Genomic DNA, 57,671 nt, shown 5'->3' with positions numbered 1-57,671 from the left:
ATGAAAATGATAAGAGGATTCATCATGCACCCCTCTCCCGATCGGCTTTTTTGCACCACTTTGGATATGGAAGTTCTCTATTTTCTTCCATTCTTTCATCCTCCTCTGCTTTTGATACTTTATGTTTTATTCAAAGGAAAGGATCGCGTGAGGATAAAAAGAATAATTCCACTTTTGCCTTTAGTCCGCTTGGATGTTGATGGTTTGCAAAATCTGTTTCACTCTGTTTTCAAACGTATCACGCAAAACTACTTTGGAATGTCCATTTTTAGAAATTCTTTCCCGATCCATTGCCAGCGGCATATAATGATCAATTTTTTCAACAGCTTCCTCAATGGAGGAAAAGGAAGCGATATCTTCATCTTCAGTAAAAAATTCATTCAAATCATCGCTTCGTTCAGCAAGCTGAAAGGAACTGCAAGCGGCTATGTCGAAAGTGCGGTTGTTAAGCGATCTTATTCCTATGTTTGCCACTGTTTCATTGTGGGGATCATCGATCGGCCTTAAAGTGTTGATGTTAATGAAAGCGCCATTATAATAACAGGAAACAGCAGATGGAGAAATCCAACCTTGATGGATGGAAACTCGATGCTTGCTTCGTTTCGGGACGTCCATTTTCCATAAACCCACTAATTGGATATAGTATGGGGTTTCTTTTATTAATAAATCAATCAGCTTTTTCCTGTTTTCATACGGATAGCCAATGAGGCAGAGGTCGCTTTTAAAGGAAGAATCGACAGGTTTCGGGCGAAAAACCGTTATATCTGTTCCTAATGGGAGATAATACACGTTTTTGATTCCTTGCTTTTGGTACCATTCGACGCTGAAGCGGTCAATCGTAAACAGGAAATCAAAAAAATGGGCATAACGGATCGTTTTCTTTAAATAATAAGGATCTTCCGTCAGCCAAAGAACGGACGGAAGATTGCTTTTTTTGATCCATTTCAATACATCGAAGGAAATTTTGTCGCCGAGCATCGCCAAGACAAAATCTGGATGAAACTGCCTTAGTGTATCCGCCAATGATGAAATTGGCGCAGCAGGATGATGGATGGCAAACTGAATGGAAAGCTTGCGAAAGGAACGGATAATGGAACGGTCAAAAAATTCGTAAATTCGTCTATGACCTGAAGAAATATAAAGAATTTTCATCATGCAAACGTCCTTCTAACTGATGATAATCTGGTTTTCAAAAGGAATGCCGTTTTTATGTTCTTCACAATAAAAAAACGCTTTAACAATGAGTGCTTCCTGCATATCGTTTTCAGGAAACGTTATTTGGAATTGATCAAACGATATTTTTCCATATGGGGCGATCATCTCGCGTTCAACAGGTTTCAGCCAATATTCTCCATTTTCTTTCATTTGCTTGCGAAAATTTGGATGCGCATATGTCCATACAAGGGAACGGCCATCTTGAAATGGAACATCTCCTCCATCCATTTTTGGCGGGGATACGATTTTGCCGGTTAATTGTGCCTGCTGATGCGGTTGGATTTTCAGACATAATACGGGATGGTGAAGCGGCTGATTCGTCATGTTTTCAACAGTGGCATGACCGAGAATCGCAACCGGTTCTTCAGCCGAATCAGGAAGAATGACAGAATGAATAAACATGGCACGAACAGGATTTCCAGCCGAATCTGGGGCATGATCGGTTTCCGCATTTTGTAGTTGATCCAACTCGTTTTTTAGATCTAGTTCTATTTTTACGAGATATTGGCAAACTTCCAACAATTCATCCCGCTCGGCAGTTAAAAGACGAAAACGGGTTTCCTCCCTTCCCAGTTTGTCCTTCAGCTGCGCCGAATCACGTTTTTGTTCTTCCAATGTCGAATAAAGCTTCTCAATCTTTTTTTCCATTAATTTCTTTTCTTTTAACAAGTTGGTGACGGCCGTTTGCATAAGCAGCAACAATTCGTCTCGTTCTCCTGCCAGAAGGGAAAATTGTCGGTTTGCTTCTATCCATTTCGTTTCTGCCTCTTTCCATCTTGCTTCATAATGAGCTGCATGGAGTTCTAAATGCAATCGTTCCTTTTCATATTCCTCTTTTGCTATTCGGTATTGTTCGCTTGCCCTTATGACGGCCTTATAATAATCGGTTTGTTCTTTTTGTAATTGGAGTTTACTGTTAAGTTTTTCTAATTGAGCCTTGTATTTGGCAATTTCGGATTTATAATGAATCAACTTCTGTTCTAACTGCAAGAAATTTTGCTGGCTGTTTTTTGTTCTATTCATTATATCGCCTCCCGGTTTCTTTTCGGAGAGTGTACTATATAAATATGTATGTTTCGTCAAATGAATCATTCAAAAAAATAAAAGGGGAAGATCCCCCTTTTACAAATACATTAATCATCGAAGTCATAGTCATAGTCATCGCTAGGAAAAAGTTCCGGACATTGTGGTGGAACTTGGACTGCGGAACAGGCAAAAGTAGAGGGCAATTCTCGGCGTGGTTTACAAAATCTTCCTTCTACTTCAAGCTTTACTTCCGCTTCCATTTGGATATCAAGGCACAACAAGATGGAAATATCCAATTGGCTGAACGTTGAGTTTTCACAAATCAAGTTGGCTTCACATTCAAAGAAGGAGACATGGCTCGCTAATGTAGTGCCTTCAGGTGCGCAGAGCAGGAAGGTTTGGACTGTAGCAAATGGGATGGCATCTGAAACGCAAGTGACATTCCCTTGCAAATCAGAAACTGTAACGACAATATAACCTCTGATCAGCACTTTTACTTTTTGAAGCGTTATTTTTCCATCTCTTGGAAGATGAACAACAACGGACTGGCGGCCTTGCGGTTGAATGATTTCTGTAACGGATACAGAATTTGGTGAATTTGGATCAACTGGATTCCCAAGGCTGTCAGCTAAATAACAACTGACATTTATTGGTCCCTCATCAAACAATCTGCACGGATCTTCAGCAGTGCCTGTAACTCCTTCGCAATCAAAACCAACGGAAGTTAAATCTCTGAAGCTTAAAAGCGGAAGATCGATTTGGCGGCTTACCCAGTCGTAAACTTTCGGAACGCGAATACATAATCTCTCTGTATCATGTCCCAAATGGTTCATGGTGTTACCTCCTAATAATTCTATATTTCCAAACCTTTCGTAGGTGTCGGACTACTGTATATTATGTGGAATATGGTTAAATGTGCAGTGACAAGAGCGGAATTTTTTTCAGGAATAAGAACTTTTGTGGGCATTCGTCACATTTTTATCGAAGAATACATACATATACAATAAGAGCAATTTTAAAGGGTGGTTATATTGGCGCAAATTAATAAAGAGTTTTTAGAACGTCTAAGAGCAGAATTGTCTTTTTATAAGGAAAAGGCAAAGCAATCGACGCAATTGGAAGTTTCATTGCAGGAAAAAGAACGGGAACTGGAAAAAGTGCTGAAAGAAAATCAGGCTTTGAAAGAAGAAACGAAAAAATATCATCAACAGTCCAAACCGGAAGAGGAAGAAGATCGAAAAAAACTTTTGAAAAAGATTCAAGCACTTGAAAAAAAGCTGGAAGAAATAAACAAAAAAAATAAAGGGAACAATGTTTCAGAAGAGAAAAGAGTTGAAAAGAGGAAGGAAGACTGGTTTTTCCGCAATTTGCAAGAAGCCAATGCCATTGATGGAAAAGTTGAACCTCAAGCATGGAAGGAGTACATTTTACCTGAAAGACGGAAAAAGCACCATAAAAATTATCATTTTTTAAAGATGGACGATTCAATGAAAAAAGAATAATGCCAACACCATAAAACCTTATTCTACATATAGATAGAATAAGGTTTTTATTTTTATGATAGAGAGGAGCGCATCTATTAATGAAAAAAGTGAAAGTGTATTCAGGATCTTTGCCAAAGAAAAAAACGGCAAAGCTAAAGAAGAGACAAAAGAATATTCATGGTGAGGCAAAAGTTTATAGTGCAGCCAGTTCCGGAGGGTGCGGCTGCGGAAAAAAACGGAGCAAATAGCGGTGAAAATGAACCGGTTTGAAAATGAAATAACAAAATGGGTTGAACAATTGTACCGAGAGCGTACCGAAACACATGCAGGTTGGATGATAAAGAAGGAAAAGGAGCTTGAACATCTCGACCAGTCCACAGAAAAATTTGAACTTGAAATGGAAAACAGCGCAAAACAAATGGAAAAGTGGCTGGAAAAAAGGGATACAATCATCACAAGAATTTTCTTGAAACATTTTTTTGAATGAGATCCGTTTTGCGTTGTTGAGAAAGTCCTCACTGGCGTAGAATGTATTTGTTATTATACTGCAAAAATTCCGCATTCGCCCACTGTGTACGTCCACTCCAAGTTACTGATTCATTCATACAGTATAGTAATGTTGGAAAGAGGAGGTGCATAGATATGGGCTTCGGATATTACGGATACGGCTATCCTTATGGCGGCGGATATCACAGAAGCAACTTTGTGCTCATTGTCGTGTTGTTCATCTTGTTAATCATTGTTGGTTGTTCTTTTATTAGATACTAAACCAACAGACAAGTTTTAAACTAAGGTGAGGGCTAGCTTTGGATGGAAAAAGTCCGCCTTTTTTGGCAAGGCGGACTCTTGTTTTCTTATCATCACGGAAGCCGAATTGGTTTCATATAAATATGGAGTAAAGTTTGATTTGCAGCAGGAAATATTCACTTTTAAGGAGGTTTTTTGAAATAGGATGGATAATCATCTCTTCAAAAGCATTGAGAAAAAAACAGGTGTCAATATGAAAGACGTTTTTGAATTAGCCAACTCTTTGCAACATGCCAATTTTCAAGATGAAGTGACAGTTCGAAATGTAATCAAGCGTGTGGCACAGCTTGCCAACCGTTCTGTGCCAAAAGAGCTGGAAAATAAAATAGTGCACGCAATTGTGAACGGAAAGGAACGAATGGACTTTAACACGATCGCCAATATGCTTGACAACAAAAAAAAGTAAAGCTACTATCAGCGGGTCTTCCTTTCCCGCTGTACTTTTATCCTGTAAAGGTCCATGTTAGAAAACGGCCATATTCTTTTTTCCTGTCCTCAAGCAACATTTGATGAACATCCAACCATTGAACAAGAATTTCAACGAACATTTAGGAAAAATGGAATAAAAATGTTCCAGCTATCATTTCTAAAATGGTTTTTATGGTATTTCCAAGTTATAAGAGGAGAACTAATATTTCTGAACATGCAGCCCCTCATGCTGATGCCATTCAGCGTAAAAAATCTCTTCAAATGTTTCCGCACTATGTGCAAGCAGTTGTTCCTTAAGCCATTTTTCATCAAACCCGGCTTCTTTGACATTTTCCCATACAACTTCGCCGTCAATGATAAATGTATATGGCAAAGTGGATGGCTGCGATATGACATTTAAATCTTGCCTCGTCGGCAAGACATATGGCGATTTTTTTAAGATGCTGATCGTTCCATCAGTTTCAAGAATGGCGTATTCTACTTCTCTAATGGAGAAGGCGCCTTTTGATCTTAACAAATGTTGAAGCTGATTCATATCGAGCTTATTTTTTTTCATCTCCTCCCGCAATATTTCCCCTTTATAGATGATCATTGTCGGCGCTCCCTCCAACGCTGCCCGGGATCTTCTCCATTTTTGGGTGGTTATTTCAAATGCATAAATCATGATTCCCCAAAGAACAACAGAAAAAATAATTTTTTCAATCCCCATATGCTCATCATAAACGGCATTGCCCACTAATTCTCCCAAGACAAGAGCAGAGATAAAATCGAACGTCGTGATTTGGGTGATTTGTGTTTTGCCGAGGATTTTCGTTAAAAGAAAGAGGGCAAAAAATCCGAAAATCAGTTCAATGGCAATTGTTAAAAAATCCATTTCCATCACCTATCTAATGATCGGTAAGTTTAGGTTGCCCAAATCGGATCAAAACATGTAAAAAAGAGTTCGATCCCGAGCGAACCCTTTTTCATGGAAATGGATTTAAAAAGAAACCGCTAATCAATTGTTTTAACCATGCTGACGTGCGGAATTCCCGCATCCATAAAAATGTCAGAAACAGTTTTATATCCAGCTTTTTTATAAAAATTTTCCGCATGAGTCTGCGCGTTTAGTTTCACTTTTTTTACATTTTTCGTGCGAGCAAGATTTTCCAAAGCGTCTAAAATGATTTTACCCGCCCCTCTTCCGCGGTATTCAGGAAGGATGCAAATTCTTTCTAATTTTCCGGCATTATCGACAATACGGAGGCGACCCGTTCCAATTGGTTTTGTTTCATCATATAGGACGATATGATCGGCCTTATCGTCGTGCTCATCCATTTCTAGTTCTTCCGGAACCTTTTGCTCTTCGACAAACACTTTTTTCCGCACATAGAATGCGTCATTTAATTGTTTCTCATTTGCTGCTTTTACCGCTTTCATCAAATGGTCTCCGCCCCCAGCCGGAATGTTTCGTAAACTGTCCATGATCCGTTATCCAATTGATATAAAAGATGAAATCTGTCAATGGTTTCTTCATGTTGAATATTAAGCATTCTTAATCTTCCGAATACATCAGAATGCTCAATATCAGACAATTTTTGGCCGATCGTAATATGCGGAACAAAAGGATATTCCGGATTCTCCTGCAAAGCGCCTTGATGAAGAAGTTCATAAAGCTTCTTTAATTCAGGTGTAGGTTCCACTTTTAAATAAATGACATTATTGGCAGGGGCAAAAGAACTAAATTTATAAACGGAAAGCTTAAAAGGTTCTACTTGCTGGGCGATTTTTCTAAGTTCTAGCGCTATAACTTGAATTCGCTTTTCATCCGCTTCAAAAGGCGCTTTTAGTGTCAGATGGGGCGGGACTAAAGCATAATGCGGATCGTACCGCTTCCTATAGGAATTGGCGATATCTTGCAGTTTCTTTGAAGGAAATAACACAATTCCGTACTTCATTTTTCATTACCTCCCTAGCTCTGTATAGGTATTCTTATTATAACAAGTCGAAGAATGATTTTTCATGATGAAGAAAACATTTTTTTTAATATTTTTTTTAGAAGAGGCTGCCAGTATGTCCATCGGTGATCGCCGTTAAATTCTTCATAGATGCATTCAAAGCCTTTATGAACCATTTGTTCGTGGAGTTGTCGATTGGGAGCCAAAAAATCTTTTATCTTTCCATCCGTTGTTTTGACGGCGGTCTCGTTTTTTCCAATTTGATGATAAATTGAAAGTAAAGACGGATCTTGAAAAGATGAGACGGCTTCTATTATTTTGTCATCGACATATGGCGATTGCATAATGACTTTTCCGAAAGTATGCGGGTATTGAAGCGCTGTCATGAGTGAAACGGCAGCGCCTAAAGAATCGCCGATTAAAGCCCGCGATCTTCCGACAGACAATACGGGATAGCGTTCCTCAATAAACGGAACCAACTCATGTGCCAAAAATCGGATGTAGGATAAAAACTGTTTTCCGTCCGGATGGTATTTTTGTCTGCGGTCATTCACATCCTTATATGGGATTCCCACAACGATCAAGTTTTCAATCGCCTGCTCTGCAGCCAGCTCTTCTATAAATCGCGCGATTCTGCCAAACTTGAAATAGTCATTTCCGTCTTGAGCAATCAATAGTTGATGATGATGGAACGGAGAAAAAGCAGTCGGCAGATAAATGAGAACCGTCATTTCCTCGCCGAGTTCCCGGCTAAAGAAAATTTTTTCTTGAATGGGAGCAACTTTTAATGTCATGAAAAATCCTCCACTTACTATCTTGTGTCAATTTCCAATTATTTTATCACTTTTTAAAAAAAGACGCCAATAAGGCAAAATGGTTTCGTTTCTGTCAAGATCTTGGCAGATATTTTTTATTTGAAAACATGTAAATAAATGTAACATAATCCGACTATTACTTAATTTAAGTTATATAATATAACAAAAAAGGGGAGGAAAAGTGATGGGAAAAGTTTATATTGTAGGAGCTGGTCCGGGGGATCCGGAGCTGCTGACAGTGAAAGGGCTAAAGTGTATCCAACTGGCGGATGTTATCTTGTACGACCGTTTAGTCAATCCTGTGCTATTGAGTGAAGCAAAAACAGGAGCTGAGCTTGTTTTTTGTGGGAAAAATCCAGGCTGCCACTCCATCCATCAAAGGGAAATTAATCAATTGCTTGTCCAATATGCGGGGAAAGGAAAAGTGGTAACCCGTTTGAAAGGCGGCGATCCGTTTATATTTGGCAGAGGCGCGGAAGAAGCCGAATTTTTAAAAAAACATCAAATAGAATTTGAAATCGTCCCTGGGATCACCTCTGGAATTGCAGCGCCGGCTTATGCAGGCATTCCATTAACACATCGCGAGTATGGTTCAACCGTAGCATTTGTTCCTGGCCATTTAAGCAAGGAAAGAGAGTTAAACTGGGTACATATAAGCCAGATGGATACGATAGTCGTTTATATGGGAATTTCCCGCACTCAAGCCATTCAAAATCAACTTCTAAAAAATGGACGGCTGCCGCAGACCCCTGTCGCAGTTATTCATAATGGAACTACAAGTGGACAAAAGACAACAATATGTGAATTAGAAAATATAACAGCTGTGGTTGAAAGAGAAAAAATTAAAAATCCAAGCATTATTGTTATTGGCAATGTTGTTCATATGCACTCTTCTATTTCATGGTTCGGAAAATTAAATGGTTCTCCTTTTGTTCTTAATTAAAAATTATGTTAATTTTTGTTACATAAAAAATGTATAAAAAATACATCTTTATATAATTAGTACTATAAACCAAAAATTAAGTGTTTCATCCATAACGTTGGATATCTGATGGGAGGATTTTTTACATGAAAAAAAAGAGACTCGTTTTAATCGGAAACGGGATGGCAGGCGTTCGAACAATGGAAGAAATTTTAAAAATTGATCGTGATTTATTCGATATTACCATTTTCGGCAGTGAACCGCATCCAAATTATAATCGCATTGCTTTATCGACTGTATTGCAAGGGAATACATCAATTAACGATATTATATTGAATGATTGGGAATGGTACAAAAACAATGGTATTCATCTTTTTGTAGGAGAAACCGTCATCAAGATAGATAAAAATCAAAAAGTTGTCCAAACGGATAAGGGGCGGACTGTTCAATACGATAAATTAATCATTGCCACAGGTTCAAAACCTTTTATTCTCCAAATACCTGGGGCGGATAAGAAGGGAGTTACCGCATTTCGCGATATTCAAGATTGTGAACGGATGATAGAGTATGCCAAAAAATATAAAAAGGCTGCAGTCATTGGCGGGGGCTTGCTCGGTTTAGAGGCTGCAAGAGGTCTGTTAAATTTAGGGATGGAAGTCAATGTCATTCACATTTATAAATATTTAATGGAACGTCAGCTCGATTCAACAGCTTCAAGCATGCTTCAAAGTGAATTGGAAAAACAAGGGATGAATTTTCTGCTTGAGAAAGAAACAGCTGAAATAATCGGTGATGATCATGTGAAGGGAATTCGTTTTAAAGATGGAACGGAAATCGAAGCAGATTTAGTTGTCATGGCGGTAGGAATTCGACCGAACGTTCAACTGGCGAAGGAAAGCGGCATCAATGTGAATCGGGGCATTGTCGTGAACGATTACTTGGAGACGAATGTTCCCAACATTTATGCTGTAGGAGAGTGTGCAGAACATCGAGGCATTGTTTACGGACTTGTGGCGCCGCTTTATGAGCAGGGGAAAGTGTTGGCAGAAACGGTTTGCGGCATAAAAGGAAGCCCTTATAAAGGATCGGTTGTTTCCACCCAATTAAAAGTTTCTGGAGTGGATGTATTTTCTGCAGGAGAATTTATGGAACAAAAAGGTGCGAACTCCATAAAAATCTATGATGAGTTTCGAGGCATCTATAAAAAAGTGGTATTGCGCAATGAAAGAATTGTCGGTGCAGTACTGTTCGGCGAAACGAGCGAAGGCAGGAAACTATTAAATAAAATTAACCAAAAAGAGAAAATATCTGAAACATTTCAAGTATCCCTGTTTCAAACAAACACAGCCAACACCGGTGGTATGATTGCTGCTGAAATGGCTGACAACGAAATTGTTTGCGGCTGCAATGGAGTTACAAAAGGGGCGATTTGCAAGGCAATTGTAGAAGGAGGTTTAAAATCGGTAGAAGAAGTGCGGAACAGTACAAATGCATCCCGTTCATGCGGCGGCTGCAAAAGTCTTGTTACAGAGCTGTTAGAATATACGCTTGGCGAAGAATTTGATCTATATACGATGAAAGAAACGATCTGCAGCTGCACGACATTAAGCCGAGATGAAGTGATTGCTGAAATTAAAGAGAAAAAATTAAAAAATATCAAAGAAGTGATGAATGTTCTCGGATGGAAAAATCCTGAAGGATGTTCGAAATGCCGACCGGCTTTGAACTATTATTTAGGCATGCTGTACCCATCTGAATACGAAGACGAAGCCGAATCACGCTTTGTGAATGAGCGTTTGCACGCCAACATCCAAAATAATGGAACATATTCGGTCGTTCCAAGAATGTATGGCGGTGTTACGACGGCAGAACAATTAAGGAAAATTGCCGATGTGGCTGAAAAATTTCACGTTCCAATGATCAAATTAACAGGTGGGCAAAGAATTGACTTATTAGGAGTGAAAAAAGACGACTTGCCGAAAGTTTGGGCTGAATTGGGCATGCCATCCGGATATGCATACGGCAAGGCGCTGCGAACTGTTAAAACGTGTGTAGGTAAACAATTTTGCCGTTTTGGGACACAAGATTCTACAAAGCTGGGCATTGAATTAGAAAAGAAATTCGAGCGGCTGAATACACCTCATAAAGTAAAAATGGCCGTCTCTGCATGTCCGCGAAATTGTGCTGAATCTGGAATTAAAGATATCGGAATTGTTGGTGTTGATGGCGGATGGGAAATGTATGTCGGCGGAAATGGAGGAACCCATTTACGGGCTGGAGATTTGCTGTGCAAAGTAAAAAGCGATGAAGAAGTAATAGAAATGGCAGCTGCTTTTTTGCAATATTATCGGGAAACGGCCCAATATTTAGAAAGAACATCTAAGTGGGTGGAAAGAATGGGTCTTGAGCATATTCGCGAAGTCATATTTGATCCGGATAACCGCAAACAATTGATAGATCGTATTGAAGAAACATTAGCTGTAACGAAAGATCCTTGGGAAGAAATTGTAAAAGACGAAGAAAAACAACAAAAATTGTTTGGGGATTTGCTAGCAAAAGTTCCGGTAAATGGATAGGAGGAATGAAGATGTCAAAAATTGAGATCAGCTCAGTTGAACAGCTCCCTGAAAAATTAGGGAAATGCGTGAAAGTCAGGGACATGGAATTAGCTCTTTTTCGGTCATCAAGCGGCCAAATATATGCATTGGAAAATCGCTGTCCGCATAAAGGAGGGGATCTTTCGCAAGGGATCGTGAGTGGAGAGTTTGTCTTTTGTCCGCTCCATGATTGGAAAATATGTATGAAAGATGGAAAAGTTCAAGAACCTGACCACGGATGTGTAAAGACATACAAAGTGGAAATGAATGATGATAAGCTATTTATCCTATTATAGATTAAGGTGAAAGCTGATGGCGAAAAATCTTTTAAACTATTTTCGAATGAAAGAGCAGGAATGTTCTTCAGAAAAACTGTTTGATGCCCAATGCCCCTTTTGCAGTGTTCAATGCACGATGAAGCTGAGTGAACAAAGAATCGTGGAACGGAGCATCTACAAAGTCATTTCGAAAGACAATCCAACTTCGAACGGCGGTCTTTGCATTAAAGGACTGAATGCCCATCAACACGCCATCCATCCTGATCGGCTAAAGTTTCCGCTTCGCAAAGTAAACGGCAAATTTGAACCGATTAGATGGGAAGAGGCCATTGAGTTTATTAAAGAAAATTTTAAGAATATTCAAAAAGAAAGTGGCTATCACTCAGTGGGTGTATATGGCGGCGGGTCATTGACAAATGAGGAAGCGTATTTGCTTGGGAAATTTGCGCGTGTTGCCTTAAAGACGAGATACATTGACTATAATGGAAGATATTGTATGTCATCTGCTGCTAGCGCCATGAATGACGCTTTCGGGCTTGACCGCGGATTGACAAATAAATTGTCAGAAATTCCTTTTGCCCGCTGCATTATATTGGCAGGTGCGAACGTGGCGGAGTGCCAGCCGACCATCATACCATATTTCCAGATGGCAAAGAATAATGGTTGTTATATTATCGTTATAGATCCTCGGGAAACAGGGACCTCCCGGTTGGCGGACTTGCATATCAAAATTAAACCGGGGACTGATGCTGTATTTGTTAATGGCTTGTTAAAGGTGATTTTTGATGAAGGATATATCGATGAAACGTTTGTCAAAGAGAGAACGAAAGGTTTTGAAGAACTAAAAAACCATATTGCGCAAATTGATTTGGAGGTTGTGGCAAACGTAACAGGAATTCCAGCCAATCTTATTCATTTAACTGCTATACAATTTGCCAGTTCCCCGACTGGCATGGTGTTTACGGCTAGAGGAGTAGAACAGCAGACAGACGGTTATTTGACTGTCCGCAATTGGATAAATGTTGTTTTAGTGACGGGGAAAATAGGCAAGATAGGCTCTGGCTACGGTGCGATCACCGGCCAGGGGAACGGACAAGGGGGACGCGAGCATGGTCAAAAAGCTGATCAGCTACCTGGATACAGGCAAATCGAAAATCCAGAGCATCGAAAATATATTGCGTCCGTTTGGGGGATCTCCGAATACGAACTCCCCCTCAAAGGAGTTTCCGCCTATGAAATGATGCAAAAAATTGATAAACAAGAGATAACAGGGCTGTTTGTAATGGGCTCAAATCCTGTTCTCTCTAGTCCGAATGCACAATTTGTTATTAAAGCTTTGCAAAAATTAAAATTTCTCGTTGTGGTGGATTTCTTTCTTTCAGAAACAGCTGAAATGGCCGATTTAGTCTTGCCGTCGACAACCTATCTGGAAGATGAAGGAACGATGACGAATCTGGAAGGGCGTGTCACATGGAGGCCGGGAACGAGAAAACCTCCCGGTGAAGCAAAACATGATTGGAAAATTTTATGTGACATTGCGGAGGCGCTTGGAAGAGGAGAATATTTCCGCTATTCTTCCGCAAAGGAAATTTTTGATGAACTGCGAATTGCCAGTAGCGGCGGAAAAGCAGATTACTATGGCATCACATATGAACGCCTAAAAAAAGAACGTGTATATTGGCCATGCCCATCCGAAGATCATCCGGGTACTGGCAGGTTATTTGAACAGTCGTTTGCCCATGAGGATGGGAAAGCTCGGCTTATGGTGGTTGAACGTCAAGGAGAAAAGGTTGAAACTTCAAAGAAATATCCCCTTTACGTCACAACGGGACGAGTGATGCCGCATTATCTGAGCGGAACCCAGACTAGAAGAAGTTCCGCACTCATCTCCCGACAGATTGAACCGTATGTGGAAATTCATCCGAAAACAGCAAAAAGATTGAAAATTGAAAACAACTCGTTAGTCCTATTGGAAACAGAGCGTGGAACAGCCATCGTCAGAAGTAAATATACCGATAAAATCCGTGAGGATACAATGTTTGTTCCTTTTCATTGGGGCGGTGAACAAAACATTAACCGGATAACAAATGATGAGTTAGACCCTTTTTGTAAAATGCCCGGATTTAAATTGTCTGTAGCAAACATTAAACCGCTGGTAAACTTGGATAAAAATTAACTAAAATGGCGGAAAGAGGGGAACAGGTAGATGAATAAAAGAGGATTTTTTCAAAGCGGCCATACTCCTACTCTGTTTAGCGCCTTTTTATATTTCGATATCAGTTTTATGGTATGGGTATTATTAGGGCCGCTGGCTGTCATTATTTCGGAGGATTTCCAATTGAATGCTGCGCAGGCAGCCAATCTTGTGGCGCTGCCGACTTTAGGAGGATCGATTTTAAGGCTTGTACTAGGTACATTGTCCGATATGATTGGGCCGAAAAAAACCGGACAAATAGGAATGATCGTTACATTTATTCCACTCCTTTATGGCTGGCTGTTTGTTAATAGTTTAACAGAATTATATATTATCGCTTTGCTGCTAGGCGTAGCTGGGGCAAGTTTTGCTGCAGCGCTTCCGCTGGCCAGCCAATGGTACCCTCCGCAATATCAAGGGTTGGCAATGGGGATTGCCGGAGCTGGAAATAGCGGTACTGTTTTCACTACTTTGTTTGCAAATCGGATTGCACAATATTTTGGCGATTGGAGCGTTGTCTTCGGGTTGGCCATGATACCGGTAATGCTTACGTTTATTGCGTACAGCCTATTGGCAAAAGACAAACCGAATCGGCCGACTCCAAAAAAACGTTCAGACTATAGAAACGTATTGAAAGAGCGGGATACGTGGATTTTTTGCTTCTTTTATAGTGTCACGTTTGGCGGTTTTGTTGGCTTATCCACCTATTTAACAATCTTTTTTAACAACCAGTATGGTCTTGATCCAGTGAAAGCAGGTGATTTTGCAGCTATATGTGTTGTTGCCGGAAGTTTTTTCCGGCCGGTAGGAGGCTGGTTGGCTGACAAATTAGGCGGCATTCGCATGCTTATATTTCTATTCAGTGTGGTTTGTGTCATGTTGACCTTTATGTCAACACTTCCAAGTTTAACACTCGCTACAGTATTGCTATTTTTAGTTATGATGTGTTTAGGGATGGGAAATGGTTCAGTCTTTCAGCTTGTTCCGCAAAGATTTTCAAAAGAAATCGGCATTGTCACAGGGATCGTTGGGGCGGCGGGGGGAATTGGCGGATTTATATTGCCAAAAATTTTAGGCAATTTAAAATTGCTTACTGGATCTTTTTCGGCCGGATTTTTCATTTTAAGCGGAATTGCTTTTTTGGCAGTGATGTTAATTTCGATTGTACAAGTTCAGTGGAAGAAAACATGGATTTCCGAAGGCGGCAAAGCAAAAGTGGAAAGTTAGAATCGGTTCGCTTTTAAAACTGATTGCTGTTGCATGTTTTTTTGAAAATGTTGAAAAGTATTTTTATTTTCCAATGATTCACTGGCGTTAAAATACTGGTTGAAGCAATAGAGCCAACATCATCCATTGTTTGGTTTAGGAAACCGAGACGTCAATTGATCTTCCAAAGTAAATTTCATCACCGATGAAAAGGTTTGCCGCTCTTTCAGCAAAAACAATTGTTCGATCCCTTTTAATGTGCGGCAGTTTTTTTCATGCAGGTTCTCCATTGAATTATGTTTTGCATGGCTGTGATGCTATAATGGAGAACTTTTTTCTTTCGTTTGCTTGACCTCTTGATCAAGAAAATGGCAATGCCATCATCTTGATCAAGAGGTTGTTTTTTTCTGCATCCCTGTTTCTCATCAAAATAGTTGACAAAAAGAAAAATGAATATATAATGAAATCTATTAAATCCGATAAGACATGTAAGAATGATAAAAGTGGAGTGAAATAGATTGTCCGTTCAAATCGTGCAAATCTCAAAAAAATTCCATCATCATGGTACAGACCAGACAGTGCTGGATCAAATCAACGTTACAGTGAATAAAGGAGAATTCATCTCGATTCTCGGGCCTTCTGGTTGTGGAAAATCAACCCTATTATCGATTGTGGCCGGTTTAACAAAACCATCATCAGGAAAAGTTTTGATGAATGGTGACGAAGTAAAAGGACCCGGGAGCGACAGGGGAGTTGTCTTCCAGCAAGCTGCACTTTTTCCGTGGTTATCTGTTGAGGAAAATGTCATGTTTCCATTAATAAAAAAAATGACAAAAGAAGAGGCGAGAAGACGGGCGCAGCAGTTTTTAACAATGGTGCAGCTCAGCCAATACGGAAAGCACTCGCCGCACGAGCTGTCTGGAGGGATGCAGCAGCGAGTGTCGATCGCAAGGGCGCTGGCGATGGATCCAGAAGTGCTGTTAATGGATGAGCCGTTTGGAGCGCTCGATGAGCAAACGAGATCAAGGCTTCACGAAATTCTTGAAAAAATATGGATGGAGACTAAAAAAACTATTTTGTTTGTGACCCACAGCATACAAGAGTCGCTGAAATTATCTGACCGGATTCTTGTCATGGGGACAAGGCCTGGCAGAATCATTGATGAAATCAAAGTAGATTTTCCAAGGCCGCGTGAACAATTTCGGAAAGAGCTGGCGGAATACGAAGAACGGATTCAAAAACTGCTCAAAACTGAAATAGATAAAGTCGTGAAAGAGGAAGAGAACTATGCAGCAAATCGTTAAACGAATCATCTTTTTTGCAGCGCTGCTTGGCGTATGGGAAGCGATCGTCAAATTATTAGGAATCAAGCCGGTTGTTTTTCCAGCTCCGAGCAATATTTTTCAAGCGCTTTGGAAAGGTTTTGCCGATTTGACGCTTGTTTATGATTTGCTTGCCAGCTTTGAACGGCTCATCATCGGTCTTGCCATCGCCCTTCTTCTGGGGACTTTGCTTGGGGTTATCTTGGCTGGATCAAAAACCATTGATGATACAGTCGGATCGCTTATTTTAGCATTGCAAAGCGTGCCGAGCATTGTCTGGCTTCCGCTTGCGATTATTTGGTTCGGCTTAAACGAGAAAGCCATCATTTTTATTGTTGTTCTCGGCGGAACATTGGTCATGACGTTAAACATGAGAACTGGGATTAAAAGCGTCCCGCCGATTTATATCAAAGCGGCGAGAACAATGGATTACAACGGGTTTTCATTATTTGCCAAAGTTATTTTCCCGGCAGCCATCCCCCACGCTGTAACAGGCGCCAGGCTGGCTTGGGCGTTTGCGTGGAGAGGACTGATGGGAAGCGAACTGCTGAGCACTGGACCTGGTTTGGGCTACACGCTAAAATTTGCTTCTGATTTTGGCGATATGGCTCTTGTTATCGGCATTATCTTTATCATTGCCTTAATTGGAATTTTTGTTGATTTAGTGTTTTTCAGTAGAATTGAAAAAAAGGTTTTGAAAAAATGGGGATTGCAAGAACAATAAGCAATTTTACGACAGAAGGAAAGGGGAAAAACATATGCACAGAAAAGGTTTGTTGCTAACATTGATCTCCATTATCATCATTGGCATTTTGTCTGCCTGCGGAGCAAATCAAGCAGGATCAGGGGAAAAAACGAAAGTCACAATCGGTTATTTTCCGAACATTGATCACGTTCCGGCGATGATAGCGAAAGAAAAAGGCTATTATCAAGAAGAACTTGGCGATCAAGTGAAAATCGAATATAAAACATTTCCGGACGGCGGTGCGTTTATGACAGCCCTTAAAACGGGCGAAATTGATGCCGGTCTCGTAGGACCAGGACCGGTTATGAATAACTTTTCGAACGGTGCGGATGTCAAAATCATTGCCGGTGCATCATCAGGAGGAACTGTTGTTGTCGCTAGCCCAAAAAGCGGTATTCAAACGCTAAAAGATATTGAAAACAAGACGTTTATCACTCCGGGAGTCGGATGCACACATGATGTTCAATTTGAAACTTATTTGCAAGATTATAATATTGCTTCTTCCAGAATTGGCGGAACATTGAAGCACACAACCGGCAACCCGGCCCAATACCAATCATTTTTTGAAGCGGGAAAAGTGGATTTAGCGGCAGTACCTGAACCTTGGGCTTCATTGTTAATCAAAAACGGCGCAAAAGTGATTGTCGATACGAAAGACATTGCCTTTGGAACAACGCTGCCAAATACCGTTTTAGTAACTTCCGACAAGTTCATTAAGGAACATAAAGAACTTGTACAAGATATTGTCAATGCACATAAAAAAGCCATCGACTTTATCAATCAGCATCCAAACGAAGCGCGCGATATCGCCATCAAGTCCATTAAAGAAACAACAAACCAGCAGCTTGATCCAAACATTATCGACAGCGCATGGAAACGCGTTCACTATACAACGGAAGTAGATGGAAAAGTTCTTCAAGAATTCGCCGACTCTTCTTATCAATTAAAATTTTTGAAAGAAAGACCTGACTTGACAGGTCTTGTCGATGATACTTTTTTGAATTGAAAATACTTGTGTTTTTATAAAATTTCATGTAAATTTAATTTATATGAAATATCCAAAAACTTCATAACGTCAATTCTTATCGAGAGAGGCGGAGGGAACTGGCCCTGGGAAGCCTCAGCAACCGGTGCAAGGTCTGACGGCATGGTTATTCTTGCACCAAGGTGCTACATCCAGCAAGCATATTGCCGTTTGTCATGCTTGGAAGATAAGAAGGAGCTAACAAATAAACGTCTTCTTCTTATGAGGAAGGCGTTTTATTTTTGCCGACTCCTGATAAAGACAAACGGGCGATTCTTTTAGGAAGAATAGGAGGAAAAAAGATGGCAAAGAATCGGATAGATACAATTTTAGCCCAATTGGGAAACCGGAGTGAAACCGCTACGGGAGCAGTTAGTGCGCCCATTTATTTATCGACGGCGTACCGCCATGCGGGGATTGGTGAATCCACTGGATACGACTACACAAGGACAAAAAATCCAACGCGGCTTGTTGTCGAGGAGGCGATCGCCGCATTGGAAGGAGCCGATCAAGGATTTGCTTTCTCTTCCGGGATGGCGGCGATTCAAACAATTATGGCCCTTTTTAAAAGCGGCGATGAACTTATAGTTTCAAAAGATTTATATGGAGGAACTTACCGATTGTTCGAGGAAGAGTGGCGCAAGTACGGCCTTGTTTTTCATTATGATGATTTTACATCTGAAGCAGAAACGGTATCTCTGATCAACGAAAATACGAAAGCGATCTTCTTGGAAACGCCGACGAACCCGCTCATGCAGGAAACATCTATTTCAGCTCTCAGCGAAATCGCGCGCAAGCACGATTTGCTGCTAATTGTGGATAATACGTTTTATACGCCTGTATTGCAGCGTCCTATCGAAGAGGGAGCTGATATTGTCATCCATAGTGCAACGAAATATTTAGGAGGCCACAACGATGTGTTGGCAGGCTTGGTGTGTGCGAAAGGGCAAGATCTTTGTGAAAAATTGGCCGCACATCAAAACGCCATTGGCGCTGTATTGTCTCCTTTTGACTCTTGGCTTCTATTAAGGGGAATGAAAACATTATCGCTCAGAATGGCCAAACATCAGGAAAATGCAAGGGAATTGGCTCGATTTTTGGCGGAGCTTCCAGAAGTGGCCGACGTTTTATATCCGGGTAGAGGCGGAATGCTTTCCTTCCGCATTCAAAAAGAAGAATGGGTAAACCCGTTTTTAAAAAATTTACAGTTGATTTGTTTTGCAGAAAGCTTAGGCGGTGTCGAAAGTTTTATTACGTATCCTGCGACCCAAACCCATGCGGATATCCCGGAGGAAGTGCGCGTTCAAAACGGCGTTTGCAACAGGCTTCTTCGCTTTTCGGTTGGGATTGAAGATGTCGAGGATTTAAAAGAAGATCTCAAACAAGCGTTAAAAGCGGCAGCGAAAGGGGATCGGTAAGATGAGCAATCAATGGAGTTTTCAAACAAAATTGCTGCACAATCACCATAAATACGATCCGGTTACAGGCGCTGTCAGTGTACCGATTCAGCATGCATCAACGTTTCATCAAAAAACTCTTGATCAATCACCTGAATTTGACTATAGCCGTTCCGGCAATCCGACAAGAAAAGCGTTAGAAGAAGCAATCGCCGAACTGGAGGGAGGCGCCAGAGGGTTTGCTTTTGCTTCAGGAATGGCCGCCATTTCAACAGCTTTTCTGCTACTGTCTTCGGGAGATCACGTTCTTGTCACTGAAGATGTGTACGGCGGAACATACCGGATTGTTGCCGATGTCCTATCCCGCTTCGGCATTGAATATACGTTTGTCGATATGACAGATCTTAATGAGGTGGAAGCCAATATTCGACCAAACACGAAAGTCATTTATATTGAAACGCCTTCCAATCCGTTATTGAAAATCACCGACATCCGTGCAGTTGTCAAACTTGCCAAAAAATACGGTTGTTTAACATTTGTCGACAACACGTTTATGACACCTGCTTTGCAGCGTCCATTGGATTTGGGGGCAGATGTCGTCTTGCACAGTGCAACAAAATTTCTTGCTGGACATAGCGACTGCTTAGCGGGATTGGCGGTTGTAAAGGATGAAAAGCTTGGTGAGGAGCTTTATAAGTTGCAAAACGCTTTTGGCGCTGTTTTAGGGCCTCATGACTGCTGGCTTGTGCTTAGAGGATTGAAAACACTCCAGGTTCGGCTTAATCAATCGGCAGAAACAGCACTCCAATTGGCAAAATTTTTGCAAAATCACCCTTCAGTGCGAAAAGTGTATTATCCCGGATTAGACGGCCATGCGGGGGCGGACATTCATCGGAAACAAAGCGGAGGTGCGGGTGCGGTTTTATCTTTTGAACTTAAAGACGAAAAAGCGGTGAAAACACTTGCATCCAACATTGAGCTCCCGGTGTTTGCCGTCAGCTTAGGGGCAGTAGAGTCCATCTTGTCCTATCCGGCGAAAATGTCCCACGCAGCAATGCCGAAAGAAGAAAGAGAAAAAAGAGGGATTACGGACGGATTGCTTCGCTTAAGCGTCGGTTTGGAAAGCTTTGAGGACTTGAGACGCGATTTGCAGCATGGACTAGACAAAATTCTTGCATAAGCAATGATTTTCATGAAAATCACTCATAAGAACAGGGGCATGTCCCCTGTTTCTTTTTTTTGTAAGGAAAATTGACAATTATTTGACATTATTTTATTTATTTGTGATATTATAGTTAATGTGTTATATAAAAAAGAATTTTTAAAGGGGGATGTTATGTATGAGCAAGAGGGGTGGCGGTTTGTTCTTTGCCATTCTCCTCGCTTTTGCGTTGATTCTATCCGCCTGCGGAAACAACAATGGCGGCGGAAATCAAGGCGGCGGGAGTGAAGGAGGAAAGAGCAGCGGAGGCGGAGACAATAAAACACTAAGCCTTTTGACTGGAGGAACGGGCGGTACATATTATCCGCTTGGCGGTTCGATGGCGCAAATTATTTCAGACGAGACAGATTATAATGCAAATGCCCAATCTTCTGGCGCTTCTGCTGAAAATATGCAAGCACTTAAAAACGGTGAAGCAGATATTGCCTTCTCGCAAACCGACATTGCGTCATATGCATTAAACGGGGAGTTAATGTTTAAAGACAACAAAGTGGAAAATGTGCAAGCAATTGGAACACTTTATCCAGAAACTATCCAAATCATTACGACGAAGGACAGCGGCATCAATTCCGTTGAAGACCTGAAAGGAAAAACCGTTTCTGTCGGTGCTCCTGGTTCAGGAGTGAATGCCAACGCCCAGCAAATTTTAGAAATACACGGCTTAAGCTTTAACGACATCAAAGCCCAAAATCTGTCTTTTGATGAATCAACAGACGGCATTCAATCCGGCAGTATTGATGCAGCGTTTATCACAGCGGGAACACCGACAGCAGCAGTTGAATCTCTATCCGCACAAAACGAAGTTAAAGTAATCCCGATTGCCGACGACAAGATTCAAGAATTAATGGAAAAATATCCTTACTATGCAGAGGATACAGTTCCAAAAGGGACTTATAAAATTCCTGAAGATGTGAAAACTGTTGCCGTAAAAGCGATGCTAGTTGTTCGTGATGACATGCCAGAAGATGATGTCTACGCCATCACAAAAGCGATTTTTGAGAATACGGATAAAATCACCCACGCAAAAGGCAAATTAATTAAGGCGGAGACGGCGCTTGACGGCATTGGCGATCTGCCGTTGCACCCCGGCGCTGAAAAATATTTTTCTGAAAAAGGAGTTCAAAAATAAAGTGCGACGATAGGCCGATTTGATCGGTCTATCCTTTTCATTTCTTTTTATTTGGTGGGGGTTTCATGAGGTCATGGCGGCAAGTGTTTATCATTGGTTTTCTCCTTCTCATCGCAACCATTGCCTTTTTGCTTTTCTTTCCTTTTACCGAAACCATCGCTTTTTATCAAGAAGATCGTGAAGAATTGTTGGCTTTTTTGCCTATCCAAGAAAACAACTCTTTTCAAATACAATACACCCATTCCATTCATCTGACCGATGTCGTGGAGACATATGAATTACGCAATAAGGAAATTGTGCAAACAGAGCTACAGTTTGAAAATTTTGCTATCGGCATGCCTTCCAATGTCGAAGGAAATGAAAAATTTGTAGAAAAAGATGGGAAATATTTGATTAAAAATATGAATCGGCGGTTTCCGTATATTGATTTGCGGGTTGGACTAGTTAGAGCAGATCACCGGGTCATTTATAAAGAAAACGTTTACAAGTTGTCGAATTATATTAGACCCGGTACATGGGTTAGAATAAAACCTGCTAAGCTGAGCTATTGGGAAAGGCTGAAAGGAGTTGAAATCAGTGAGCAAAGAAAAATTTGAAGTAATTTCGGAAGAAGAACAGCAAGCTTTAATTGAAAAATATGATCCTGAAGCAGGTACGAGAAAACTAAAAGGCGTTTTGGGAGGCATTGTTTTTGCCGGATTGTTGGCCTTCTCCCTGTTTCAGGTATATACAGCAATTTTCGGTGTTTTTACAGCACAAATCCAACGCTCCGTCCATCTTGGGTTTGCTTTAGCCTTAATCTTCCTGTTATTCCCAGCCAACCGCAAAAAGAAAAAGGAATATAAATTTCAAGTGGCGTGGTATGATATCGTTCTTGCGCTTTTGAGCGTTGTTGTGGGGGCGTATTGGCCGCTGTTTATTAACGATATTGTAATGAGAGTAGGGATGCTAACAGAAACGGATTTTTATATTGGCATCATCGCTATTTTGCTAGTTTTAGAGGCAACGCGCCGTGCAGTGGGTTTGCCGATCACCATCATCGCTCTTCTTTTTTTAGCGTACGCTTATTTCGGTCCTTATATGCCGGATTTCCTTCAACACAGCGGACTTAGTTTTGATCGGATTGTGCAAACGATGTTTTTTACGACGGAAGGAATACTCGGAACCCCGCTTGGAGTGTCATCAACCTTTATTTTCTTGTTCCTTCTTTTTGGGGCATTTTTAATTAAAACGGGTATCGGCCAATATTTCAATGATTTGGCTGTTGCGATTGCCGGGAGAAGGATTGGCGGACCGGCAAAAGTCGCTATTTTTTCCAGCGCTTTGCAAGGAACCATCAGCGGAAGTTCCGTTGCCAATGTTGTGACTTCCGGAGCTTTCACCATTCCTATGATGAAAAAACTCGGATATGACAAAGATTTTGCGGGAGCAGTGGAAGCTTCCTCCTCTACGGGTGGGCAGATTATGCCGCCGATCATGGGTGCAGCTGCGTTTTTAATGGTTGAATTTATTGGAAACGGCATTACGTATTGGGATATTGCCAAAGCATCTGCGATTCCGGCCATTCTTTATTTTACTGGAATTTGGATTATGACGCATTTCGAGGCAAAACGAATCGGATTAAAAGGGTTGTCAAAAAGCGACATGCCGGATATAAAAGATATTCTCAAAAAACTTCATTTGCTGACGCCTATTGTCGCCATTCTTATTTTGTTAATGTCTGGAGTGACGGTTACCCATGCTGCTCTTTATTCGATTTTAATTTCAATTGCTGCCGGATTCCTAAATCGGGAAAATAGAATGAAGTTGAAAGATATTATATTGGCCCTTGTTGATGGAGCCCGTACAGCATTGGGGGTTGCCGCAGCAACAGCGGCAGCCGGCATCATTGTCGGGGTTGTGACGAAAACAGGCCTCGGTTTAAAACTTGCCAACGGGCTGCTTGAACTTGCCGGAGGCTACCTTATTCCAACGCTCATGTTAACAATGGTTGCGTCGCTCATACTAGGGATGGGTTCCCCGACAACGGCAAACTATGTGATTACCTCAACGATTGCTGCGCCAGCGATCATTATGTTGGGAGTTCCGGATCTTCCTGCTCATCTGTTTGTGTTTTATTTTGGAATTATTGCAGACATTACGCCGCCTGTTGCCCTTGCAGCTTTCGCGGCTGCCGGTGTTTCCGGCGGAGAGCCGATCAGGACGGGAATTATTTCATCCAAATTAGCGATTGCCGCTTTTATTATTCCTTATATTTTTGTTCTTTCGCCGCAAATGTTAATGATTGATACTAATTTTTGGGGGATTCTTTGGATCTCCTTTACGGCGATGTGCGGAATGATTGCTATTGGTGCGGGCATGATCGGTTTTTGGATGAGAAAAATGCATTGGGTGGAGCGGATTGTTGCCGTTGCAGCAGGCGTATTGTTAATTTATCCAGAACATTTATCAGATATTGCCGGTCTCGTCATTTTCATCGTGTTATTTGCGCTTCAATATATCTGGAAATACGGAACAGCACAGAATGTAAAGGGAGAAAGTGTATAATTTCACAAAGGGCTATTTCAAAGGCAAATGGAAAAAAGCTGATGCTGAATCCAATCATGGGCGGGCATCAGCTTTTTGTATAACCGTTTCTTTTTCGCGAATATTGCTCTGTTCATGTTATGATAAAAACACAGTCATATGTTGGCAAGGAGGCAACAGCAATGATCAAATTCTCAACCATAGGAACAAACTGGATAACAGAAGAATTTATCCGTGCGGCAAAAAACATTCCTGATTTTTCATTACATGCTGTATATTCCAGAACAGAAGAAAAAGCGAGGGAATTTGCTGAAAAAGTCGGGGCGAAGCTTGCTTTCTCAAACTTAGAGGAAATGGCAAATTGCGATGAAGTTGATGCGGTTTATATTGCCAGCCCTAATTCGTTTCATGCAGAACAAGCCATTTTTCTTATGAATCGTGGAAAGCATGTTCTATGCGAAAAACCAATGGCTTCCAATGCAAAAGAAGTGAAAGAAATGGCGGAAGCGGCCAGACAAAATAATGTCGTATTAATGGAAGCTATGAAAACGACTCTTTTGCCGAACTTCCAAGCCATTCGCAAACATTTGCATAAGATCGGCAAAATCCGCCGCTATTTTGCTAGCTATTGCCAATATTCCTCCCGCTATGATCAATATAAAAAAGGAATTGTTTTAAATGCATTCAATCCCGTTTTTTCCAACGGCTCGTTAATGGACATCGGCGTTTACTGCCTGTATCCGATGGTCGTTTTATTCGGGAAGCCAAGAAATGTGAAAGCGAATAGTTTGAAGCTCGAATCAGGCGTAGACGGCGAAGGCAGCATCCTAGTGGATTACGGGGAAATGGAAGCAGCCGTGATCTATTCCAAAATCACCAATTCGTACATACCATCTGAAATACAAGGGGAGAAGGGCAGCATGATCATTGATGCAATCCACACCCCGCAGAAAGTGGAAATACATTACCGCGATGGGCGGGTTGAGGATATCAGCGAAGAGCAGCCATTCCATCCAATGTATTATGAAGCGAAAGAATTTATCGATCTCATTCAAAATGGCCAACGGGAATCTGAGACCAATTCTATTGAGCATTCACTCATCACGATTGAGATCATGGAAGAAGCACGAAAACAAACCGGTATCATTTTTCCGGCTGATAAGTAGATTATCTGTAAAAAAAGCTGAAATAACACAGGTTATTCAGCTTTTTTTGTGATGAAGAAGAATGATGAAACCTCTATATTTGGAAATATTCGGTTTTTCATGTTGATAAAACTTTGTCAAGGAACATGATCGAAAGAGCGTTTAAAAAGAACCGAATCCTTGTTGTTTACGGAAACATTATTCTAAAATCACGGAAGAAAACCCAGAAAAAAGTTATAATCGTAAAAAACTGCTAAAATAAAAAAATTATTTATTTCGTCAAATAATTACAATTTTTATTAATAGATGATGATATATTTTTTTCGGAATAAGCTCCCATTCAATTATTTAAAAAAGAGAGCATTCCAGTATGAAGAATTTTGAGTTTTAATAAAAGGAGTTTATTTTTTCTATTTGGGCATTTTGACCCAGCCAAGTAGCATTTCTGCCCTTCACTTCATCAATACGCAGGACGCAGCAATGTATGAAGAGTCTCGGAGATACGGATGGTTAGCGACTGTGAGTAGTGTGGAGATTTCAAGTACAATCATACATTTTAGTCAAACTATCCTTCTTATTGAGAATATGGAGGTATTCATTTGTTAGGTGTGAAGTCTTCGATGTTAAGATATTCATAGATCCTTCGCAGGTAAATAAGGCGAATAACGGGAGTAGCTGACAACGCTTGGTTTATGCAGCCATGACTTGAGAATTTGAACCCACGGTATTTCTCTATTCCTCATAGATTTTCTTATTTGTTCTTCTTTCTTTTTTCTTCAATTTTTGATCCTCGGTTAGCCAATCGGAAACAATTTCCCCCTATTCCTCCTCATACATCATTCCCTTTTTCCTTAGAATTTGGTTCCCATCTGCAACTTTTTAGCTACTCTCCATTTGCTATATAAGATTTTTGAAATTTAATTGATCGAAAAAGATTTCTGATTCCTTAAAACTTTCATAAAATGAATCTCGGACATTGCTAGCATACCTTTCATTCCCTCCGCTGTAAAGTGGCCACAAACAATACAGTAGGGGTCTATTGGATAACTGGAGATCCTATTATTTAAAGAGAAGGTGCAAAGTTATGTATTTTTTCATTGCATAACTCTGCACTTTTATTGTTCATACGTTCTTTTGGTGAAAAGTTAAAATAATTGAGAATAAGAAGCAAAAAAATCTAAATCTACACACTAATTTTTCAAATTGCCCTTTCCTATCATCAAGTTTTGTAAGAGCCACTTTTATTTTGCAATAAACTAATTATTCTTCGTGATTGTTTTTGCATTAATCTTATTTGTTTTTAGATATTATTTTTCGTAGTGTGAAATATAAAGCTGTAGAGTTATAAAGAAACTATCTATAACTTTAATATTTCAGTCCAAATATAAGGCAAACACCTGTTGATAAAATACTACACAGCTCACCAAAAGCACCAAAATATTTTATTTCTTTTATACAACTGCACCTTTAACGTAATCAGCTATGTATTCTCCGATTGAAATAGAAGCTGTAGCAGCAGGTGATGGAGCATTACATACATGGATGCTTCTTTTCCCATTAATAATTAAAAAATCATCAATCAATTTCCCGTCTTTAGTTAATGCTTGTGCACGAATACCCGCTTCTGCAGGAACTAAATCATCATATTCAATAGCAGGAACTAATCTTTGCACATTTCGTAAAAATAGTCTTTTATTTATAGAGCGAACCATTTCTTCTAAGCCATAACGCAAATGTTCCTTTGCTAATTTCCAAAAAGCGGGATAGGTGATAGTATCAAGGGTATCCTTTAAATTAAAACTAAACTTGTTATATCCTTCCCGCTTTAGGGATAACACTGCATTTGGACCGACATGAATTTCCCCATTCATCATTTTAGTTAAATGAACACCAAGGAATGGAAATTTTGGATTAGGTACTGGATAAATTAAGCTTTTTACTAAATAAGACTTTTCTGGTGTAAGTTTAAAGTACTCTCCTTTAAAAGGTATGATTTTTACATCTGGGAAAAGTCCACTGATTCTTGCGATGCGATCTGAGAATAATCCAGCGCAGTTAATGAGTAGCTTTGCCTTAAAAACGCCTTTATTAGTTTCGACTTCAACTTCATTTTCTGTTTCTTTAATATTGATTGCTTTCGTATTGTTTCTGATTTCTCCACCTTTTTTCAGAATTGTATAAGCAAAAGACTCAGATACTTTAGTGTAATCTACTATTCCAGTCATTGGAAGTTTAATGGCGCTAATCCCATTAGCATATGGTTCTATTTCCTTGATTTCTCCTTTCGAAATTTTTGTTACTTCAAGGCCATTTAGTTGTGCTCGTTTATATAATTTTTCAAGCTCAGGTAGTTCTTCTTCAGATGTTGCGACAATAATTTTCCCACAAAGGTCATATTCAATTTCATTTTCTTCACAATATTTTAAAAGTTTTTTTCTCCCCTCAACTGCAAATTTTGCTTTAAAGCTTCCCGGTTTGTAATAAATTCCTGAATGCATCACCCCGCTGTTTCTACCGGTTTGATGCGCTGCCAATTTTTCTTCTTTTTCTAAAACTAATAATTTAGCATTTGGATTTTTATTTAGAATTGCCATTCCAGTAGAAAGTCCGACAATTCCACCGCCAATAATAATAAAATCGTAAATCATAAACCATTACCTCCATTAATTTTTTTGTATGATAAATTATTTTTTTGTTGACAACAACTTATTTATGTTTTATTCTTTTATCAAACATTGTAAGCGCTTAAATATAAAAAAAGCAAGAAAAAAATAAAAAAATGTATGATAAATTTTAAATATATATCAGACAAATTTCTATTAACAAATAGTTAATTGTCACTCAACTATTGATATAATTTAGCAAATGTTTGATTATTAGATTAAATTTTTTATTCTAAAATAACTGAATATTTATTTTAAAAACACAAAAAAAATTATTTAAAATAATCAATTAATTTTAAAAAAGGGGGGTATGCTTTCTGAAAGATGTTTTAAACTTGTTAAAGAGTCATGTATCCATTAGAAAATATAAAAATGTAAAAATACCGGATGAAAAATTAGTCGAAATGATTCATTCAGCTCAACATGCAGCGAGCTCAAATTTCGTTCAGGCCTATTCCATTATTCGAGTTACAGACCCGGAAAAAATTAAAGCATTAGCGACCTTATCAAGAAATGAATCTCAAATCCTATCAGCTCCAGTGGTATTATTATTCTGTGCCGATTTGAAGCGCTTAGAATTTGCTTGTATAAAAGCAGGTGTAAGTATCGTACATGATACACTTGAAAACTTTATCGTTACAGTAATTGATACAGCCCTTCTAGCTCAAAACTTTGTTGTTGCAGCAGAATCTCAAGGTTATGGAATTTGTTATATAGGAGGGGTTCGAAATAATCCCGATGAAATCAGCGAGTTGGTGAATCTACCAGATAAAGTTTTTCCATTGTTTGGTATGACTGTTGGAATTCCTGCCGAAATACAAATCGTGAAACCACGACTTCCAACTGAAGCTATAGTGCATGAAAACGTATACGATGAAACAAAATATGAAAATATTATCGATTTATATGACGTGATAATGAGAGATTACTATAGAAATCGATTAACCAATAAAAAGGATACTAATTGGTCAGAAACAATTGGTGAATTTTTGAAAAATCCTAGGAGGTTACATATGAGAAAATTTATTTCATCAAAAGGATTTCATCTGCAATAAAAAATGAAAGTAAGGATGCACGTGATACAGGCAACGCCGTAGTGCTGATTTTCAAGGGATGTCTAGTAGATATAGTAACCAATTTGAGAAATGGTGTAGAAGTAATCGACTGATGATCAATTGCTATCGAAAGTTAGCATGCTGTTTTTGAAAGCGGTGTCATGAGGTTTTAGGTCAACAGTGTTAATGTTTGAAGAATATTGAAACAAGATTGGAAAATCTATTTTCTACTATATCTAGAATAAGGGATACGTATGTATGGGGCGTACTATTCTATGGTTGAGTAAATATTTAGAAAATTCAAATAAAAATCACAAAATACATATGGAAAGTGAGGAGAGAACACGATGAATGGAATTGGATACTTTAAAAATCCAACCCAAGTTTCTTACGGATTGGGAGCTGTAAACCAATTGCGTTCTATTATTGATGAGCAAGGCTTTAAAAATGTTTTAATCGTAACTGACAAAGGGATTGTAAATGCAGGACTTGTCAGTCGTGTTACTGATCAACTCAAGGAAATAAATTATGAAATATTCGATGAATGTTTACCGAACCCTACAGTAGCAAATTGTGAAAACGCTTTGGAAATGTTAAGGAAAATGAATGCTGAATTGGTTGTTGCAATTGGCGGGGGAAGTTCAATTGATGTAGGAAAGGCTGTATGTTTATTAGCAACTAATGGAGGTTCCATTGTTGAATATGAAGGTATAGATAAGTTTTCCAATGACTTATTACCATTATTAGCAATTCCTACTACTGCTGGTACTGCTAGTGAGGTGACAACTTTTACCGTAATCACTGATGAAAAACGTCAATATAAATTGACAGTTGGAGGTGTAAAAATCGCACCAAGGTGGGCACTAGTCGATCCTGAAATGACAATCAGTTTACCAAAGCATATTACGGCAGCAACTGGCCTTGATGCTTTAGTGCATGCAATTGAGTCGTACACTTCTAAATTGGCAAATCCTATTACTAAGGCGCTTGCTAGAGAGGCTATTCGTAAAATAAGCAGTTCTTTGCGGCAAGCTGTTTACAGCGGAGATAATATTAATGCTAGAGACAATATGTTAATGGGAAGTTTATTAGCTGGACTTGCTTTTAATAATACCCGTTTGGGGAATTGTCATGCATTAAGTCATCCAGTTAGTGCTATATACGGTGTTCCACATGGTGTAGCTAACTCGATTTTAATTCCGCATGTAATGGAATTTAATAGTTACGCAGTCCCGGAACTATTTAGTGATATTGCAGAGGATATGGGGGAAAATACCAAGGGATTAACACTAATGGAAAGGGCATTTCTAGCAGTAGAATCTGTGAAAAAGTTATCTGTTGACATTGGGATTCCTACAAGTTTTCGAGAATTCAATGTCAAAGAGTCAAGCATTGATAAGATGGCTGAAGATGCCATGTTAAGTGGCAATATACTAGTAAACCCAAGAAAAACAACATTAGAAGATGTTAAAGAATTATATAAAAAATCGATCTGAGGTGCTACCATGAAGAGATTTGATTTAACCGGTAAAACTGCTTTAGTAACTGGTGGTGGACGTGGTATTGGGAAAGCTATTGCAGTGGCATTAGCTGAGGCAGGAGCTAATGTTGCACTTATAAGCAGAACAGAAGAACAATTAAAGGAAGCATCAAAAGAAATTGAAGAACTTGGCAAAAAGGCATATTATAAAGCACTCGATGTTACAAATCATCTTGAAGTTAAAGAGTATGTTAAAGAAATAGTTGATATTGAAGGCAAAATAGATATTTTAGTTAATGGTGCGGGCTCGAACAGGAGACTTCCATTATTAGAGGTTACACCAGAGGACTTTGACTTTGTAATGAATTTAAATTTAAAAAGTGTTTTATTTACTACCCAAGCTGTTATACCTTATATGGTGCGTCAAAAATACGGAAAAATCATTAATATTGCATCTCTAACTAGTGTATTAGGTTTTAAAAATATGACCTTATATGGCTCTAGTAAAGGGGGGGTATCTCAATTTACAAAAGCAGTAGCAGTTGAGTTTGCAAAAGATGGAATTCGATCCAATGCTATTGGACCAGGTTATTTTAAAACGGAAATGACAAAAAGTCTTTTTGAAGATCCAGAGCGCGTAGCTTGGATGAATTCTCGAATTCCACTTGGTAGAACAGGAAATACTGATGAATTAAAAGGAGCAGCAGTTTATTTAGCTTCTCCAGCTTCGGACTATGTCACTGGACAAACAATCTATGTTGATGGTGGATGGTTAAGTTATTAAAGGGGGTAAAAACATATGAAAAAACTATTCAGTTTATTGCTAATCTGTTTCATTGTGATTTTATCTGCATGTGGAAATAAGTCTAGTAGTGGGGACTCAGATACTATAAAAATAGGTGCGCTTTTTCCGCTTTCAGGGAATCTTGCGCTTCTTGGAGAAGAAAGTTTTCGTGGCGTTGAGTTGGCAGTTGAAGAAATTAATGCAAATGGCGGGATAAATGGAAAGAAAGTTGAGTTAGTGAAAGGAGATGCGGTTGATCCGGATGCAGCTCAATCAGAAGCAAACCGGTTAATCAATAAGGAGAATATTAATTTGATTGTTGGTTCATATTCCAGCGGCATTTCGTTTGCGGCTAGTGAAGTAGCCGAACGTAATTCTGTATTATATTTTGAACTTGGTGCAGTTGCTGATTCTATTACAAATCGCGGTTATCAATATGTATTTCGTACAAATCCACCTGCATCTTATTTTTCACGTGTTCATATAGACTTCATTAAAGAAAAGGTAGCTCCAGCCCTTGGAAAAGATTTGTCAGATATAAAAGTTGCCATTGTACACGAAGATTCTGACTATGGTACAACAATTGCCGAAGAAGCAAAGAAATTAGCTGAAGAAAATGGAATGAAAATTGTTGGGGTTATGCCTTATAGCCAATCTACAAATGATTTAAGCTCAGTTGTAGTTAAAATCAAAAACCAAAATCCTGATGTACTGATAGCTGTTTCCTATTTAAACGATGCGATCTTATTATCTAGACAAAGTGCAGAACTTGGATTAGACGTCCCAGTGTTCATAGGTTCAGGCGGTGGTCACACCATGAAAGATTTCTATGAAGCTGTAGGGAAAAATGCAGAATTACTGTTTAATGTTGATTTTCCACAATATCAAATTAATTCAGAATCCGCTCCTGGTATGAAAGAATTTTTAGAAATGTATCAAAAAAAATATGGAAGCCAACCAAGATCAGGACACTCATTAACTAACTATATGGGTATGCAAGTTGTGTTGGATATTGTTAAGAAAGCTAATTCCATGGATTCAGAAAAAATAAGAGAAGTAGCCCTTGAACATATCGTAGAACCTGGTACCACACCAACAGGATGGGGAGTAAAGTTTGATATGTCAACAGGTCAAAATATTGACAGCCAACCATATGTACATCAATGGATTAACGGTGAATTAATTGGGGTATGGCCAGACCATATAGCACTACAGGAGCCAAAATTTAAATAATTAAGAAAATTCTGGAGGAAGTTTCCTCCGGAATTTTCGCAAAATTTTTTTAATTGGGTTAAAAAATTTGGGGAACTATATTACACAAAAAATGTAAAAAATGAATGGTTCTTAAAGTTGGGATAAAAAAATACAAAATAAGAAAGTTTACTTAAAAATTTTCATTTTATTTGCTTAGGGGGGGTATAGGTGACATTAATACAAACATTGATAGCTGGAATATTACTAGGTGGGATATATTCTTTAATTAGTATGGGGTTAAATTTAATTTTAGGTGTTATACGGCTTGTTAATTTTGCCCATGGAGAATTATTAATGATCGCCATGTATATTAGTTTTTTCATATTTAATGCTTTTGGAATGGATCCGTATGCCTCAGCAATATTAGTAATGGCTGCTTTATTTTTAATTGGTGTTATCGTACAAAGAGTTATTTATCAACCAATACTAGATTCACCATCTACAACAAAGATTTTCGCATCATTAGGGTTGTCAATAGCACTTCAAAATCTTGCTTTAATGTTATTTAGTGCAGACCACTTTACTGTTAAAACAAGTTACCAATTGTCTGTCATTGATATTGGTGGGATAGCTATTAGCATACCAAGATTCGTTGCATTTATTGTAGCTATGTTAGTAGCTTTAGTATTATATCTTTTCTTGCAAAATACTTTGACAGGTAAAGCCATTCGTGCGGTTGCAATGCAAAGACAGGCAGCACATTTAATGGGTATAAACGTGAAAAGAATTTATTTGCTAGCATTTGGAATTGGTAGTGGATTAGTTGGGTTAGCAGGAGCCATGTTGATACCAATTTATTCGGTATATCCAACAGTTGGAACAACTTTCGTATTAATTGCTTTCGTAGTTATTGTTCTTGGTGGTATGGGAAGTATGTTTGGAGCGTTTTTTGGCGGGCTTATTATTGGATTAGTAGAGGCTTTGGCTGGTGCGTTTATATCTCCGGGATTAAAAGAAGTAGTATACTTTATTATCTTTATTTTAGTTTTACTGTTACGCCCATCCGGAATTTTTAGCTTGGGTAGAGGCTCAGAGGAGGTTGGATTAAAATAATGCAAATACTAACAACAAGAAATTTTTTGATTCTGCTCTTAATATTAGCTGTGCTATTTCCATTAGCTGTTGATGATAAGTTTATATTAAACATACTAATATTGATCTTAATTTATGCAACAATAGCAACGGCATGGAATATATTAGGTGGTTATGGTGGACAGTTATCACTTGGACATGCTATCTTTTTTGGTTTAGGTGCTTATACATCTGCTATTTTATATTTGGATTTTGGAATAACTCCATGGATTGGGTTGATTGCAGGTGCATTAGTTGCTATTCTTGCAGGTATATTGATTGGTTGGCCAACATTTAGATTAAAGGGAACATATTTTACATTAGCAACGATTGCATTTGCAGAAGTAATACGTCTTGTGGCATTGTTCTGGCGTGACTTAACTCGTGGGGCGGTAGGAATAAATATACGCTTTAATCCAGGTTTAGAAAATATGATTTTTCGTGATTATTCTTATTATTACTATTTTATTTTATTCGTTTTCATAATTACTATAGGGATTGTCATCATTATTGATCGTAATAAACTTGGTTATTATTTGAAAGCTATCCGAGAAGACGAAGATGGTGCAGCAACTTTAGGTATAAACGTTCCAAAATATAAAATGATTGCCATGATTTTTAGTGCCGGATTAACTGGTATAGCAGGAGTATTTTATGCACAATATATGCTGTTTTTTAATCCAACGACCGTATTTAACTTGAATTTTTCCATAGAAATTGCCATGATCGCAATAATTGGAGGAATGGGAACAGTTTTTGGTCCGTTGTTTGGTTCAATTATTGTTGTCCCTCTAAGTGAATTTTTAAGATCCGCTTTTCCGATGCTCAATGGATTAAACTTTTTCATTTATGGTATCGTTCTAATTTTAATTGTTTCATTTATGCCAAATGGATTATTGCCAATTATTAAAAAGTATTTCAAAAAATTTTTTGGAAGTAGGTCCGAAGCAGATATAAGGGGGGATCAGCTTGATACTACAAGTCAATAATGCGGTGAAACAGTTTGGTGGTCTTAGAGCAGTAGATAATGTATCAATGATTGTTCATTCAAAAGAAATAGTTGGGATTATCGGTCCGAATGGGGCGGGAAAAACCACTTTATTTAATTTGATTTCAGGATCTTTACCATTAACATCGGGAACGATTTTATTTGAAGGCCAGGATATTACGAACCTAAAGCCGTATAAAATTTGTAAAAAGGGAATTGGGCGAACATATCAAATTGTAAAACCATTTGGAAATATTACAGTATTAGAAAATGTAATGGTAGGAGCTTTTAATAAAATTAACGATACATCAAAGGTGCGAGAATACAGTTTGGAGGTGTTAAAGAAAGTAGGACTTTATGATAAGAGGCATCAAGTCGGAAAAAGTTTAACTTTAGCTGATAAAAAAAGACTTGAGGTTGCGAAAGCCCTTGCAACCCAGCCTAAATTGTTACTTTTGGATGAGGTAATGGCTGGCCTGAACTCAACTGAAATTAAAGAAATATTACCTGTTATTCAAAAATTACGAGAGGACGGTATAACCATCATATTAATTGAACACATTATGGAAATTGTTATGAATATTTGTGATCGAATCATTGTAGTAAATCATGGTCAAAAACTTGCGGAAGGTACTCCTAAAGAAATTGCAAACAATGAAGAAGTAATAAAAGCGTACCTTGGGGAGGAATTGAGCTTTGCTTAAATTAGAAAAGATAAATGTATTTTATGGTGAATTTCAGGTGCTTTGGGATGTGTCATTTGAAATTAAAGAAGGTGAAATAACTGCAATAGTCGGTGCAAACGCTGCAGGAAAATCTACTACGATTAATACCATATCTGGTCTTGTAAAACCCACTAGTGGATCAATTACCTTTCGAGGCAAAGAAATTCATAAAATGGATCCACATGAAATCGTAGAAGAAGGAATAATTCAAGTACCTGAAGGACGTAAGTTATTCAACTATATGACAGTTCAGGAAAACCTTGAATTGGGTGCATATTCAAAAAGAGCAAAAAATGATGTTAAAAAGAATCTTGAAATGGTTTATGAACTTTTTCCAGATTTAAGGGATAGAAAAAAACAACTAGCAGGTGACATGAGTGGCGGCCAGCAACAAATGTGTGCAATTGGTAGAGGGTTAATGGGAAATCCAAGTTTACTCATCATTGATGAATTATCACTTGGATTGGCTCCTATTCTTGTTCAAAAATTATTATTAACCCTTCAAGAAATTCGTAAAAAGGGAATTACAGTTATACTAGTTGAACAAAATGTAAAACAATCCTTAACTATATCTGACAAAGCATTTGTACTGGAAAATGGGAGGGTTGGATTATCGGGAGACGCAAAGGAATTATTAAATGATCCGTATTTGAAGAAGGCTTATTTGGGAATGTAGAGGTAGTGAGTTTATGATTGCAGCAGTAAAGACGGAGAACGTCCAAGAGGTAATTGTTCAAGAAGTGGAAAAACCTAAATTGTCTCCTGGAGAAGTTTTAATTCAAGTTGATTTCTGTGGCGTTTGTGGCAGTGATTTACACGCCTATAATCATTCGAAAGGTTATGAATTTGTCAGAAAACCAATCATATTAGGTCATGAGTTTTCAGGAACTGTCATTGAAACATGTGAAATTAAAAATCCATCGCTTATTGGCAAGAAAGTTATTGTTGAGTCAATGCATTATTGTGGAGAATGCGAAAACTGTAAAAATAGGAGATTTGCCATTTGCAACAATATTAAAATTATTGGTCTCCACATAAATGGTGGAATGGCTCAATATGTAAAGGTTAATGAAAAATTTGTTCGAGAAATTACTGTAAATCTAAGCAGTAAACATGCTGCATTAACAGAACCGATGTCTATTGCCGTTCATGCGGTGGATGGAATTGCAAAAGTTAAACCAAATGATCGTGTTTTCGTTCAAGGTCCAGGTATTATCGGATTTTTTGTAAGTTTAGTATGCAAAAAAAGAGGGGCAAAAGTCATTTTGTCCGGATTGGAGAGAGATTTTGAAAGCAGATTAAAAAAATGTATTGATTATGGCATTCAACCATTTGTTGCTGGAAAAGACAAGTTAGATGAAAAAGTAGATATATTTTTTGAATGTTCAGGATCAAGTAGTGGAGTAGAGTCTGGATTAAAAATGTTAAAAAAAGGTGGAAGAGGAGTTATAGTTGCTCTTTATGAACATCCAACTTCCATTTTCCTTACACCTTTTGTTAGAAGTGAAGTCCAAATATTAACAAGTTATGGCTCTAACCCACATGAGTATGTTGAATCTATGAAAATATTGGAATATTTTGGTGAAACACTAAATCAATTCATTTCCATCTACTCATTAAATGAAGTAAGGGATGCTTTTCAAAGCGGGTTAAATCAAAGAGTTTTGAAACCAATGATTAATATAAAAAGTTCCTTTGAATGATTAGTAATGAATATTTGCACCAACAATTTGTCAAGTTGATAAACAAAAAATGAAAACGGTTTCTGTTTTCTAATCTTAACAATAATTAAAATAAGGCTGCACAGGAGAATGACCAAATAAAAAATTCATAGAAATGGGGGTGTATTATGTCAGAACAAAAAATAGCCTTTGTTACGGGGGCAGGAGATGGTATTGGGAGAGCAATTGCTATTCGGTTAGCACAAGATGGGTTTAATGTTGCAGTTAATGATATCGCTGAGGAAAAACTCGAACGAGTGAAAAGAGAAATTGAAAGATACGGTGTTCAATCAATGGCATTACCAGGAGATGTAAGCAATCGTGAGCAAGTTTTTGCTATGGTTAAAGATGTTGTGGATAAATTTAGAAGATTAGATGTACTTGTCGCCAATGCAGGTATAACTCAGGTGAAACCTTTGCTAGAAATTACTGAAGAAGATTTATTAAAAATCTTTCAAGTAAATGTGTTTGGTGTTCTTTACTGTATGCAGGCAGCAGTGGAACAGATGAAAAAACAAGGTAAAGGCAAAATTATTAATGCAAGCAGTACGTCTGGGAAAAGGGCGGTTGAGTTTCTCGGCCATTATGCAGCAACTAAATTCTCGGTTGTAGCCTTGACCCAAGCAGGAGCCAAGGAGTTTGCGCCATACGGTATTACCGTCAATGCGTATTGCCCTGGTATTGTTAATACAAATATGTGGGAAGAAATTGATTTAAAAATGGGTGAAATATTAGGAGTTAAGAAAGGTGAAACGTTTCAAAAGAAAGTAGATGGAATTCCTCTTGGCAGGGTAGAAGAACCTGATGATGTGGCAAAATTAGTATCCTTTCTTGCAAGTGATGATTCAGATTACATGACTGGTCAGGCAATTGTAATTGACGGCGGTACTTATTTCTCATAAAAAATTTAGGAGGGATTTTGATGGTAGTAAATGTAAAAGAATTGACTTTATTAAATTTAGATGATGTGAGATTGTTTGTAAATGGTGAATGGATAAAATCGAGTAATAATCAAACTTTTCCTTTAATCAATCCATCAACAGGTAGCCAAATTGCAGAAGTTCCACTAGGCGCTAGAGAAGAAGCGAAAAAAGCAATCCAAGCCGCACAGGATGCATTCCCCAGTTGGGCAAGTTTAACTGCCTATGAACGCGCCGACTATATCCTTAAATTGCGCGATTTGTTATTAGAAAATGAACATGAATTAGCAGTTTTAATGAGTATGGAAATGGGTAAGGCCTATACTGAAGCAGTGGGTGAAGTGAAATATGCAGCTTCATTTTTAACTTGGTATGCTGAAGAAGGGAAGCGTGTTTACGGAGAAATTATTCCTGCTTCTGTACAACATAAAAGGTTATTTGTATTAAAGCAACCCGTTGGGGTAGTTGCTGCAATTACTCCTTGGAACTTTCCGCTAGCTATGATGACTAGAAAATTAGGACCTGCTTTAGCAGCCGGATGTACGGGAGTTGTAAAACCAGCAAGCCAATCTCCACTTTCTGCATTAGCCTTTGGAAAATTAGTTGAAAAAGCGGGATTTCCAAGAGGAGTGGTAAATATTTTACCAGGCAAAACAAATGAAATTTCTGATGAAATCTTTGAAAATCCTATTGTCAGAAAAGTTTCATTTACGGGGTCTACCGCAGTTGGGAAAAAACTGGTTGAAAAATCAGCTTCCCAATTAAAGAAACTGTCACTTGAACTTGGAGGTCATGCACCTTTTATCATATTTGAGGACGCTGACTTGGAATTAGCAGCTGCAGGTGCTGTAGCAAGTAAGTTCCGCAATTCTGGCCAGACATGTGTTTGTGCAAACCGTATTTACGTACATGAAGGGATTAAAGATAAATTTGCAAAAATATTTATTGAAAAAGTTAAACAATTAAAAGTGGGTAACAGTTTAGATGAAACTGTTCATATTGGCCCATTAGTGAATAAAGAGGGCTTAGGCAAAGTAAAAGAACATGTAGAAGATGCGATAAAAAAGGGTGCCCAAGTTTTATGTGGAGGAAACGTAGTAGGAGATGAAGGTTATTTCTATCAGCCAACTGTACTTGCAAATGTAACTGACGATATGCTGATAATGACAGAGGAAACATTTGGACCTGTTGCACCTTTAACCAGCTTCACAGATGTTGAAGAAGTAATTAAAAAAGCAAATGATACTGAATATGGTTTGGCAGCATACTTATATACTCGCGACATTTCACGTGCAATTAAAGTAGGAGAGGCTTTAAATTTTGGAGTAATTGGATTGAATGATGCTCTTCCAGGAACTGCACAAGCACCGTTCGGTGGTATGAAACAAAGTGGTTATGGTCGTGAAGGTGGTCATCAAGGAATAAGAGATTATCTTGAGGAAAAATACATCTCCCTAGGTTTAGATCAATAAGTAACTTAAACAGTCGAACTATTTAAAAAATTGTATACGTTGAAAATAAAAAAGGTTCATAAATAAAATTTTACGATGCAACTACTCAGATATGAAAAAGTGGGGATATTGATGCTCGCATTAATGAAAACAAAACCTGGCGTTGGCAATATTGAACTTCAAAACATTTCTATTCCAGATATTTCTCCAAATGAAGTTCTTATAAAAGTAAAATATTGTGGGATTTGTGGAACAGATTTGCACATTTATCATGATACTTATGATTACAATGCACCTGTCGTTTTAGGTCATGAGTTCTCAGGGGAAATTGTCAAAATCGGATCAGAAGTAGATAACTTTCAAGAAGGTGATAAAGTTACTGTCTTACCTTCAACAGGCTACACTTGCAGGCGATGCGACTATTGTAAAAAAGGATATTATATGTTGTGCCCAAAAAGGAAGAGTCTAGGTAGCGGTTTGAATGGGGGATTTACTCAGTTTGTTTCAGTTCGTGAGGATATGGTTTACAAATTGCCAAATAATGTTTCAATGAAAGAAGCTGCATTAGCAGAACCTCTTGCTTGTACTGTTCAGGCTATTGAAGAACTTGCGACAATTCATATTGGCGATTGGGTATTAGTTTCAGGTCCGGGGCCTATTGGTCTTCTTTGTGTAAGTTTGCTAGTTTCTAAAGGATGTAATGTTATTGTAACTGGGACAACTGCTGATAAAAAAAGATTTTCGATTGCAAAACAATTAGGAGCTCAATATACGATGAATGCAGAGAAAGAATCCTTGCAAGAAATTATAGATTCATTAACAAATGGTAATGGTGTAGATGTAGTTCTGGAGTGCTCAGGAGCAAGGCCTGCTATTAAAGCAGGTCTCCAAGCACTAAAAAAACAGGGAAAATATATTCAAGTAGGTATCTTTGAGAATCAAATAGAACTGGATATGAACATCATAACTTATAAACAATTACAAGTTTTTGGTTCATATGCCCATTCCATTAAATCATGGGAAAAAGTTCAACGTTTACTTTCGCATAAACAATTAAATCTAGCCCCGATTATTACAAATATCATGCCATTAAGTGCATGGGAGCGTGCATTTGCCCTATGCGAATCAAAATCATGTGGAAAAATTTTACTTTATTACGATGGTTCCATTTAATTTAGAGGCATAAGGGGGAGATAAAATGAAAAATTCAATGATTGAGAAATTGGGTCTACAAAAAGATCAGTTATTAAATATGCTTTACCAAATGATTTTGATTCGTAAATTTGAAGAAACTTTAGAAAAGTTATACATGTTAGGAAAAATTCATGGAACAATGCACCTTTGTATTGGCCAGGAACCAACTGCTGTAGGAGCATGTGCAGCGTTAACAAAAGAAGATAAAATCACCAGTACCCACCGTGGCCATGGACATAGTATTGCAAAAGGATCAGATATTAAGAAAATGATGGCTGAATTATTGGGAAAAGCAACGGGTTATTGTAAAGGTAAAGGCGGATCCATGCACATTGCTGATTTAGAAATAGGTAATTTAGGTGCAAACGGTATTGTTGGAGGAGGACACGCCATAGCTTGTGGCGCAGCGTTTACTTCTAAACGTAAAAATCTTGGGTATGTAACCGTATGCTTTTTTGGAGACGGAGCAAGTAATGAAGGAAGTTTCCATGAATCGTTGAATTTGGCATCTATTTGGAAATTACCAGTCATATTCTTATGTGAAAATAATCTATATGGAATGTCAGCACCTATTAAAGAAATGATGAATATTGAAAATATTGCAGATCGCGCGTCTTCATATGGAATTCCAGGTGTTGTTGTTGATGGTACAGATGTTTTGGCTGTTATGGATGTTACGAAAAAAGCGGTTCAACGCGCAAGGGATGGTGAAGGTCCAACTTTAATTGAAGCAAAAACATATCGCTGGAGAGGTCATTCAAGAAGTGATGCACGGAAATATCGTACTAGAGAAGAAGAAAAATATTGGGTTCAAAATAAAGATGGTATCAAATTATTTAAGGAAAGATTGTTGAATTTTGGAATTGTTACAGAAGAAGAAATTAAGGCAATCGAAGATCGAGTAAACAAAGAAATCGAAGAAGCTGTTCAATTTGCTGAGAATAGTCCAGAACCTTCTTTAGAAAGTTTAGAACAAGATGTATATGCTTAAAACAAAATATGAATCGGAGGGAGAGTAGATGCGTCAAATTACATATGCAGAAGCAATACGTGAGTCAATGACTCAAGAAATTCGCAAAAATGAAGATGTATTTATTATGGGTGAAGATATCGGAATTTATGGTGGTGCATTTGGCGTAACAAATGGAATGATTGAAGAACTTGGTTCGGAAAAGGTAATCATCACTCCAATTTCTGAAGCAGCAATTACCGGTTTAGTCGTTGGGGCCGCCATGACTGGAATGCGGCCGATTTTGGAATTGCAATTTTCTGATTTTATTACCATTGCCATGGATCAAATTGTCAATCAAGCGGCAAAAATTCGCTACATGTTTGGCGGAAAAGGAAAAGTACCTGTTGTTATTCGCACTCCAGGTGGATCTGGAGCAGGATTCGCTGCACAACATTCCCAAAGTCTTGAAGCTTGGACGGCTCATATTCCTGGATTGAAAGTCGTTCAACCTTCTACACCATATGATGCAAAAGGATTATTGAAGGCAGCTATTGATGATGATAATCCAGTAATTTTTTATGAACATAAGTTGTTATATGGGGTAAAGGGAAATGTACCAGAAGAACAATATTCGATTCCATTGGGTAAAGCAGATATTAAACGGGAAGGGACTGATGTAACTGTAGTGGCCACTTCATTAATGGTACATCGTGCACTGGAAGCTGCAGACATATTAGAAAAAGAGGGGATTAGCGTTGAAGTAATTGATCCGCGTACTTTAGTACCTTTAGATAAAGAAACAATTATTGAATCGGTGAAAAAAACAAATAGAGCAGTTGTCGTATATGAAGCGGTAAAACGTGGGGGATATGGTGCAGAAATTGCAAGTGTCATTAATGAAAGTGAAGCATTTGATTATTTAGATTCTCCTGTCATTCGACTTGGTGGAAAAGAGATACCAATACCTTATAATCCGACTCTCGAAAAACATGCTGTACCACAAGTGGGCGATATAGTTGAGGCAATTAAATCTACATTTGTGCCTGCGATATAATTAGGAGGTTTAAAAGAATGGTTAGTGAAGTTTTAATGCCCAAATTGGGAGCTACAATGAGTAAAGGAACCATTATTGCTTGGATGAAAAATGAAGGAGATCGGGTTGAAGAAGGAGAACCACTTTTAGAAATTATGTCAGATAAAATAAGCATAGAAGTAGAATCACCCGCAACAGGAATTCTTTTGAAAAAGCTATATTCAAATGACGATGAAGTTCCGGTTTTGGCAACAATCGCTTATATTGGTGATTCCCATGATGAAATTCCTAAGGCAACTCCCATTGTCAATGACAAGCAACCTAACGAAACAGGCATAAAACTCGAAGAAAAGTCTGAAAATAAAAAAGAGTTCAATAATTATTCTAAGGGGATTAGAAGAACTCCTTTGGCGAGAAAATTAGCAAAAGAATATAATATTGATTTAAAAAATATAAAAGGTTCGGGGCCAAATAACCGTATTCATAAATATGATATTGAAATTTTTCTCAAAAATAATAAAAAAATTACGCCATTAGCAAAAAAAATTTCCTTAAAAAATGCTATTCATATAGGAGAGATTAAGGGAACAGGTATAAATCATAAGATTACCAAAAATGATGTGAGCTCTAATATTGAAACAGAAAGTCAAACGGTTCCTTACAAAGGTTTAAGAAAAGCTGTCGGAGAAAGAATGGCAAAAAGTTGGAAAGAAATCCCTCATGTTACATTGAATACAGATATTATTATGACGAATGCAATAAAATTACGTGAACAGTTATTGCCCATCATCGAAAAACAAACGAACTTACGTTTATCTTATTCCGAAATTATAATAAAGGCAGTTGCTTATACTTTAAAACAACATCCAATGTTGAATGCATCCTTGCATGACGATGAAATCAAAATATATTCTACTATTAATATAGGATTTGCCGTATCAGTTCCTAATGGACTATATGTACCAGTAATTGAAAATGCTGATCAAAAAGGTTTAGCTCAATTGACAGAAGAGGCAAAGTATTTAACACAGCTAGTTAGAAACAATAAAATAACTCCTGACAAAATCGCAGGAGGCACTTTTACAGTAAGTAATTTGGGAATGTATGCAGTAAATTCATTCGCTCCTATTATTAACCCTGGTCAAACAGCTATTTTGGGAATTGGAAAAATAGAAGAAAAGCTAATGAAAGTGGGAGATTCAATCGAAGCAGTCCCTTATATGTCGGTTAGTTTATCATTTGATCATCGTGTTGTTGATGGTGCTCCTGCTGCGGAATTTTTAACTGATTTAAAAAGAATTATCGAAAATCCATTTGAACTTTTAGTATGAGGTGTTTGGATTGAATACTTATGATGTTGTAGTATTGGGCGGTGGACCTGGAGGATATGTAGCTGCTGAACATGCGGCAAAATTAGGTAATTCGGTTGCAATTATTGAATATAAGCATTTAGGAGGAACCTGCCTTAATACGGGTTGTATTCCATCAAAGGCATTATTAAGAAGCGCTGAGGTATTATCGTTAATTAACAAAGCACAATCATTTGGAATTAAAGTGGGAGAAGTAAATGTTTCATTTGAAAAAATCATGGACCGCAAATCGAAAGTCGTTAAAACATTACAGCAAGGTGTTAAATCGTTATTAACAAAAGCTAATGTTAAAATATATGAAGGGTTTGGCACTGTTTTGCCAAATCAAACGATTTTAATAAATGATGAAAATGGGATTGAATCCATATATTACAAAAAATTAATACTAGCTACTGGTTCAATACCTTTTATCCCACCAATTAATGGTATCGATGATGTTCATTTTCACACTACAGATACCATTTTTAATCTTAAGGACTTACCAAACTCAATTACCATTATAGGAGGCGGATTTATTGGTGTCGAGTTTGCGTGTATGTTTTCAAATCTAGGAGTAGAAGTTTATCTTGTCGAAATTGCTGAAAGAATATTAGTAAATGAAGATGAAGATGCAGCACAAGTTTTGTTTAAGACATTAACCAAAAAGAAAAATGTTCATATTTACACATCTACAATCATAGAAAAGGTTAATGAAGAACATAATAATATAGTTATAAATATTAAGGATCGTCATGGAAACAAAAATCGGATTATTTCATCAGAATTACTGATTGCATCAGGAAGAAAGCCTAGTTTAAAAGGTTTAGAAAAACTGAAAATAAAAAGGAATGGTCCATTTATTCAAGTAAATCCCTATATGGAAACGAATATTCCAAATATTTATGCAATAGGTGATATAATCGGTGGATATCAATTAGCTCATGTAGCTAGTGCAGAAGGAATTGTTGCTGCTAAAAATGCATCAGGTTTTGAAATAAAAATAGACTATAGAGCTGTGCCAAAATGCATATATTCATTTCCGGAAATTGCTAGTGTCGGTCTGAGTGAAAAAGAGGCTAGAGAAAAAGGATACGATATAAAAATTGAGATGATAAATATTAGTACTCTTGGAAAGGCACATTTATTGGAAGAAAAAGAGGGATTCATTAAGTTAATTGCAGATAAGCAATTTGGGGAAATTTTGGGCGTTGTAATGGTTGGACCACATGTAACTGAAATGATATCCGAAGCAACTGCACTCATTTCACTTGAAGCAACTGTTCAAGAATTAGAAAGCATTATTCATCCCCATCCAACTATTTCAGAAGGGATATCAGAAGTTGTAAAATCTATTTTGAATAGCAGCAATAAAAATTTGATATAATTATTGTGATGTTGAGTTTTTTAGACATTGGAGTAGGAGAAGAATGTAAATGACTAAAAGTAAAAACAGTTCCCAGATTATTGTCAAAGACGTTATTGCAAAGATTCAAAGTGGCGAATACCCCCTCCATTCAAAAATTCCTTCTGAAAAGAAATTAGCTGAGTTGTTTAATGTAGGACGTTCCACGGTTCGCGAAGCCCTTAGTGTCCTTAAGTCGCTTAATATAGTTACCTCAAAACAAGGTGGGGGTCATTATATTATTGAAAATAATGTATCCTTTCTTTTAAATAGTATGGATATTGAGACAGAAGAGTACCAGGAAATCAAAAATTTATTTGAAGTAAGATATATACTAGAAACTGAAGCTGCTGCAATTGCAGCTGAAAGAAGAACGGAACAAGATTTAGAGAGTTTGCAAGAAATTCTTGCCCGATTTAAAAAAGTACTTGAATCGGATGATGGCATCGGGAAAACAGAAGATTTTGAATTTCATAGGACGATGATACAAGCTACTCATAACTCATGTTTGATTCAATTGATGAATCAACTTTCAGAAATGTATCAGAAAGCTCTAGGAATAACCTTAAAACAAAATTTGGGTTTTCCGAGTAAACGGCAAAAAGTTTTTAAGGAACATTATGCAATTTACGAGGCTATAAGAGATGGACATTCAGAGCTGGCAAAAGTTTACTGTAAAATACATTTAGATAATGTATTGGTAAAACTAAACTACATGTACAATATAAAGGGTATAATTTGCCGGGAATCCTCTTAATAATGCTCTTTGAACTAAGAGAAGCAAGTTGAATCAGTTGTTTTTCAAGAAGTTTCATAATAACTATATTAAAAAAGATAGCTATTAACAAATGTCTTTGATTATTGTCCAAAGAAAAACAAACGAGGCTGTTTCAAGTGGTTATAAAAAATGACCTTTATGAGGCAGTCTCTTGTTATTTATCCAAGTTTAACGATTGATCGCAGCTAGCAAAAATTAACGAATTTAATCATTTGTTCATGTTTGTTTTTCCTTGTCCTATATGAACCTCCCTCTATAAATATTGATATATCAACGGTTTGCCGCATTTACGGGGTGTCAAAAAAATATTTTTCGACAAACTCTTTTCACATGTTTTTGAAGATTTGAGATTATCTAACAAACTGTGGGTACGCTTCGCGGACACTACTGGATATATATGGTTCGTAGTTTTTGGATTCTATTCCGACGCACGTTGGATCTCTGCGAACCTCCTGTTATTTCTAATTCTTTAAACCAAATATCTCCATTTTTTGAAGTGCAGCCGTAAGTATAATGCATTCGTCCTCCTACAACAGAAGCATCGTGATAAGACCGGTCAAAAGGACGCCTTACCGGGCGGAAGTAGGACATGAGTGTTCCCTTAAACGAAATAATTTCTGAATGTTTATATTTTAGAAAAGTAAACTAAAAATGATAAATCGTTGATGTAGATAATATCGAGTGGTGTCTATAGATGTTAGGTAGAAAACATCTGTAAATTCCCATTCATAATCGGCAACAACTCTTAATAATATAATATTAGACCAATCAGCATCAAGATAAATAACATCAAACCGCTGATCAAAAAGGGGGTGTGATCAAATTTCATCAGTTCGGATAACGGTGTCATCTCATTAACTTCTTTTTTGGTTAATTCCTTTCCATTCGATACAAAAGTTCTTCTGAAGCCCAAAACGATTCGGTCAAAAAAGCCTCCTTTTACTGTTGTGGCAAATAAAAAAATGCATAACAATAGAAGGGTCGCATAAAACGAAGTGTTAATAAAGGACAGCAAACTAAGCTTCTTATAAAAAATGAACGAAAATAAGAACGTAAGCGACAGCGATACAATAAAATATAGAAACGATTTTTTAAATAACAAAAAAACCACTCATTTCTAGAGAAAAATCCCCTATTTTTTAACATGGAATCTAAATTAGATGAACGTATCTTGTCTTGTAGTATACAAAACTGAATTTTTAAAAATCAACTACTATTTCTATTTTTTTGCTGTTTTAAAATTGCAGAAACTTGAATTTTCTCTCAAAAATTTTTTAAAAAAAGATTTTTTCGCATGTATGACACAATATGAAAAAGAAAAATTTCTAAATATAGACTAAAAGTCTGATACGAAAGCCAACTATAGAAAGATAAAACTATTTTAAAATATTATTATGAAAATACATTTTATTTTCAACGATTACACTAAATATTGTATTCTGCGTGATCAGATATTATTTGAATATTTCTATTTTTAGTATAAAAAGAAAGCGCTTTCTATTAAAAGTGTGTTTTTAAAATAGGTAATTAGAACTGTTTTTTTTTCGTTTAGCATGTTGTTTGTTCTATCTTAATGGCTGTTAAGAATTTTTTTGTGTAATATTTTTTTACAAAAACAAATGTATAGGCTGTTTAAGCATGTATAATAGGGATTGTAAATAATTTGTAAAAAAACAAGGGGTGAAATTATTGAAAAAAACAAATTTTGCTTTATTTTTTGTTTTCGCAATTTGTTTTAGCCTGTTGCTATCAGGCTGTTATGGCGGAGGGCAGCAGAGCTCCGGCGATTCCGGCAGTCAAAAAGAGGGTGGAGAGTCTGATTCACCGCAAATTATTAAAGCGTTGGAATCAGCCGCGATTCCTTCAATGGACAGTGTTATGGCAGAGGACACTGTCAGCTTTACCACATTGAATAACGTGATGGAAGGTTTGTACCGAATAAATCAAAATCAAGAGGTAGTGCCAGCAATGGCTGAAGGCGAACCTGAAATCAGCCAAGATGGAACTGTCTACACGTTTAAAATTCGCAAAGATGCGAAATGGTCCAACGGCGATCCTGTCACTGCCCATGATTTCGTTTATGCGTGGCAGCGTGCCATTGATCCTAAAAGTGCGTCGGAATACGGCCCATACATGATGATTGGAAAAATTAAAGGGGCTGCCGAAATCACAGAAGCTGCCGCACAAAAGAAAGAATATGATCTTAATTCATTAGGCATTAAAGCTTTAGATGATCACACATTGGAAGTAACATTGGAAAGACCGATTCCATATTTCTTGTCATTAGTAGCATTTCCGACGTTCTATCCGCAAAATAAAAAGTTTGTAGAAGAACAGGGGGAAAACTACGCCAAAACCTCTGAAAACTTAGTGTTTAACGGACCATTTGTTTTAAATGGATGGGATGGGAGCACGGATTCTTCTTGGCAGTATGTGAAAAATGAGAGTTATTGGGATGCCAGAACCGTTAAATTAGATAAAGTTGAATGGAATGTACTAAAAGACTCGCAATCAGCCGCAAACGCATTTGAAGCTGGAGAAGCGGATATTACCCCTAAACTTTCATCTGACATTGTTCCTCAATATGAAGGAGATTCCAACCTTGTGACATGGTTAGAGCCGACTATTTTCTGGCTGAAAATGAACCAGAAGCATGAAGCTCTGGCAAATGTGAATATTCGTAAAGCGATTGCGCAAGCCATTAACAAAGAAGATTTTGTCAACACCGTTTTAAATAACGGTTCCGTTGTCGCCAATTATGCTGTTCCGAAAGAGTTCGTAAAAAATCCGGAAACAGGGAAGGACTTCAGGGAAATCAACGGGGATGAATTATTGCCTTATAATGTCGAAGAGGCGAAAAAAGCTTGGGAAAAAGGTTTGCAAGAGCTTGGCACAGATACGGTTGAAGTAAGATACTTAACGGACGATACCGAAGCTGCCAAAAAATCTGCGGAATTTATTAAAAACCAATTGGAAAACAATCTTCCAGGAATAAAGGTTGCTGTGGAAGCAGTGCCGTTCAGTGTAAGAATCGACAGGGAAAACAAAATGGATTATGATATTCAAATGGCCGGATGGGGGCCGGATTACCTTGATCCAATGACTTTCTCCGACCTTTGGTTAACGGGCGGGGGAAACAACAAAATGAATTACTCAAATTCGAAATATGATGATTTAGTGAAAAAAGCGCAAATTGAATTGGCCAATACCCCAGTAGAATATTATGAGGCGCTGGCTGAAGCGGAAAAAGTGCTGCTTGAAGAGGATGCTGCAATAGTTCCGATTTACCAGCGTGCATCGAACCTGTTAGTCAGTGAAAAAGTTGAAGGGTTTACTTACAATTTAGTCGGCCCTGAGTACAGTTATAAATGGGCATCCGTTAAGTAAAACAGAAGAGAGTATATTCATGCAATATACTCTCTTTTTCCCGTCCTTTTAAACATATAATATCTTTTTCGTTCCATATTCATGCAATAAACGTTTTCCCTTCGCAACTAATAATAGAGCAAAAGTATTTCTACTGGGAGGTGCTGTTATATGGTTAAGTATATTGGCAAGAGGATCGTATATATGATGATTACTTTGTTTTTAATTGTCACGTTCACTTTTTTTCTCATGAAATTGATTCCCGGCACTCCATTTACCAATGCCAGTAAATTGTCAGAAACACAGCTTGCCATTATGAAAGAAAAATACGGTCTGAACGAACCAGTGCCGATTCAATATATGAATTATCTACTAAACATTTTAAAAGGCGATTTAGGAGTATCCTTTCAATTTAACAATGTCGAAGTTACGAATATTTTAATGGATAGCCTTGGCCCTTCCATGGTTCTAGGGTTTCAAGCTATTGTAGTTGGCACTGTATTTGGTGTTGTTTTAGGTGTTATATCGTCTTTGCGGCGAAATACATGGGTGGATTATAGTGCAACTTTTGTTGCGGTGATTGGAAAATCGATCCCATCATTCGTTTTTGCCGGATTATTGCAATATTTTGTCGGCTTAAAGTTAGGCTGGTTTCCCGTTGCCTTTTGGAAGGGGCCGGAGTACAGCGTCTTGCCGACAATTGCTTTGGCCATGTTTCCGCTTGCAACGGCTTCCCGATTTGTCAGAACGGAGATGATTGAGGTGCTTGAATCCGATTATATTACATTGGCCAAGGCAAAAGGAGCAAGCTGGTTTGAAATTTCTTTTAAACACGCTCTTCGAAATGCATTAATTCCAGTTGCCACAATATTAGGGCCGCTAACAGTAAATTTAATGACAGGGTCGCTTGTAGTTGAACAAATTTTTGGGATTCCGGGTATTGGAGAACAATTTGTTAAGTCCATCATGGTGAATGATTACCCGGTTATTATGGGAACGACCATTTTATACTCTGTCTTTTTTGTTGTCGTCATTTTAATAGTTGATCTTTTATATGTCATCATTGATCCGCGTATCCGCTTAGCTGGAGGGAGAGGTTAAATGTCGCAAACGAAAATGTCCAAAAACATGTTTGAACTAATTGAGTTAAATTTGGCCAAAAGTGAAGAAATCGCAAAACCAAGCTTAACATTTTGGCAAGATGCGTGGCGGCGTTTTAAGAAAAATAAAGCTGCGGTTGTGAGCTTAGTGATTATTGGTTTATTAACGATGATGTCTCTCATCGGGCCGCATTTAAGCGGATACGGTTATGATGAACAAATCTCTCAACATGCTAATTTGCCTCCAAGGATTTCAATGTTGGAAAATATCAGCTGGCTCCCATTTGATGGGGAATTAGAAAAGAAAAACGGCGATGTTTACAATGCTTACGAACAAAAAAATGTTGATGTTTATTATTGGTTTGGCACCGATTCATTAGGACGGGACCTTTTTACCCGAGTGTGGAAAGGCGCTCAAGTGTCGCTGTATATTGCCTTGCTGGCGGCTTTGATTGACATGGTGATCGGAGTGGCATATGGAATGATTTCAGGCTATTTCGGCGGCAAAGTTGATAATATCATGCAACGAATCACAGAAGTTCTCATATCAATCCCGAATTTAGTTGTTGTCATATTAATGATTCTTATGTTAAAGCCGGGGATTTTATCCATTACCATTGCACTTACGATTACTGGCTGGGTGAATATGGCGAGAGTCGTCAGGGCCCAAGTTTTAAAATTGAAAAATCAAGAGTATGTTTTAGCAGCGAAAACTTTAGGAGCAAGCAACAAAAAAATTATGGTCAAACATCTTCTTCCGAACTTAACGGGCGTGATTATCATCAACACAATGTTTACGATCCCGAACGCTATATTTTTTGAAGCATTTTTAAGCTTCATCGGTTTAGGCTTGCAGCCGCCTTTGGCATCTTTGGGAACGCTGATTGATGATGGCTATAAAGTGCTCCAATTATACCCTTATCAAATGCTGATACCTGCCGTAATGATCAGCTTAATTATGATTTGTTTTAACATGGTGGCAGACGGCCTCCGCGACGCATTCGATCCCAAAATGCGAGATTAATGGAAAAGCAGGTGAGGAATGATGGAAAAGGTGCTTGAAGTGAAAGATTTACACATATCCTTTCACACTCTTGCCGGTGAAGTGCAAGCCATTCGCGGCGTTAGCTTTGCTCTTCATAAAGGGGAAACATTGGCGATTGTTGGTGAATCGGGATCTGGAAAATCGGTAACATCAAAGTCGATTATGCGATTGCTGCCAGAGGCAAATGCTATCATAAAAAAAGGAAACATTCTTTTTGATGGAAAAGATTTGATAAAGCTTTCGGAAAAACAAATGCAAAAAATCCGGGGAAAAGACATTGCCATGATTTTTCAAGATCCAATGACTTCTTTAAATCCGACAATGAAGGTTGGCAAACAAATCATGGAACCGATTTTAAAACATCAAAAAATCAGTAAAGCAGAGGCAAAAAAACGGGCAATTGACTTGCTAAAGATGGTCGGAATCACAAATGCGGAAATCAGATTTAATCAATATCCACATCAATTTTCAGGCGGGATGCGGCAAAGGGTCGTCATTGCCATTGCCTTAGCATGCAAGCCGAAAATATTGATAGCAGATGAACCGACTACAGCATTAGATGTAACGATTCAGGCGCAGATTTTAGACCTAATGAAAGAGTTGCAAAAGAAAATGGACACATCGATTATTTTTATTACCCATGACCTCGGTGTTGTTGCAAATGTCGCTGATCGGGTTGCAGTCATGTATGCCGGGAAAATTGTGGAGATCGGAACGGTTGATGAAGTGTTTTATAATCCGCAGCATCCGTATACATGGGGATTAATCAGTTCCATGCCAAGTCTTGATGCGGAGGATCAAGAATTATATGCAATACCCGGAACACCTCCGGACTTGCTCCATCCGCCGAAAGGAGATGCCTTTGCTCCTCGTAATCAGTATGCAATGAAAATTGACCTTGAACAAGAACCGCCTATGTTTAAAGTTTCCGACACACATTTCGCCGCAACATGGCTTTTGCATCCGGATGCACCAAAAGTGGAGCCTCCGGAAGCGGTCAAAAGACGCCAATTTCAATTCTCTCATGAAGGAGGCAGAATCATTGGCTGAGAAGGAAAAGCTTGTTGAGGTTAAAAATTTAAAGCTATATTTTAATAAAGGGAAGCCAAATGAAGTTAAGGCTGTCGACAATGTATCGTTTGATATATATAGAGGTGAGACGTTAGGACTAGTAGGTGAATCAGGAAGCGGAAAATCGACCATTGGACGTACGATCATCCGCTTGTATCAAGCAACAGAAGGACAAGTTTTTTTCAAAGGCGTGAACGTCCATGGGAAAAAACCGCCAGCGGAATTAAAAAAGCTAAACCGCAAAATGCAAATGATTTTCCAAGACCCTTATGCTTCATTAAACCCGCGGATGACGGTTGCAGACATTATTGCGGAAGGAATCGATATCCACGGTTTAGCCGAAAACAAAAAAGATCGCTTGGAAAAAGTGTATAAACTGCTTGCAATGGTAGGGTTGAGCCAAGAACATGCGAATCGCTACCCACATGAATTTTCCGGCGGCCAACGTCAGCGGATTGGGATTGCGCGGGCATTAGCTGTGAAACCAGAATTTATCATTGCAGACGAACCCATTTCAGCCCTTGACGTTTCAATACAAGCGCAAGTTGTCAACTTAATGAAGAAGCTTCAACGCGAGCAAAAAATCACCTATTTATTCATCGCACACGATTTATCAATGGTGAAATATATCAGTGATCGAATTGCCGTCATGTATTTCGGGAAAATTGTTGAGCTTGCAGAAAGTAATGAACTTTATCGGAATCCAATTCATCCGTACACAAAAGCACTGCTTTCGGCGATTCCGCTGCCTGATCCGGCTGCGGAACGAGCCAGAAAGCGTATCGCTTATGATCCTTCACAACATCTATATAAACCAGGAGAAGAATACAAATTACGCGAAATAAAGAAAGGCCATTGGGTCATGTGCTCGGAAGAAGAATTCGCACTATATCAAAACCAATTGTGTTAAACGATAAGAAAACAAAACAGTTGGTAAAATCTGTTATGTCAAATGGCGAATCCGCCGCATGTCCGGCGGGATCGCTTTTTTATGACCACTTTTTGACGATCTTTTCATAACTCCTCTAAATGATTTATATTTATTTGAAGTTCAAAATGAACAAAAACGAAAGCAACACAGTCAGATCCAATTCTGATCGGAAACAATATATCCATTTAAAAAGTATATCTATTGTTCTTTTATTATGCGATGAATTTCTTTTATGTCAGCTCCGAGTTCAATGGAGCGTGCGGAAAGTTCCTCAATTACACGTTGTTGACGGGCAACAAATTCTTCCAAATTTTCATAACTTTTAGGAATAGCGGTTATTTTGCGTTCGATTCCGTCTATTTTATGTTCTAAGCGCACTTGTCCTTCATTCAGTTTAGCCATTTCAGCTTCAAGGCGAACTTGCCCTTCATTTAAGCTGGACACCTCAGTTTCGAGCCGATTTTGCCCTTCATTCAGTTTGACAACTTCAGCTTCAAGGCGAACTTGCCCCACATTTAAGCTGGACACCTCAGTTTCAAATCGAGTATTCAGGTCATTTATCCTATTTTCTATACGGATTTGTCCGCTTTTTATTTGGTTCAGTTCCAATAAAATGGTATTTAAAACGTCTTCCATGCGCCGATCCTCCCAAAAACCGAAACTATGGCGAATTTGAAAAGAGACAAAAAATAAATGGAATTCATACATTTTTTATGCAGATGTTTCAAATTTCTACATAAAAAACTGCTAGTGGGATGCAATAAATCAAAAAAGTGCCGGGATTGTTTATTGAAAAAGGATGTGCAGAAATGAAAGTGCGGGGTTTCTTGTAGCTGTTTTAACAGTAAAGCATTTCTTCAAAAAAGGATATGAAAATGCTGAAAAAATGTTGAGATTCATTTAGAGGCGAGCAATTGTGCTTCATTAGTAATCTGATAATTATTATAGAAAATATGTTCGTATTTTTCAAGCTTAATTCTTACAAAGAGTCAGTCAAGACTTTGTGGGAACTTTTTTGGTTCGATGAAAACTGGTGTAAGTCATAGGTTGGCGAACCATTTTTTGAATTTCATCCGTAAGCGCTTTCGGACTCTCATCCCTTGTCATGACAATGAATTGTATACATTTTTTTACCATCCCTTGTGTTCAGACAGGGCATGATAGATCGGTGTCCCGGACGATTGTTGTAAATATGGCACGTTATTCCGCGTTACCTCCGGAAGAAGACGGCGGACATGTTGTTTCGACTTGTTCACGATCGTCTGTTTGGTGGATGCCGTCGACGTCGTTTCCTCCGCCGGCTGCGACGATTCTTCTCCCCAACGACGTCCGAAAAGACGAATCCTATCCATCCGGGCGATCATCGCCTTGAAAAACGCCCCGAGTCCCTTGTCTGTCCAACTATGGCGGTATTTCACCCGATACGCCAGCTGGCTCATCACGCTTTCGGCGCGTCCCATCGGATACATGCCCGTGGGGTCGACTCCTTGCTCCTTCAGCCATTCCCGGTAATCGCAGATTAGACAAGGGCTGATTGACTGCAATCCATCAAACGCTAAAAAAGAGTCTAGGAGAAACGTATAACGGTTTTGTTCCCGGTCCAAATAGTAGTTCCGCTCAAAGGTGACTTCGCCAAACAGGGTTTGAATCGTGGTGCGCCGTTTGTTTTTCAAGTGGTACCGGCGCTTGTCCCGGGTTTCCGCCAATTGTCGGTCGATGTCCTCTAACAAAGCCGTAAACAGCTCGGCGAAGGCGTTTTGCAAGGCTCGAAACAAATCAAGTTCGATCTCATTCCATGTCAACGAATTTGTGGTAAGATGTTGTTGAATCTTCATGGACTCTCTCCTCCTGTTTGGGTGTTTTGGTCAATCATTATCATAACAGGGAGAGAGTCCTCTTTCATGTTTTTGGCTTCGGATCCTACCGCGCTTCGCTTGGCGGCCCCGATGAGGGGAATTGCGAACCTATGTTCCTAATCCCGTCATCGGGGAACTTCTAAGAATTTCTCCCACAAACATTTTACTCACACTCTTACAAAATATTTTGCTTCACGATGTTTAAAAACAAGTTTAAAAAGGAGAAAGTGATGACTGTTATAATTTTGAAAGGAAAGAACAGGTGGATTACGCCCCCTTTTTATTTCAGATGATCTTCCAAAAACTTTTTCAGCACAACGGCCTGATTATGCATTGTATCTTTTTTCCCGTATAGCAAAGTTATTTTTTCCTTTTTGCCCAGCTCAAGCATTTTTGCGATATCGGGTGCAAGATCGGGATTTTGCAGTTCTATTAAATAGGCTTCCTGAAATTTTGCAAATTTCTCGGGATCGTGTCCAAACCATTTCCGTAATTCGTTTGAAGGAGCAAGATTCTTCATCCAATAATCAATTTTCGCTTTTTCCTTCGAAATCCCCCTCGGCCATAATCGGTCAACAAGAACTCTAATGCCATCATCTTCATTATATGGTTCATAAACTCTTTTGATTGTAAACATGTAATCACCTCTTACTTAAATTATAACTGTAATTGTTTTATATTTGATATGGAGACTTTCATTATTTTTAGACAAAATTTAAGTTTTGATAATAGGTGTTCTTGTGTGCATTCAATGGTTGTTCTTTTAGGAAAATTGCATGCGGAGTCAAGGTTAATGGAGAGCAATCACACCATTAATGGTTGAAATTAGTTTATCAATTTTATCATCAAAAGGAGGAAGAAGCCGTTCGCTCAGGCTGTTTTTTCGACAAATCCTGCCTTCATCTATCAACCGTTCAACAACAAGAGCCAATAGCGGTCGGACAAATGCTAAGATTCTATACATAAGTTTATTGTAGGAAAAAAAGTTCTAGGAAAACTTAGATTAAGAGTGGATTAGTCCAAAATTCGGTGGTTAACCTGATAACTTTTGGTTTTGACGCATTTTTTTACCATCATCAAGAATTTTTTGAACTTTTTTAGTATAAGATAAATTTGATATTATAGTTGACGTATATACAAAAAGTAAATATAATAAAAAATGTCACTGCCGAATTAAAATGATTCCGTAGCTCAGCAGGGAGAGCGCCACCTTGACAGGGTGGAGGTCGCTGGTTCGAGCCCAGTCGGAATCATCGATATTGATATAACAAGGGTTCGCTTAACATTCATAATAATTAAAAAAGAAAATGTTGTAGCGAGAATTGCTACAAAAAGCAAAACCACTTCACAAAAAAGTGAGGTGGTTTTTTTGTTGTTTAAATTTGCTCTATAGCTTTTTTCATCAAACGCTGGTCTCTTTTTAGGCTCACCCAATACCCTTTTTTTGAAAAGTGATATGGATTTTGGAAGCACCATAGTGTTGTTTGCTTTCTGTATGAATTTCTATGATTTTGTCGGTTCATTCCTTGTTTTCCCGGTTACGATTCGACTCAACATGTTGAAGCGATGGATAGTACGTACTTCTAGGTATGTCTAGCAACTTTACAAAGCGTTTTAATGGAATACTGGTCTTTATGTTGATCAATCACAGAAATGAGTTCGTCTTGACTTACTTTTTCGCGAATATGGCCATAGCTTTTTTAAAATGTCGTTTTCCTCCTGAAGACGACGAATTTATTTTTGCAGCTTGACAACATCATCTGAATGACAGATGTTCCATCTTCCAAATCGATGGGGGAATATTGCTTAATCCATCTGTAGATCATCAGATACGCCATATTCGCTGCATAAATCTTTCACAGAGCTGCCAGTGTTGTAAAGATCAACAACCATTTTTAGAAGTCTTCATTAAATTTTTTTCTAGTACCATGGTTCCCCATAAGGACACATTCTTTCATTTTTTATTATGGTCAGTTACATGAGATCGGATTAACCCCCGAGTTTTGGACATAGTTACTCTTAGTCTATCTTTTTCTTAAAATAGCTCTCTTTTTCTTGATTA

At 38.2% G+C, this 57,671-nt stretch carries 53 protein-coding genes, 1 tRNA gene, 1 pseudogene and 1 riboswitch (1 of these 56 running past the window's edge); of the genes and pseudogenes, 42 read left to right on the top strand and 13 right to left on the bottom strand.

Going from position 1 to position 57,671, the window contains the following annotated elements:
• The 4 genes from AC0KTX_RS04340 to AC0KTX_RS04325 form a co-directional block, all read right to left on the bottom strand.
• Positions 1-26, bottom strand: partial view of a sulfotransferase family 2 domain-containing protein gene (locus AC0KTX_RS04340; protein WP_474251013.1) — the 5' end (the start) only. It extends 703 nt beyond the left edge of the window; the window shows 26 of its 729 coding nt (coding positions 1-26); the start codon lies at positions 24-26; its stop codon lies beyond the left edge, outside the window.
• A gap of 154 nt (positions 27-180) precedes the next feature.
• Positions 181-1,155, bottom strand: a complete 975-nt coding sequence (locus AC0KTX_RS04335; protein ID WP_474251012.1) for a CgeB family protein — start codon at positions 1,153-1,155, stop codon at positions 181-183.
• A gap of 12 nt (positions 1,156-1,167) precedes the next feature.
• Positions 1,168-2,238 (bottom strand): hypothetical protein, encoded by a 1,071-nt coding sequence (locus tag AC0KTX_RS04330; protein ID WP_474251011.1) that lies wholly within the window; start codon positions 2,236-2,238, stop codon positions 1,168-1,170.
• Between the two features lie 110 nt (positions 2,239-2,348).
• The gene (locus AC0KTX_RS04325; protein ID WP_474251010.1) at positions 2,349-3,074 is read right to left on the bottom strand and encodes a BMQ_0737 family morphogenetic spore coat protein; all 726 of its coding nucleotides are present in this window, start codon (positions 3,072-3,074) and stop codon (positions 2,349-2,351) included.
• A gap of 198 nt (positions 3,075-3,272) precedes the next feature.
• Between AC0KTX_RS04325 and AC0KTX_RS04320 the strand changes: the two genes are divergently transcribed.
• The 5 genes and pseudogenes from AC0KTX_RS04320 to spoVIF all read left to right on the top strand — a co-directional run bounded on the left by AC0KTX_RS04320 (position 3,273) and on the right by spoVIF (position 4,938).
• Positions 3,273-3,743, top strand: coding sequence for a hypothetical protein (locus AC0KTX_RS04320; RefSeq protein WP_474251009.1), 471 nt, complete (start codon positions 3,273-3,275; stop codon positions 3,741-3,743).
• A gap of 80 nt (positions 3,744-3,823) precedes the next feature.
• On the top strand, positions 3,824-3,973 hold the full coding sequence (locus tag AC0KTX_RS04315; RefSeq protein ID WP_474251008.1) for a hypothetical protein: 150 nt from the start codon (positions 3,824-3,826) through the stop codon (positions 3,971-3,973).
• Between the two features lie 2 nt (positions 3,974-3,975).
• On the top strand, positions 3,976-4,212 hold the full coding sequence (locus AC0KTX_RS04310) for a hypothetical protein (RefSeq protein ID WP_474251007.1): 237 nt from the start codon (positions 3,976-3,978) through the stop codon (positions 4,210-4,212).
• A gap of 206 nt (positions 4,213-4,418) precedes the next feature.
• Positions 4,419-4,493, top strand: a pseudogene (locus tag AC0KTX_RS04305) (YjcZ family sporulation protein); the annotation flags it as partial.
• Positions 4,494-4,677: 184 nt separating this feature from the next.
• A complete protein-coding gene (gene spoVIF, locus AC0KTX_RS04300; RefSeq protein ID WP_474251006.1) occupies positions 4,678-4,938 on the top strand; it encodes a sporulation-specific transcription regulator SpoVIF in 261 nt (86 codons plus the stop codon).
• Positions 4,939-5,160: 222 nt separating this feature from the next.
• On the opposite strand, the gene AC0KTX_RS04295 is transcribed toward spoVIF, so the two are convergent.
• From AC0KTX_RS04295 to AC0KTX_RS04280, 4 genes are all read right to left on the bottom strand, one after another.
• Complete coding sequence (locus AC0KTX_RS04295; RefSeq protein ID WP_474251005.1) at positions 5,161-5,835, bottom strand: DUF421 domain-containing protein; 675 nt, start codon at positions 5,833-5,835, stop codon at positions 5,161-5,163.
• A gap of 119 nt (positions 5,836-5,954) precedes the next feature.
• A complete protein-coding gene (locus AC0KTX_RS04290; protein WP_474251004.1) occupies positions 5,955-6,380 on the bottom strand; it encodes a GNAT family N-acetyltransferase in 426 nt (141 codons plus the stop codon).
• Complete coding sequence (locus AC0KTX_RS04285) at positions 6,380-6,898, bottom strand: YjcG family protein (RefSeq protein ID WP_474251003.1); 519 nt, start codon at positions 6,896-6,898, stop codon at positions 6,380-6,382. The genes AC0KTX_RS04290 and AC0KTX_RS04285 overlap by 1 nt, the downstream gene beginning before the upstream one ends.
• A 62-nt stretch (positions 6,899-6,960) precedes the next feature.
• Positions 6,961-7,692, bottom strand: a complete 732-nt coding sequence (locus AC0KTX_RS04280) for an alpha/beta hydrolase (protein WP_474251002.1) — start codon at positions 7,690-7,692, stop codon at positions 6,961-6,963.
• 205 nt (positions 7,693-7,897) lie between these two features.
• Here AC0KTX_RS04280 and cobA point away from each other — a divergent pair, with 205 nt between their 5' ends.
• The 14 genes from cobA to AC0KTX_RS04210 all read left to right on the top strand — a co-directional run bounded on the left by cobA (position 7,898) and on the right by AC0KTX_RS04210 (position 25,441).
• Positions 7,898-8,656, top strand: a complete 759-nt coding sequence (cobA, locus tag AC0KTX_RS04275) for a uroporphyrinogen-III C-methyltransferase (protein ID WP_474251001.1) — start codon at positions 7,898-7,900, stop codon at positions 8,654-8,656.
• 125 nt (positions 8,657-8,781) lie between these two features.
• Positions 8,782-11,211: a nitrite reductase large subunit NirB gene (gene nirB, locus AC0KTX_RS04270; RefSeq protein WP_474251000.1), complete on the top strand. Its 2,430-nt coding sequence runs from the start codon at positions 8,782-8,784 to the stop codon at positions 11,209-11,211.
• An 11-nt stretch (positions 11,212-11,222) separates the two neighbouring features.
• Positions 11,223-11,528 carry a nitrite reductase small subunit NirD gene (nirD, locus tag AC0KTX_RS04265; protein ID WP_474250999.1) on the top strand — a complete coding sequence of 102 codons (306 nt, stop codon included), beginning with the start codon at positions 11,223-11,225 and terminating at the stop codon, positions 11,526-11,528.
• A gap of 16 nt (positions 11,529-11,544) precedes the next feature.
• A complete protein-coding gene (nasC, locus tag AC0KTX_RS04260; RefSeq protein WP_474250998.1) occupies positions 11,545-13,686 on the top strand; it encodes an assimilatory nitrate reductase catalytic subunit NasC in 2,142 nt (713 codons plus the stop codon).
• A gap of 30 nt (positions 13,687-13,716) precedes the next feature.
• Positions 13,717-14,931, top strand: coding sequence for a nitrate/nitrite transporter (locus AC0KTX_RS04255; RefSeq protein WP_474250997.1), 1,215 nt, complete (start codon positions 13,717-13,719; stop codon positions 14,929-14,931).
• A 497-nt stretch (positions 14,932-15,428) separates the two neighbouring features.
• Positions 15,429-16,214: an ABC transporter ATP-binding protein gene (locus AC0KTX_RS04250; RefSeq protein ID WP_474250996.1), complete on the top strand. Its 786-nt coding sequence runs from the start codon at positions 15,429-15,431 to the stop codon at positions 16,212-16,214.
• Positions 16,198-16,956: an ABC transporter permease gene (locus AC0KTX_RS04245; RefSeq protein ID WP_474250995.1), complete on the top strand. Its 759-nt coding sequence runs from the start codon at positions 16,198-16,200 to the stop codon at positions 16,954-16,956. Before AC0KTX_RS04250 ends, AC0KTX_RS04245 begins: the two co-directional genes overlap by 17 nt.
• Before the next feature lie 34 nt (positions 16,957-16,990).
• Positions 16,991-17,983: an aliphatic sulfonate ABC transporter substrate-binding protein gene (locus AC0KTX_RS04240; RefSeq protein WP_327856651.1), complete on the top strand. Its 993-nt coding sequence runs from the start codon at positions 16,991-16,993 to the stop codon at positions 17,981-17,983.
• Positions 17,984-18,056: 73 nt separating this feature from the next.
• Positions 18,057-18,195, top strand: a riboswitch (SAM riboswitch).
• A 108-nt stretch (positions 18,196-18,303) separates the two neighbouring features.
• On the top strand, positions 18,304-19,419 hold the full coding sequence (locus AC0KTX_RS04235; protein WP_474250994.1) for a methionine biosynthesis PLP-dependent protein: 1,116 nt from the start codon (positions 18,304-18,306) through the stop codon (positions 19,417-19,419).
• Position 19,420: 1 nt separating this feature from the next.
• A complete protein-coding gene (metC, locus tag AC0KTX_RS04230) occupies positions 19,421-20,578 on the top strand; it encodes a cystathionine beta-lyase (RefSeq protein WP_474250993.1) in 1,158 nt (385 codons plus the stop codon).
• A 160-nt stretch (positions 20,579-20,738) separates the two neighbouring features.
• Positions 20,739-21,749, top strand: coding sequence for a TAXI family TRAP transporter solute-binding subunit (locus AC0KTX_RS04225; RefSeq protein ID WP_474250992.1), 1,011 nt, complete (start codon positions 20,739-20,741; stop codon positions 21,747-21,749).
• Positions 21,750-21,814: 65 nt separating this feature from the next.
• Positions 21,815-22,345, top strand: a complete 531-nt coding sequence (locus tag AC0KTX_RS04220; RefSeq protein WP_474250991.1) for a DUF1850 domain-containing protein — start codon at positions 21,815-21,817, stop codon at positions 22,343-22,345.
• The gene (locus tag AC0KTX_RS04215) at positions 22,326-24,296 is read left to right on the top strand and encodes a TRAP transporter permease (protein ID WP_474250990.1); all 1,971 of its coding nucleotides are present in this window, start codon (positions 22,326-22,328) and stop codon (positions 24,294-24,296) included. The genes AC0KTX_RS04220 and AC0KTX_RS04215 overlap by 20 nt, the downstream gene beginning before the upstream one ends.
• 161 nt (positions 24,297-24,457) lie before the next feature.
• Positions 24,458-25,441 carry a Gfo/Idh/MocA family protein gene (locus tag AC0KTX_RS04210; RefSeq protein WP_474250989.1) on the top strand — a complete coding sequence of 328 codons (984 nt, stop codon included), beginning with the start codon at positions 24,458-24,460 and terminating at the stop codon, positions 25,439-25,441.
• Positions 25,442-26,871: 1,430 nt separating this feature from the next.
• Here AC0KTX_RS04210 and lhgO read toward each other — a convergent pair.
• On the bottom strand, positions 26,872-28,065 hold the full coding sequence (lhgO, locus tag AC0KTX_RS04205; RefSeq protein ID WP_474251110.1) for an L-2-hydroxyglutarate oxidase: 1,194 nt from the start codon (positions 28,063-28,065) through the stop codon (positions 26,872-26,874).
• 335 nt (positions 28,066-28,400) lie between these two features.
• On the opposite strand from lhgO, the gene nfsA reads away from it, so the two are divergent.
• The 17 genes from nfsA (at position 28,401) to AC0KTX_RS04120 (ending at position 46,219) form a co-directional block, all read left to right on the top strand.
• Positions 28,401-29,138, top strand: a complete 738-nt coding sequence (gene nfsA, locus AC0KTX_RS04200) for an oxygen-insensitive NADPH nitroreductase (protein ID WP_474251109.1) — start codon at positions 28,401-28,403, stop codon at positions 29,136-29,138.
• Positions 29,139-29,485: 347 nt separating this feature from the next.
• On the top strand, positions 29,486-30,634 hold the full coding sequence (locus AC0KTX_RS04195; RefSeq protein WP_474250988.1) for an iron-containing alcohol dehydrogenase: 1,149 nt from the start codon (positions 29,486-29,488) through the stop codon (positions 30,632-30,634).
• A 9-nt stretch (positions 30,635-30,643) separates the two neighbouring features.
• Positions 30,644-31,402, top strand: coding sequence for a glucose 1-dehydrogenase (locus AC0KTX_RS04190; RefSeq protein ID WP_474250987.1), 759 nt, complete (start codon positions 30,644-30,646; stop codon positions 31,400-31,402).
• Between the two features lie 15 nt (positions 31,403-31,417).
• The gene (locus AC0KTX_RS04185) at positions 31,418-32,635 is read left to right on the top strand and encodes an ABC transporter substrate-binding protein (protein WP_474250986.1); all 1,218 of its coding nucleotides are present in this window, start codon (positions 31,418-31,420) and stop codon (positions 32,633-32,635) included.
• Positions 32,636-32,824: 189 nt separating this feature from the next.
• On the top strand, positions 32,825-33,709 hold the full coding sequence (locus AC0KTX_RS04180; protein WP_474250985.1) for a branched-chain amino acid ABC transporter permease: 885 nt from the start codon (positions 32,825-32,827) through the stop codon (positions 33,707-33,709).
• On the top strand, positions 33,709-34,716 hold the full coding sequence (locus AC0KTX_RS04175; RefSeq protein ID WP_474250984.1) for a branched-chain amino acid ABC transporter permease: 1,008 nt from the start codon (positions 33,709-33,711) through the stop codon (positions 34,714-34,716). The genes AC0KTX_RS04180 and AC0KTX_RS04175 overlap by 1 nt, the downstream gene beginning before the upstream one ends.
• Positions 34,697-35,419, top strand: a complete 723-nt coding sequence (locus AC0KTX_RS04170; RefSeq protein ID WP_474250983.1) for an ABC transporter ATP-binding protein — start codon at positions 34,697-34,699, stop codon at positions 35,417-35,419. Before AC0KTX_RS04175 ends, AC0KTX_RS04170 begins: the two co-directional genes overlap by 20 nt.
• Positions 35,412-36,116, top strand: a complete 705-nt coding sequence (locus AC0KTX_RS04165; protein WP_474250982.1) for an ABC transporter ATP-binding protein — start codon at positions 35,412-35,414, stop codon at positions 36,114-36,116. The genes AC0KTX_RS04170 and AC0KTX_RS04165 overlap by 8 nt, the downstream gene beginning before the upstream one ends.
• A 13-nt stretch (positions 36,117-36,129) precedes the next feature.
• Positions 36,130-37,143: a zinc-dependent alcohol dehydrogenase gene (locus tag AC0KTX_RS04160; protein ID WP_474250981.1), complete on the top strand. Its 1,014-nt coding sequence runs from the start codon at positions 36,130-36,132 to the stop codon at positions 37,141-37,143.
• A gap of 146 nt (positions 37,144-37,289) precedes the next feature.
• Entirely contained in the window at positions 37,290-38,063 is a 774-nt protein-coding gene (locus tag AC0KTX_RS04155) for an acetoin reductase (RefSeq protein WP_474250980.1), read from the top strand.
• 20 nt (positions 38,064-38,083) lie between these two features.
• Positions 38,084-39,553, top strand: coding sequence for an NAD-dependent succinate-semialdehyde dehydrogenase (locus AC0KTX_RS04150; protein WP_474250979.1), 1,470 nt, complete (start codon positions 38,084-38,086; stop codon positions 39,551-39,553).
• A gap of 111 nt (positions 39,554-39,664) precedes the next feature.
• Positions 39,665-40,705, top strand: a complete 1,041-nt coding sequence (locus AC0KTX_RS04145; protein WP_474250978.1) for a zinc-dependent alcohol dehydrogenase — start codon at positions 39,665-39,667, stop codon at positions 40,703-40,705.
• 25 nt (positions 40,706-40,730) lie between these two features.
• The gene (locus AC0KTX_RS04140) at positions 40,731-41,717 is read left to right on the top strand and encodes a thiamine pyrophosphate-dependent dehydrogenase E1 component subunit alpha (RefSeq protein WP_474250977.1); all 987 of its coding nucleotides are present in this window, start codon (positions 40,731-40,733) and stop codon (positions 41,715-41,717) included.
• Positions 41,718-41,745: 28 nt separating this feature from the next.
• On the top strand, positions 41,746-42,732 hold the full coding sequence (locus AC0KTX_RS04135; protein ID WP_474250976.1) for an alpha-ketoacid dehydrogenase subunit beta: 987 nt from the start codon (positions 41,746-41,748) through the stop codon (positions 42,730-42,732).
• Positions 42,733-42,749: 17 nt separating this feature from the next.
• Complete coding sequence (locus tag AC0KTX_RS04130) at positions 42,750-44,042, top strand: dihydrolipoamide acetyltransferase family protein (protein WP_474250975.1); 1,293 nt, start codon at positions 42,750-42,752, stop codon at positions 44,040-44,042.
• A 10-nt stretch (positions 44,043-44,052) separates the two neighbouring features.
• Positions 44,053-45,444 carry a dihydrolipoyl dehydrogenase gene (gene lpdA / locus AC0KTX_RS04125; RefSeq protein WP_474250974.1) on the top strand — a complete coding sequence of 464 codons (1,392 nt, stop codon included), beginning with the start codon at positions 44,053-44,055 and terminating at the stop codon, positions 45,442-45,444.
• A 49-nt stretch (positions 45,445-45,493) separates the two neighbouring features.
• Positions 45,494-46,219 (top strand): FadR/GntR family transcriptional regulator, encoded by a 726-nt coding sequence (locus tag AC0KTX_RS04120; RefSeq protein WP_474250973.1) that lies wholly within the window; start codon positions 45,494-45,496, stop codon positions 46,217-46,219.
• Between the two features lie 766 nt (positions 46,220-46,985).
• Here the strand turns inward: AC0KTX_RS04120 and AC0KTX_RS04115 are convergent.
• Positions 46,986-47,351: a DUF3899 domain-containing protein gene (locus tag AC0KTX_RS04115; protein WP_474250972.1), complete on the bottom strand. Its 366-nt coding sequence runs from the start codon at positions 47,349-47,351 to the stop codon at positions 46,986-46,988.
• 578 nt (positions 47,352-47,929) lie between these two features.
• On the opposite strand from AC0KTX_RS04115, the gene AC0KTX_RS04110 reads away from it, so the two are divergent.
• From AC0KTX_RS04110 to AC0KTX_RS04090, 5 genes are all read left to right on the top strand, one after another.
• A complete protein-coding gene (locus tag AC0KTX_RS04110) occupies positions 47,930-49,627 on the top strand; it encodes a peptide ABC transporter substrate-binding protein (protein WP_474250971.1) in 1,698 nt (565 codons plus the stop codon).
• A 150-nt stretch (positions 49,628-49,777) separates the two neighbouring features.
• Positions 49,778-50,707: an oligopeptide ABC transporter permease gene (opp3b, locus tag AC0KTX_RS04105; RefSeq protein ID WP_474250970.1), complete on the top strand. Its 930-nt coding sequence runs from the start codon at positions 49,778-49,780 to the stop codon at positions 50,705-50,707.
• On the top strand, positions 50,708-51,730 hold the full coding sequence (gene opp3C, locus AC0KTX_RS04100; RefSeq protein ID WP_474250969.1) for an oligopeptide ABC transporter permease: 1,023 nt from the start codon (positions 50,708-50,710) through the stop codon (positions 51,728-51,730).
• Between the two features lie 21 nt (positions 51,731-51,751).
• Positions 51,752-52,801 carry an ABC transporter ATP-binding protein gene (locus AC0KTX_RS04095; protein WP_474250968.1) on the top strand — a complete coding sequence of 350 codons (1,050 nt, stop codon included), beginning with the start codon at positions 51,752-51,754 and terminating at the stop codon, positions 52,799-52,801.
• Complete coding sequence (locus AC0KTX_RS04090) at positions 52,776-53,732, top strand: ABC transporter ATP-binding protein (protein ID WP_474250967.1); 957 nt, start codon at positions 52,776-52,778, stop codon at positions 53,730-53,732. The genes AC0KTX_RS04095 and AC0KTX_RS04090 overlap by 26 nt, the downstream gene beginning before the upstream one ends.
• 219 nt (positions 53,733-53,951) lie before the next feature.
• On the opposite strand, the gene AC0KTX_RS04085 is transcribed toward AC0KTX_RS04090, so the two are convergent.
• From AC0KTX_RS04085 to AC0KTX_RS04075, 3 genes are all read right to left on the bottom strand, one after another.
• On the bottom strand, positions 53,952-54,389 hold the full coding sequence (locus AC0KTX_RS04085; protein WP_474250966.1) for a hypothetical protein: 438 nt from the start codon (positions 54,387-54,389) through the stop codon (positions 53,952-53,954).
• 494 nt (positions 54,390-54,883) lie between these two features.
• Positions 54,884-55,588: a UPF0236 family transposase-like protein gene (locus AC0KTX_RS04080; RefSeq protein ID WP_474250965.1), complete on the bottom strand. Its 705-nt coding sequence runs from the start codon at positions 55,586-55,588 to the stop codon at positions 54,884-54,886.
• Positions 55,589-55,889: 301 nt separating this feature from the next.
• Positions 55,890-56,246, bottom strand: a complete 357-nt coding sequence (locus AC0KTX_RS04075) for a DUF488 domain-containing protein (RefSeq protein WP_474250964.1) — start codon at positions 56,244-56,246, stop codon at positions 55,890-55,892.
• A gap of 543 nt (positions 56,247-56,789) precedes the next feature.
• Between AC0KTX_RS04075 and AC0KTX_RS04070 the strand changes: the two genes are divergently transcribed.
• Positions 56,790-56,862, top strand: a tRNA-Val gene (locus AC0KTX_RS04070).
• Positions 56,863-57,671: the final 809 nt, after the last annotated feature.

Source organism: Aeribacillus sp. JST-2 (assembly GCF_056032925.1).
Note: the sequence above shows the minus strand (reverse complement) of the source record. Positions and strands in the feature narration are given on the sequence as shown.

Coding starts and splice junctions, on each gene's coding strand:
- AC0KTX_RS04290 (WP_474251004.1), bottom strand. CDS start 6,380: ATGAAAGCGGTAAAAGCAGCAAATGAGAAACAATTAAATGACGCATTC.
- AC0KTX_RS04245 (WP_474250995.1), top strand. CDS start 16,198: ATGCAGCAAATCGTTAAACGAATCATCTTTTTTGCAGCGCTGCTTGGC.
- AC0KTX_RS04145 (WP_474250978.1), top strand. CDS start 39,665: ATGCTCGCATTAATGAAAACAAAACCTGGCGTTGGCAATATTGAACTT.
- AC0KTX_RS04080 (WP_474250965.1), bottom strand. CDS start 55,588: ATGAAGATTCAACAACATCTTACCACAAATTCGTTGACATGGAATGAG.
- AC0KTX_RS04120 (WP_474250973.1), top strand. CDS start 45,494: ATGACTAAAAGTAAAAACAGTTCCCAGATTATTGTCAAAGACGTTATT.
- AC0KTX_RS04195 (WP_474250988.1), top strand. CDS start 29,486: ATGAATGGAATTGGATACTTTAAAAATCCAACCCAAGTTTCTTACGGA.
- nirD (WP_474250999.1), top strand. CDS start 11,223: ATGTCAAAAATTGAGATCAGCTCAGTTGAACAGCTCCCTGAAAAATTA.
- AC0KTX_RS04085 (WP_474250966.1), bottom strand. CDS start 54,389: ATGGAAGACGTTTTAAATACCATTTTATTGGAACTGAACCAAATAAAA.
- AC0KTX_RS04325 (WP_474251010.1), bottom strand. CDS start 3,074: ATGAACCATTTGGGACATGATACAGAGAGATTATGTATTCGCGTTCCG.
- AC0KTX_RS04075 (WP_474250964.1), bottom strand. CDS start 56,246: ATGTTTACAATCAAAAGAGTTTATGAACCATATAATGAAGATGATGGC.
- AC0KTX_RS04135 (WP_474250976.1), top strand. CDS start 41,746: ATGCGTCAAATTACATATGCAGAAGCAATACGTGAGTCAATGACTCAA.
- AC0KTX_RS04160 (WP_474250981.1), top strand. CDS start 36,130: ATGATTGCAGCAGTAAAGACGGAGAACGTCCAAGAGGTAATTGTTCAA.
- opp3C (WP_474250969.1), top strand. CDS start 50,708: ATGTCGCAAACGAAAATGTCCAAAAACATGTTTGAACTAATTGAGTTA.
- AC0KTX_RS04095 (WP_474250968.1), top strand. CDS start 51,752: ATGGAAAAGGTGCTTGAAGTGAAAGATTTACACATATCCTTTCACACT.
- metC (WP_474250993.1), top strand. CDS start 19,421: ATGAGCAATCAATGGAGTTTTCAAACAAAATTGCTGCACAATCACCAT.
- AC0KTX_RS04330 (WP_474251011.1), bottom strand. CDS start 2,238: ATGAATAGAACAAAAAACAGCCAGCAAAATTTCTTGCAGTTAGAACAG.
- AC0KTX_RS04130 (WP_474250975.1), top strand. CDS start 42,750: ATGGTTAGTGAAGTTTTAATGCCCAAATTGGGAGCTACAATGAGTAAA.
- AC0KTX_RS04210 (WP_474250989.1), top strand. CDS start 24,458: ATGATCAAATTCTCAACCATAGGAACAAACTGGATAACAGAAGAATTT.
- spoVIF (WP_474251006.1), top strand. CDS start 4,678: ATGGATAATCATCTCTTCAAAAGCATTGAGAAAAAAACAGGTGTCAAT.
- AC0KTX_RS04150 (WP_474250979.1), top strand. CDS start 38,084: ATGGTAGTAAATGTAAAAGAATTGACTTTATTAAATTTAGATGATGTG.
- AC0KTX_RS04255 (WP_474250997.1), top strand. CDS start 13,717: ATGAATAAAAGAGGATTTTTTCAAAGCGGCCATACTCCTACTCTGTTT.
- AC0KTX_RS04175 (WP_474250984.1), top strand. CDS start 33,709: ATGCAAATACTAACAACAAGAAATTTTTTGATTCTGCTCTTAATATTA.
- AC0KTX_RS04225 (WP_474250992.1), top strand. CDS start 20,739: ATGAGCAAGAGGGGTGGCGGTTTGTTCTTTGCCATTCTCCTCGCTTTT.
- AC0KTX_RS04190 (WP_474250987.1), top strand. CDS start 30,644: ATGAAGAGATTTGATTTAACCGGTAAAACTGCTTTAGTAACTGGTGGT.
- AC0KTX_RS04335 (WP_474251012.1), bottom strand. CDS start 1,155: ATGATGAAAATTCTTTATATTTCTTCAGGTCATAGACGAATTTACGAA.
- nirB (WP_474251000.1), top strand. CDS start 8,782: ATGAAAAAAAAGAGACTCGTTTTAATCGGAAACGGGATGGCAGGCGTT.
- cobA (WP_474251001.1), top strand. CDS start 7,898: ATGGGAAAAGTTTATATTGTAGGAGCTGGTCCGGGGGATCCGGAGCTG.
- AC0KTX_RS04235 (WP_474250994.1), top strand. CDS start 18,304: ATGGCAAAGAATCGGATAGATACAATTTTAGCCCAATTGGGAAACCGG.
- AC0KTX_RS04090 (WP_474250967.1), top strand. CDS start 52,776: ATGAAGGAGGCAGAATCATTGGCTGAGAAGGAAAAGCTTGTTGAGGTT.
- AC0KTX_RS04220 (WP_474250991.1), top strand. CDS start 21,815: ATGAGGTCATGGCGGCAAGTGTTTATCATTGGTTTTCTCCTTCTCATC.
- AC0KTX_RS04140 (WP_474250977.1), top strand. CDS start 40,731: ATGAAAAATTCAATGATTGAGAAATTGGGTCTACAAAAAGATCAGTTA.
- AC0KTX_RS04295 (WP_474251005.1), bottom strand. CDS start 5,835: ATGGATTTTTTAACAATTGCCATTGAACTGATTTTCGGATTTTTTGCC.
- AC0KTX_RS04315 (WP_474251008.1), top strand. CDS start 3,824: ATGAAAAAAGTGAAAGTGTATTCAGGATCTTTGCCAAAGAAAAAAACG.
- AC0KTX_RS04280 (WP_474251002.1), bottom strand. CDS start 7,692: ATGACATTAAAAGTTGCTCCCATTCAAGAAAAAATTTTCTTTAGCCGG.
- nasC (WP_474250998.1), top strand. CDS start 11,545: ATGGCGAAAAATCTTTTAAACTATTTTCGAATGAAAGAGCAGGAATGT.
- AC0KTX_RS04185 (WP_474250986.1), top strand. CDS start 31,418: ATGAAAAAACTATTCAGTTTATTGCTAATCTGTTTCATTGTGATTTTA.
- AC0KTX_RS04240 (WP_327856651.1), top strand. CDS start 16,991: ATGCACAGAAAAGGTTTGTTGCTAACATTGATCTCCATTATCATCATT.
- AC0KTX_RS04155 (WP_474250980.1), top strand. CDS start 37,290: ATGTCAGAACAAAAAATAGCCTTTGTTACGGGGGCAGGAGATGGTATT.
- opp3b (WP_474250970.1), top strand. CDS start 49,778: ATGGTTAAGTATATTGGCAAGAGGATCGTATATATGATGATTACTTTG.
- AC0KTX_RS04285 (WP_474251003.1), bottom strand. CDS start 6,898: ATGAAGTACGGAATTGTGTTATTTCCTTCAAAGAAACTGCAAGATATC.